The sequence below is a fragment of the Caldovatus sediminis genome, from assembly GCF_014644455.1.
Lineage (GTDB): Bacteria > Pseudomonadota > Alphaproteobacteria > Acetobacterales > Acetobacteraceae > Caldovatus > Caldovatus sediminis.
Map to the genome: position 1 here is coordinate 1 of NZ_BMKS01000023.1, position 43,390 is coordinate 43,390.

42 protein-coding genes, 2 tRNA genes and 2 pseudogenes are annotated in these 43,390 nt (G+C 74.3%); 23 read left to right on the top strand and 23 right to left on the bottom strand.

Annotated features, from left to right (window positions below; all coding sequences use genetic code 11):
- The 5 genes and pseudogenes from IEX99_RS20935 to IEX99_RS22880 all read left to right on the top strand — a co-directional run.
- Positions 1-106, top strand: a pseudogene (locus IEX99_RS20935) (IS5-like element ISRso1 family transposase); the annotation flags it as partial.
- A 432-nt stretch (positions 107-538) separates the two neighbouring features.
- Positions 539-766: a hypothetical protein gene (locus IEX99_RS20940; protein WP_188903941.1), complete on the top strand. Its 228-nt coding sequence runs from the start codon at positions 539-541 to the stop codon at positions 764-766.
- The gene (locus tag IEX99_RS20945; RefSeq protein WP_188903943.1) at positions 763-1,095 is read left to right on the top strand and encodes a hypothetical protein; all 333 of its coding nucleotides are present in this window, start codon (positions 763-765) and stop codon (positions 1,093-1,095) included. The genes IEX99_RS20940 and IEX99_RS20945 overlap by 4 nt, the downstream gene beginning before the upstream one ends.
- Positions 1,096-1,290: 195 nt before the next feature.
- Positions 1,291-1,800 carry a hypothetical protein gene (locus IEX99_RS20950; protein WP_188903945.1) on the top strand — a complete coding sequence of 170 codons (510 nt, stop codon included), beginning with the start codon at positions 1,291-1,293 and terminating at the stop codon, positions 1,798-1,800.
- 366 nt (positions 1,801-2,166) lie between these two features.
- Positions 2,167-2,427: pseudogene (locus IEX99_RS22880) on the top strand (IS5/IS1182 family transposase); the annotation flags it as partial.
- Positions 2,428-2,612: 185 nt separating this feature from the next.
- On the opposite strand, the gene arsC reads toward IEX99_RS22880, so the two are convergent.
- From arsC to fdhD, 3 genes are read right to left on the bottom strand one after another with little or no spacing between them, the layout of a single operon-like run.
- On the bottom strand, positions 2,613-3,038 hold the full coding sequence (gene arsC, locus IEX99_RS20960; RefSeq protein WP_188903950.1) for an arsenate reductase (glutaredoxin): 426 nt from the start codon (positions 3,036-3,038) through the stop codon (positions 2,613-2,615).
- A gap of 32 nt (positions 3,039-3,070) precedes the next feature.
- A complete protein-coding gene (gene mobA, locus IEX99_RS20965; RefSeq protein WP_188903953.1) occupies positions 3,071-3,766 on the bottom strand; it encodes a molybdenum cofactor guanylyltransferase MobA in 696 nt (231 codons plus the stop codon).
- On the bottom strand, positions 3,756-4,718 hold the full coding sequence (fdhD, locus tag IEX99_RS20970) for a formate dehydrogenase accessory sulfurtransferase FdhD (RefSeq protein ID WP_456304533.1): 963 nt from the start codon (positions 4,716-4,718) through the stop codon (positions 3,756-3,758). Before fdhD ends, mobA begins: the two co-directional genes overlap by 11 nt.
- Before the next feature lie 44 nt (positions 4,719-4,762).
- Here fdhD and IEX99_RS20975 point away from each other — a divergent pair, with 44 nt between their 5' ends.
- Positions 4,763-5,317 (top strand): LysM peptidoglycan-binding domain-containing protein, encoded by a 555-nt coding sequence (locus IEX99_RS20975; RefSeq protein WP_188903956.1) that lies wholly within the window; start codon positions 4,763-4,765, stop codon positions 5,315-5,317.
- A 98-nt stretch (positions 5,318-5,415) separates the two neighbouring features.
- Positions 5,416-5,808, top strand: a complete 393-nt coding sequence (locus IEX99_RS20980) for a CZB domain-containing protein (protein WP_188903958.1) — start codon at positions 5,416-5,418, stop codon at positions 5,806-5,808.
- A 24-nt stretch (positions 5,809-5,832) separates the two neighbouring features.
- Here IEX99_RS20980 and IEX99_RS20985 read toward each other — a convergent pair whose 3' ends face one another.
- From IEX99_RS20985 to IEX99_RS21005, 5 genes are all read right to left on the bottom strand, one after another.
- Positions 5,833-6,624 carry an ABC transporter permease gene (locus IEX99_RS20985; protein ID WP_188903960.1) on the bottom strand — a complete coding sequence of 264 codons (792 nt, stop codon included), beginning with the start codon at positions 6,622-6,624 and terminating at the stop codon, positions 5,833-5,835.
- Positions 6,621-7,376: an ABC transporter ATP-binding protein gene (locus IEX99_RS20990; RefSeq protein WP_229678195.1), complete on the bottom strand. Its 756-nt coding sequence runs from the start codon at positions 7,374-7,376 to the stop codon at positions 6,621-6,623. Before IEX99_RS20990 ends, IEX99_RS20985 begins: the two co-directional genes overlap by 4 nt.
- Before the next feature lie 59 nt (positions 7,377-7,435).
- Positions 7,436-8,485, bottom strand: coding sequence for an ABC transporter substrate-binding protein (locus IEX99_RS20995; protein ID WP_188903964.1), 1,050 nt, complete (start codon positions 8,483-8,485; stop codon positions 7,436-7,438).
- A gap of 64 nt (positions 8,486-8,549) precedes the next feature.
- Positions 8,550-9,026 (bottom strand): hypothetical protein, encoded by a 477-nt coding sequence (locus IEX99_RS21000; RefSeq protein WP_188903966.1) that lies wholly within the window; start codon positions 9,024-9,026, stop codon positions 8,550-8,552.
- A gap of 148 nt (positions 9,027-9,174) precedes the next feature.
- Positions 9,175-11,490, bottom strand: coding sequence for a fused MFS/spermidine synthase (locus IEX99_RS21005; protein ID WP_188903968.1), 2,316 nt, complete (start codon positions 11,488-11,490; stop codon positions 9,175-9,177).
- Positions 11,491-11,719: 229 nt separating this feature from the next.
- On the opposite strand from IEX99_RS21005, the gene IEX99_RS21010 reads away from it, so the two are divergent.
- The 6 genes from IEX99_RS21010 (at position 11,720) to nadC (ending at position 19,214) form a co-directional block, all read left to right on the top strand.
- Positions 11,720-13,261 (top strand): acetolactate synthase large subunit, encoded by a 1,542-nt coding sequence (locus IEX99_RS21010; RefSeq protein ID WP_188903970.1) that lies wholly within the window; start codon positions 11,720-11,722, stop codon positions 13,259-13,261.
- 501 nt (positions 13,262-13,762) lie between these two features.
- Positions 13,763-14,536: an SDR family oxidoreductase gene (locus IEX99_RS21015; protein ID WP_188903972.1), complete on the top strand. Its 774-nt coding sequence runs from the start codon at positions 13,763-13,765 to the stop codon at positions 14,534-14,536.
- A 241-nt stretch (positions 14,537-14,777) separates the two neighbouring features.
- Entirely contained in the window at positions 14,778-16,088 is a 1,311-nt protein-coding gene (locus IEX99_RS21020) for an MFS transporter (protein WP_188903974.1), read from the top strand.
- Complete coding sequence (locus IEX99_RS21025; RefSeq protein WP_373285239.1) at positions 16,085-17,230, top strand: NUDIX hydrolase; 1,146 nt, start codon at positions 16,085-16,087, stop codon at positions 17,228-17,230. The genes IEX99_RS21020 and IEX99_RS21025 overlap by 4 nt, the downstream gene beginning before the upstream one ends.
- Before the next feature lie 128 nt (positions 17,231-17,358).
- A complete protein-coding gene (gene nadA, locus IEX99_RS21030) occupies positions 17,359-18,342 on the top strand; it encodes a quinolinate synthase NadA (RefSeq protein ID WP_188903976.1) in 984 nt (327 codons plus the stop codon).
- Positions 18,343-18,362: 20 nt separating this feature from the next.
- On the top strand, positions 18,363-19,214 hold the full coding sequence (gene nadC / locus IEX99_RS21035; RefSeq protein ID WP_188903978.1) for a carboxylating nicotinate-nucleotide diphosphorylase: 852 nt from the start codon (positions 18,363-18,365) through the stop codon (positions 19,212-19,214).
- Positions 19,215-19,237: 23 nt separating this feature from the next.
- Here nadC and IEX99_RS21040 read toward each other — a convergent pair whose 3' ends face one another.
- The 10 genes from IEX99_RS21040 to IEX99_RS21085 all read right to left on the bottom strand — a co-directional run bounded on the left by IEX99_RS21040 (position 19,238) and on the right by IEX99_RS21085 (position 30,718).
- Entirely contained in the window at positions 19,238-20,665 is a 1,428-nt protein-coding gene (locus tag IEX99_RS21040) for an alkaline phosphatase family protein (protein ID WP_188903980.1), read from the bottom strand.
- Between the two features lie 61 nt (positions 20,666-20,726).
- Positions 20,727-21,035 (bottom strand): DUF4387 domain-containing protein, encoded by a 309-nt coding sequence (locus IEX99_RS21045; protein WP_188903982.1) that lies wholly within the window; start codon positions 21,033-21,035, stop codon positions 20,727-20,729.
- A 5-nt stretch (positions 21,036-21,040) separates the two neighbouring features.
- Entirely contained in the window at positions 21,041-22,528 is a 1,488-nt protein-coding gene (locus tag IEX99_RS21050; RefSeq protein WP_188903984.1) for a methylaspartate mutase subunit E, read from the bottom strand.
- Positions 22,525-22,998: a methylaspartate mutase subunit S gene (glmS, locus tag IEX99_RS21055; RefSeq protein WP_188903986.1), complete on the bottom strand. Its 474-nt coding sequence runs from the start codon at positions 22,996-22,998 to the stop codon at positions 22,525-22,527. The genes IEX99_RS21050 and glmS overlap by 4 nt, the downstream gene beginning before the upstream one ends.
- Positions 22,995-24,374, bottom strand: a complete 1,380-nt coding sequence (locus IEX99_RS21060; protein WP_188903988.1) for an acyclic terpene utilization AtuA family protein — start codon at positions 24,372-24,374, stop codon at positions 22,995-22,997. Before IEX99_RS21060 ends, glmS begins: the two co-directional genes overlap by 4 nt.
- On the bottom strand, positions 24,371-25,792 hold the full coding sequence (glmL, locus tag IEX99_RS21065; protein WP_188903990.1) for a methylaspartate mutase accessory protein GlmL: 1,422 nt from the start codon (positions 25,790-25,792) through the stop codon (positions 24,371-24,373). Before glmL ends, IEX99_RS21060 begins: the two co-directional genes overlap by 4 nt.
- Positions 25,793-25,949: 157 nt before the next feature.
- The gene (locus IEX99_RS21070) at positions 25,950-27,842 is read right to left on the bottom strand and encodes a TRAP transporter permease (protein WP_188903992.1); all 1,893 of its coding nucleotides are present in this window, start codon (positions 27,840-27,842) and stop codon (positions 25,950-25,952) included.
- 29 nt (positions 27,843-27,871) lie between these two features.
- Positions 27,872-28,834, bottom strand: coding sequence for a TAXI family TRAP transporter solute-binding subunit (locus IEX99_RS21075; RefSeq protein WP_188903994.1), 963 nt, complete (start codon positions 28,832-28,834; stop codon positions 27,872-27,874).
- Between the two features lie 264 nt (positions 28,835-29,098).
- Positions 29,099-29,926: a glycoside hydrolase family 19 protein gene (locus tag IEX99_RS21080; protein ID WP_188903996.1), complete on the bottom strand. Its 828-nt coding sequence runs from the start codon at positions 29,924-29,926 to the stop codon at positions 29,099-29,101.
- 717 nt (positions 29,927-30,643) lie between these two features.
- Positions 30,644-30,718: transfer RNA gene (locus IEX99_RS21085), tRNA-Thr, on the bottom strand.
- A 472-nt stretch (positions 30,719-31,190) separates the two neighbouring features.
- Between IEX99_RS21085 and dcd the strand changes: the two genes are divergently transcribed.
- The 9 genes from dcd (at position 31,191) to IEX99_RS21130 (ending at position 37,901) form a co-directional block, all read left to right on the top strand.
- Positions 31,191-31,745 carry a dCTP deaminase gene (gene dcd / locus IEX99_RS21090; RefSeq protein ID WP_188903998.1) on the top strand — a complete coding sequence of 185 codons (555 nt, stop codon included), beginning with the start codon at positions 31,191-31,193 and terminating at the stop codon, positions 31,743-31,745.
- Between the two features lie 19 nt (positions 31,746-31,764).
- Positions 31,765-33,024: a UDP-N-acetylglucosamine 1-carboxyvinyltransferase gene (murA, locus tag IEX99_RS21095; RefSeq protein WP_188904000.1), complete on the top strand. Its 1,260-nt coding sequence runs from the start codon at positions 31,765-31,767 to the stop codon at positions 33,022-33,024.
- A 41-nt stretch (positions 33,025-33,065) separates the two neighbouring features.
- Complete coding sequence (gene hisG / locus IEX99_RS21100; protein WP_188904028.1) at positions 33,066-33,776, top strand: ATP phosphoribosyltransferase; 711 nt, start codon at positions 33,066-33,068, stop codon at positions 33,774-33,776.
- Positions 33,773-35,074, top strand: a complete 1,302-nt coding sequence (gene hisD, locus IEX99_RS21105) for a histidinol dehydrogenase (protein WP_188904002.1) — start codon at positions 33,773-33,775, stop codon at positions 35,072-35,074. The genes hisG and hisD overlap by 4 nt, the downstream gene beginning before the upstream one ends.
- A gap of 329 nt (positions 35,075-35,403) precedes the next feature.
- Positions 35,404-35,622: a translation initiation factor IF-1 gene (infA, locus tag IEX99_RS21110; protein ID WP_188904004.1), complete on the top strand. Its 219-nt coding sequence runs from the start codon at positions 35,404-35,406 to the stop codon at positions 35,620-35,622.
- 28 nt (positions 35,623-35,650) lie between these two features.
- Entirely contained in the window at positions 35,651-36,247 is a 597-nt protein-coding gene (locus tag IEX99_RS21115) for a Maf family protein (protein ID WP_188904006.1), read from the top strand.
- Positions 36,244-37,488, top strand: coding sequence for a ribonuclease E/G (locus tag IEX99_RS21120; protein ID WP_188904008.1), 1,245 nt, complete (start codon positions 36,244-36,246; stop codon positions 37,486-37,488). Before IEX99_RS21115 ends, IEX99_RS21120 begins: the two co-directional genes overlap by 4 nt.
- Complete coding sequence (locus tag IEX99_RS21125) at positions 37,475-37,696, top strand: DNA gyrase inhibitor YacG (RefSeq protein ID WP_188904010.1); 222 nt, start codon at positions 37,475-37,477, stop codon at positions 37,694-37,696. The genes IEX99_RS21120 and IEX99_RS21125 overlap by 14 nt, the downstream gene beginning before the upstream one ends.
- A 129-nt stretch (positions 37,697-37,825) precedes the next feature.
- Positions 37,826-37,901: transfer RNA gene (locus IEX99_RS21130), tRNA-Phe, on the top strand.
- A 313-nt stretch (positions 37,902-38,214) separates the two neighbouring features.
- Here IEX99_RS21130 and IEX99_RS21135 read toward each other — a convergent pair.
- A complete protein-coding gene (locus IEX99_RS21135; RefSeq protein ID WP_188904012.1) occupies positions 38,215-38,475 on the bottom strand; it encodes a hypothetical protein in 261 nt (86 codons plus the stop codon).
- Between the two features lie 320 nt (positions 38,476-38,795).
- On the opposite strand from IEX99_RS21135, the gene IEX99_RS21140 reads away from it, so the two are divergent.
- Entirely contained in the window at positions 38,796-39,458 is a 663-nt protein-coding gene (locus IEX99_RS21140) for a hypothetical protein (protein ID WP_188904014.1), read from the top strand.
- 19 nt (positions 39,459-39,477) lie between these two features.
- On the opposite strand, the gene IEX99_RS21145 is transcribed toward IEX99_RS21140, so the two are convergent.
- The 4 genes from IEX99_RS21145 to IEX99_RS21160 form a co-directional block, all read right to left on the bottom strand.
- Positions 39,478-39,837: a hypothetical protein gene (locus IEX99_RS21145; protein WP_188904016.1), complete on the bottom strand. Its 360-nt coding sequence runs from the start codon at positions 39,835-39,837 to the stop codon at positions 39,478-39,480.
- A gap of 679 nt (positions 39,838-40,516) precedes the next feature.
- Positions 40,517-42,316: an AAA family ATPase gene (locus IEX99_RS21150; protein ID WP_188904018.1), complete on the bottom strand. Its 1,800-nt coding sequence runs from the start codon at positions 42,314-42,316 to the stop codon at positions 40,517-40,519.
- Entirely contained in the window at positions 42,316-42,528 is a 213-nt protein-coding gene (locus tag IEX99_RS21155) for a hypothetical protein (protein ID WP_188904020.1), read from the bottom strand. The genes IEX99_RS21150 and IEX99_RS21155 overlap by 1 nt, the downstream gene beginning before the upstream one ends.
- Positions 42,529-42,732: 204 nt before the next feature.
- Entirely contained in the window at positions 42,733-43,278 is a 546-nt protein-coding gene (locus IEX99_RS21160; RefSeq protein WP_188904022.1) for a hypothetical protein, read from the bottom strand.
- Positions 43,279-43,390 lie beyond the last annotated feature (112 nt).

Here is a 43,390-nt window from a genome sequence, read left to right on the forward strand (position 1 = left end):
CTGGCGCCGTCTCGTCCGCGACTACGAGAAGCGCCTCGACGTGTCCGAGGCCATGATCCATGTCGCCATGCGAGCACTTCTGCTCCGCCGCGTCGCCCATCGGTGATTGTCAAACGGACTCTCAGCAACCCCGCCGCCACATAGCAAACCGCGAATGCCTTGAAAGCGCTGTGGACGGACAGCATGGGAAAAGGGACGCCAGACATGGCATCCGACCCCGAACCCACTATCCACCTCGAAGACACGGAAGCACTGCTCGCAGGGCCGCTGCCTCCGAGGCTTCCTCCAGACCCGCGGCCGGCCGGGAGTCTGCTGCCACAGTTCTCTCCCGACGTGATCGAGCAGGGAGAGCGCTGGCCGGACCAAGACGACGTCCCGATCATCGTCTGCACGGACGGGCTGCGCTTCGACTTCAACGCGCACATCGTGGACACCTCGACGCCGTGTGCGAAGCATCCCGGGCGCAAGCTGGGGCGTCCCGCCGAACTTGGCGAGGATCCTTCCGGCCAACCTACGCCAGACCGTCATTTAGGTAACCGTGGACGACACCGAGGCGCGGCGCGCGCTCGTGACCGCCGTTTCGACCGCCGTGGCGTGGGCCTTCGACGTCGGCAGGATGAGGATGGGCATTATCGAGGTCGGCAATTTCGCGACACCGTTCCTCGATTCTCGCTCCGGCCGCCGGCCCGAGTTGGCGCTGATCTCGTCGCGCCCCGCCCACGTAGCCGACCGCGCCATGCTCCCGCGGGCGGAGGAGGCCGCATGAGGGGCGGCTTCGACTTCGCCGACATCCTCCGCGACAACGAGCACGCACCCCAGGTCGGCGTCGCGCAGGAACCGTGGCGGGATCTCGCCGGTGCACTCGCTGCGGACCTCGCTGCCAAAAAGCAGGAACGGCAGAACCGCACCGAAGTGCTCGATGCGGCCATTGAGGGCAAGGACACGGGCCCGGACAGTCCGCCCGGCCAGAACGCGCAGCCTGTCCTGGCCGTGTCCCCGGACAGCGTGTCCGCCGGCCTCGCTGTCGCGGTCCTGCGCTCACGCACGTCGATAACCAAGATCTACCAGGCGACCGGTGACGGGGACATCGTGTAGGCGGGCGAGGCCGTGCGCTGCGGTCTCGACCCGTCCCGCCCGCTCGGCGCGCAGCTCCGCGACCTGCTCGAAGGGCTCGCCTCGACCGAGGCGCTTGTCCTGGGACGGATGCTCGGACGCGCGGTTGGCGCCGACACAGCCGATGTCGTCACGGATGCGCGCTTGAGAGCGATGCCGACGCAGGCGGACGCCTCTGTGTCCCGTGAGGGCCGCCCCGTCATTTCGTGCAGCAAGTGGTTCCTCGGCCACGCCGCCGGCCAGCCCGCGGTCCTCGGGCTCGACCGCGACGCGAGGGGCATGCTCGCGCCGGTGCGCGAGCACCTGGAGCGCGGTGGTGGCCTGCTCGCAGTCCTGGAGCGCGTCCGCCTCGCCCTCGCGCAGGCCGCGGTGGTCATCCGCCCCAGCGTCAGCACCGGGATCCGCAACGCCGCGAGCGAGCGGGCGACGCCGGGCGGCGGCCTGCACGTCTTCGTCCCGATCCAGAACGGCGGCGACGCCGCGGTGTTCGTGGACCGGCTGCACAAGCGGCGCGTGCTGGCGGGCTTCGGCTTTGCCTTCGTCCGCCAAGAGCGGCGCGGTCCAGATTGCTCGGCCGTGGACACCGCCGCCGGCGGCCGGAGCGGGTGGATCTGGTACGAGGCGCCCGCGCCTGCACCGTCCGCGAGGGCGGCGCCCTGGACACGCGCGCGGCGCTGCCGCCGCTGACCGAGGTCGAGGAGCGGCAGCTGGCGCTGGCCGAGGCGACGCTGCGCGGCGATGCGGGGCTCGACGCGAGAATGCAGCGCGACCAGTGGGAGGCGGAGCGCGCCGCGGAGCTGGTCGCGCGCGGCACGGACCCGGCCGAGGCACGGTGCCGCGCCGCCGCCGTCGCGGAAGACGGCGAAGTGCTGGACGGGCCGCACCCGCTGCACCTGGACGACAGCCGCATGGTGGAGGTCGGGGAGGTGCTGCAACGCCCGGCCGATTTCCACGGCAAGACCTGTGCGGACCTGCTTCTCGTCCGCTGGCCTGCACGACAGCCATGGCGGGATCGCGCGGCTGCGAACCTCGCGGCGCCCGTGGCCCTTCTTCGCGTCGTGCTATGCAGATCGCGTCAATGCCGGGCCGCGCGTCGCAGGCGCCACGCAGGTCCGCGTCGAACTCGTCGGGCCGAAGCCTGGCCAGTCCGGGTTCGCCGTGCAGTCCCGCCGCTGGGTCATCGAGCGCGCCTTCCCCTGGACCGGGCGCTGCCGCCGCCTCGCCCGCGACCACGAGGCCACGCCGAGTTCGGCCATCGCCTTCTTCGTCCTCGCCGCTACTGTCCTCCTAAGGCGATTGGCGAAGCCGTTATGAAGCGGGCTCTGAGGCTGTCCAACCCCTTTCTCAGGCTGCCCGACCCCGAGGCGATGAACGCATCGGCCATGCCCACGATCCTGCCGCGGCGAGCGCGGGTGCGCCGCCGCAAGCGGCGGGGGTACGGCCTTGCCGAGGATCTCCGGGCAAGCCGGTCGCGTCAGGGGCCCGCTCTTCCGATGCGTTCAGCCGATCCGCCGGCCGTGCTCGTCCACGACCTTCTCGCCGTCCTCCTTGGCGAAGGCGCCGCGCTGCGGCCCGGGGAGGATGTCGAGCACCGTCTCGGAGGGGCGGCAGAGCCGCACGCCGAGGGGCGTGACGACGATCGGCCGGTTGATGAGGATCGGATGCGCCATCATGGCGTCGAGGAGCTGGTCGTCGGTGAGCGACGGGTCGTCGAGGCCCAGCTCGTCGTAGGGCGTGCCCTTCCGCCGCAGCACCGCCCGCACCGGGACGCCCATGCGGCGGATCAGCTCGGCGAGTTCCTCGCGCGTCGGCGGGGTCTTCAGGTACTCGACGATGCGCGGCTCGACGCCGCTGTTGCGGATCAGCCCGAGGACGTTGCGGGACGTGCCGCAGGCCGGGTTGTGGTAGATCGTCACCTCGGCCAAGGGAGCCTCCTTTCGCCGGTCGCGAGGGCTGTCTAGCACCGCTTCGCCGCCGCTTCGAGGGACCCGATGCCGGCCCTCGCGTCCCCCGCGGCCGGGGCGGCCCCGTCCCCGCGCGCGGCGCACGACCGGAGCAGCGCCTCGGCCCGTTCGAGCTCCTCCGGCGTGTTGGCGTTGAAGAAGGGATCGCAGGGCGCGGCCGGCCACTCCGCCTCGGCGCAGCCGTGCCGCGCCGTCCAGCGGTCGATCTTGCGCTCGCCGGCGAGCAGCGCCGCGCGCAGGTCCCCGCGCAGCGCCACCGGCCACAGCCCGACCGGCGGGTGCGCGAACCCTCCCGAGCGGGCGCAGGCCAGCGGCACGCCGGCCGCCGCGCGCGCGGCGTGCAGGCGCGCGACGAGGTCGCGCGGGATCAGCGGCGAATCGCCCGGCACCGAGACCACCCAGGCGCAGCCGCCCCGCCGCTCCGCCGCCCAGTCGAGCGCCGCCAGCACGCCGGCGAGCGGCCCGGCATGGTCCGGCACCCCGTCCGCCACCACGGGCAGGCCGAAGCCCGCGAACCGCGCCGGGTCGCCGTTCGCGTTGACCACCACCGCGGCCACCTGCGGCGCCAGGCGCTCGATCACATGCGCGAGCATCGGCCGCCCGGCGAGCATCCGCAGCGGCTTGTCGCCGCCGCCCATCCGCCGCGCCAGCCCGCCGGCCAGCACCACGCCGAGCGTGTCAGCCCGCATCGCCCGCCGCCGCTTCCTTGCTGTTCTTGCGCCAGTGCTTCGCGCTCTCCTCCTCGACGTAGCGGAGATCGGCGTCGAACACGATCCGCTCCTCGCCGGCGAGCGCGACGAAGCGCTTCCCCTTGCACCGCCCCACCAGCGTCAGCCCCGCCTGGCGCGCGAGCTCGACCCCCCAGGCGGTGAAGCCGGAGCGCGAGACCAGGATCGGGATGCCCATGCGCACCGTCTTGATCACCATCTCCGAGGTCAGGCGCCCGGTGGTGTAGAAGATCTTGTCCCCGGGCGGCTCGCCGTGGCGGAACATCCAGCCGGCGATCTTGTCCACCGCGTTGTGCCGGCCGACGTCCTCCATGTAGACGAGCGGCCATTCGCGCCAGCACAGCGCGCAGCCGTGGATCGCCCCGGCCTCCAGGTAGAGCGTCGGCAGGGTGTTGATCCGGTGCAGCAGCCGGTAGAGCCAGCTCGTGCGGAGCTCCGCGGGCGGAAGCCGCGCGTTCTCGAAGTCCTCCATCAGGTCGCCGAAGGCGGTGCCCTGGGCGCAGCCGCTGGTGAGCGTCTTCTTGCGCAGCTTCTCCTCGTAGTCCGTGCGCCGCTCGGTCCGCACCACGACCACCTGGAGGTCGTCATCGTACTCGACCGCCGTCACCCGGTCGTCGCGGCGCAGCATGCCCTGGTTCAGCAGGTAGCCGATGGCGAGGTCCTCCGGCCGGTCGAGGATCGTCATCATGGTGACGATCTCCTGGCCGTTGAGGTAGAGCGTGAGCGGCCGTTCCACCGTCACGCTCGTCTCGATGCGCGCCCCGGTGTGGTCCACGCCGGCGACGCGGCGCGTGAGGCGCGGATCGGCGGGGTCCGGCTGCACGCGGAGCGCCGGGGCGGATGCGGCGGTCGTCTCGTCCATGGCGGAGAGGAGGTGGCGCCGCGCCGCCGCCGGCGCAACCCGCCGGCGCATGGCGACGTTCACCCCAGGGTGGAACGGGCGAGGAGGGACGGCCGATGCCGATCTACGTGTTCCGCAGCGGGAGCGACGACCTGCCGCTGCCCGGCGCCGCGCGCATCGCGGCGACCCTGGCACAGCTTGGCCTGTCCCCGGCCGAGGTGCGGGTGGAGCCGGTCGAGACCGGCATGCTGCACCTGAGCGGCGAGGTCCCCGATGCCGAAACGCACGAGAAGCTGCTGGTCGCCCTCGCCAGCCTGCCGGGCGTGGCGCGGCTGGACGACCGGTTGACCGAGCGGCGCGCGGCCTCGCTGCTCGACACGCTCGGCGCCTTCGCGCGGCTCCCGCCCGGCGCGGCGGCGACCGACATGGCGGAGGAGATGCTGCGCGAGGCGGGCCCGGGCCGACGCCACGCCGACGCCATGCTGGGCCCCGCCGGCTCGGCGCTGCACGTCGTCCGGCCCGGCGAGACGCTCGACGACATCGCCCGCGCGCATGACGGCGACGCCACCGGCGCCCTGCGCATCCTGCACGCCAACCAGCCCATGCTGGAGCGCGCGGATGCGCTGCGCCCGGGCATGGTGCTGCGGGTGCCGCCCCTGCCGCGGGGCTGAGCGAGGGATGCCCAGCGACGCGACCTTCGCCCCTTAAGCCTCCCGCAACGCCCATGGTGGCACGGTGGCCACGCCCGAACCGGAGCGAGAGAGCCCCCATGTCCATCGAAGCCCAGATCCGACAAGCCATCGGCGCGCACGGCCTGTGGAAGGCCAGGCTGCGGACGGCGATCGAAACCGGCCGCAGCGATCTCGATCCCGCCGTGGTCGCGCGGGACGACGCCTGCGATTTCGGGCGCTGGCTGTACGGACCGGCTCTGCCCGAGGTGGTCCGCCATTCGCCGCATTACGCCCGGGTGCGCGCGCTGCACGGGCGCTTCCACCTCTGCGCCTGCGCGACGCTGCAGAAGGCGCTGCGCGGCGACCGGGCCGGGGCGGAGGCCGACATGGGCCCGAACGGCCCCTTCAGCGCCGCCTCGGCGGAGCTGACGCAGGCGATGATGGCCTGGCTGGGCGAGGCCGGCGCCGCGCCCCTGGCCCGCTCCGCCTGACGGCGCGCGACGAAGCGGCGGGTGCTACCGCTCCGGCCGCAGCGCGCTCTCGTGCCAGCGGCGCAGCAGCAGGTGCTGCACCAGGCCTAGCAGGGCGAAGATCGCGATGCCGCAGGCCGAGATCAGCGCCAGCGCCGCGAACATCCGCGGGATGCGGAGCTGGAACGAGGCCTCGAGGATGCGGAAGGCGAGGCCCGATCCCGCCCCGCCCGCGCCGGCCACGAACTCCGCCACCACCGCGCCGATCAGGGCGAGCCCGCCGGCCACGCGCAGCCCGGCGAGGAAGAACGGCAGGGCCGAGGGCAGCCGCAGCAGCCACAGCGCCTGCCAGCGCGTCGCCCCGTAGAGCCGGAACAGGTCGGCGAGGTTGCGGTCGGCCGAGTTGAGGCCGAGGACGGTGTTGGAGAGGATCGGGAAGAAGGCGACGATCCAGGCGCAGATCAGCAGCGCGATCGTCACGCTGTCCACCCAGATCAGGATCAGCGGCGCGATGGCGACGATCGGCGTCACCTGCAGCACGACGGCGTAGGGAAAGAGCGCGCGCTCCACCCAGCGCGACTGCGCGAACAGCACGGCGAGCAGCCCGCCGACCGAGACCGCGGCGACCAGCGCCAGCGCCGCCACCTCGAGCGTCACCAGGAGCGAGGCCGAGAGCAGCGGCCAGTCGGCGGCCAGCGCGCGGGCGATGGCGACCGGGCCGGGCAGCACGTAGTCCGGCACGGCGTAGGCCCGCACCAGCCCCTCCCACAGCGCCAGCACGGCCAGGCCGAGCAGCCCCGGCGCCGCCCAGCGCAGCAGGCCCTCGCCCCCGTTCATGGCGCTGCGGCCGTCGCCGCGGCGAGCGCGTGCGAGGCCTCGCGGCACAGCGCCGCGTAGGCGGCGGAGGTGCGGAATTCTGGCTCGCGCGGCGCCGGCGCCCCGTCCTGGCGCAGCTCCGCCGCCACGCGCCCGGGCCGCGCCGCCATCACCGCGATCCGCGTCGAGAGATAGACGCTCTCGAACACCGAATGCGTCACGAACACCACGGTGATCCCGCTCTCCGCCCAGAGCGCCAGAAGGTCGTCGTTCAGGCGGTGGCGCGTCAGCTCGTCGAGCGCGGCGAAGGGCTCGTCCATCAGCAGCAGCGAGGGCCGCGTCACCAGCGCCCGCGCGATGGAGACGCGCATCCGCATGCCCCCCGACAGCTCGCGCGGCCAGGCCCGCTCGAACCCCGCGAGGCCGACCCGCGCCAGCGCCGCCGCGGCGCGCGCCTCGCCCTCGGCGCGCGGCAGCCCGGCGAGGCGCAGCGGCAGGCGCACGTTGTCGAGCGCCGTCGCCCAGGGCATCAGCGTGGGGTCCTGGAAGACGAAGCCGATCTCGCGCCGCCGCTCCTCATGCCCCGGCGCCCAGGCGACGCGGCCCGCGGACGGCTCGGCGAGCCCGGCGATCAGCCGCAGCAGCGTGGACTTGCCGCAGCCGGAGGGGCCGAGGATCGAGAGGAACTCGCCCGGCGCGATGTCGAGGTCCACCCCCTCCAGCGCCAGCGTGCCGTTGGCGAAGCGCTTCCCCACGCCGCGCAGCGAGACCAGCGGGGCGGAGGCCGCGGAGGCGCCCTCGCGCGTCGCGGGCGGGGAGGGCGAGGGCGCCGTCACGCCCTGCCGATCCCCTTGTTCACGAAGTCGAGCGAATAGGCCCGCCGCCAGTCGAGGTCCTGCGGCAGCACGCCCACCGCGGCGACCGCGCGGTAGAAGCGTTCCCAGCGCGCATCCGTCATGGCGCCGATGCCGAGCGTCAGGGCGTCGCCGGAGCGCACGATGCCCGCCTCGTTCATCATCCGCGTGCCGTAGGCGATCAGGTCGTCGGTCATCTCCGGGTTGTCGCGCTTGATCAGCGCGTTCGCCCCGCCCGTGTCGAAGCCGCCGGCGGGGCCCTTGAGGTACTGGTCCCAGCCCTCCAGCGAGGCGTCCACGAAGCGCCGGATCACCTCGCGCCGCTCCTCCATCGTGCGGCGGCCGATGTGGATGGTGGTGCCGTAGTTCTCGAAGCCGGCGTCGTGGATCAGCAGCGTCACGGGATTCACGCCGGCCTTGCGGATGGAATAGGGCTCGCTGCCCAGGTAGCCCTGCTGGACGAGCATCCGGTCGGCGAGGAAGGGCTGCAGGTTGAAGGTGTAGGGCCGCACCTGCTCGTCGCGCAGCCCGTACTTGTCGCGGATGAAGGGCCACCAGGTCGCCCGCGCCTGGGTGCCGATCAGCAGCGTCCGCCCGCGCAGGCTCTCGAACCCGGTGACGCCGGTGTCCGGGTGCGCGATCAGCACCTGCATGTCCTTCTGGAAGATGCCGGCGATGCAGAGGAAGGGCAGGCGCTCGCGCACGAAGTAGAGCGCCTCGATGCCGTTGGACATCGCCATGTCCACCCGGCCGCCGAGCAGGAGCTGCGCCGGGTTGAGCTGCGGCCCGCCCTGGCGGAGCTCCACCTCCAGCCCCCTGGCGCGGTAGAGGCCTGCGGCCTGCGCCTGGTAGAAGCCGCCGTGCTCGGCCTGGGCGCGCCAGTTGGTGATGAAGCTCACCCGGTCGAGCCGCGGCTGCGCCCGCGCCGGCGGCGCCGCCGGCACCAGCAGCGGCGCGCCGGCGCCGAGCAGGCCGAGCGCCGCCCGGCGCGAGACCACGTAACGCATGCGGCGGCCTGTTCCCGTCATCGTCCCTCGTTCCCCCTGGCGCCGGCAGGCGCCGTGTTCGGCATGGCGCGCGCGGCACGGGCTTTCAGCCCGCACTGCGGCGCGGGCGGAAAGGCAGCAGCAGCAAGCCGGTCCCGAGACCCCAGGCGCCGTTGATCACGACGCTGCGCCACCAGCGGTTCGGGTCCCAGCCGCCCATCAGCGGCTGGCCGCGCAGTGCCGCCACCACGGTGAATCCCACCAGCACGCAGCCGATGGTGCCGACCAGCAGCCCGACAAGCACCGGATGCCAGCCCGGACGCGCCCACAGGATGGCGGCGACCGCCACGCCCCACGCCCCGCCCCAGAAGGCGAGGCTGTACACCTGCGGCACGCCGAAGGGCGGCACCGCGCGCAGCGGGAAGGGCGGGTTCGTGAGCAGGCCGGCCGCGTGCAGCAGCCAGACCGCGCCCTGGTGGAACACCAGCACCGAGACGAACCCCGCCGCGAAGCCGAGCGTCAGGAACCGCGCCAGGCCGCCGCGCGCCTCGACCGCCTCGCCGCCACCGGCTGATCCGACCATGCCGCCGCTCCCGTGCCGCCGCCTCGCCGCGCGACGATGCCGAGCCGCGGACGGCGCCGCAAGCGTCCCGCGGCGGCGGTGGGTCACGCCCAGCGACCGGCGGGACGCTCGGGCGCGGCCGGCGCCCGGTGCGCGCCGCGCGACGGGCTCAGCGCGCCCCTCCCGGCGTCGCGCCGTGGCGCTGCGGAGGATCCTGCGCGGCCCGGTCGAGCGCGGCTTCTGCGCTCTCCGACGGGTTGTTGAGGTAGAACTCGTCGCGCGGGAACACGTCGGTCAGCGGCGCCTCGTCGGCCGCATCGCGCGTCACGTCGTCGCGTGACCAGACCGCCGGGGGCGCGGCGAACATCGAGACCCAGTCGCCGAACGCCGCGTTGCCGCGCCGCAGATGCGCGACGACCGCAGGGTCGGCGAAGCGTCGGGCCAGCCGCTCTCGGTCGAAGGGGATCGGCCGGTCGCTGCCGACCAGCACCGGGCCGGGACGGATCAGGATCGCGTGCGGGAAGACCCGGACGAAGGTCTCCACCACCCGCCGCGTCGGCGCCCACTGCACGTAGAGCCCGCCGGGGGCGAGCCGACGGCGCACCTGCTCGAGGAACTCGCGGCTGTAGAGCAGCCCGGAGTGCGATCCCTCGGGCAGGATAGCGTCGGCCTCGATGACATCGTAGTGCGTCTCGTCGCGCGCCAGCGCCCGCCGGCCGTCACCCTGCTCCAGGCGCCAGCGCGGGCTGCGCAGCATCTCCGCGATCGGCCCGCCGGGATGCGCCGCGGCGATGCCGGCGAGCGCGGTCAGCACCGGGCCGACCAGCTCGATCGCGCGCACCTCGCGCGTCGCCGGCAGCACCCCCGCCGCCCAGGGCGTGCCGCCGCTGCCGACCCCGATGATCAGCACCCGCCGCGGGTCCGGATGCAGCATCGGCCCGAGCGCGCCCAGGAACTGATGGATCGGCAGGAACGGGATGCTGCCCTGGCTGAACCCCTGGATGAAGAACGGGCCGCGCGGACCCTCGTCGGGCACGGCGCCGCGGTCGCCACGGAAGAAGACGACGCCCGAGCGGTCCTCCGCCCAGGCGACGACCTGGCCGGGCCGCTCGAGGTGCAGCCGGCGCCACCACGCCGCGTTGCCCGGCAGCAGCAGCAGCGCCGCGGCGCAGCCGGCGGCGAGTGCGACCTCGGAGCGCCGCCGGTCAGTCCCAGCCCGCCACAGCCAGTAGAGCATCAGCGCGAGCGAGAGCGCGGCGAGCAGCCGCAGCGTCCCCGTCGTGCCGAGGACATGCAGCGTGAACAGCCCCGTCCCCACCGAGCCCGCCGCGTTGCCGGCGATGTTGGCGAGCTGCACCCAGCCGACCCGCGCGCCGACGCTCGCCAGGTCCTGCTGCACCGCGCGCTGCACGAACGGGAAGGTCATGCCGATCAGGAAGGCGGGCGGCCCCACCACCAGCACGGCCAGCGCCACCGTCGCGGCGAGCGCGCCGCCGCGCAGGCGCGAGTGGTCCGGCAGCATCAGCTCGGAAAGCGGCCAGTGCGGCAGGGCGAGCCAGAGCGCGACGAGCAGCGCCGCGGCCAGGACGAAGCCGCCGGACTGGGCGGCGAAGAAGGCGGGGCGCGGATCGCGCATCCGCCGCACCATGCGCGCCGCGACCGCCATGCCGAGGCCGTCGGCCAGCAGGAACACGCCGAGCACGGTCGGGAACAGGTAGGCGTGGTACTGGCCGACCTGTCCCATCATCCGCACCCAGACGATCTCCAGCGCCACGATCACGTAGCCGGAGAGGAAGACCAGCCCGCACCACAGCGGCAGCCCGCCATAGGGCGCCGGCACCTCGCCGGGCGGCAGGGGGGCGAGAGCCCCGACCGCCGGCGCCGCCGCCTCGCGCATCCCGCGGGCGAGCGAGAGGGCGAGCAGCGCCGCGAACAGGTCGAGTGCGGCGGCGAGCGCCAGGGTCCCGACGAAGCCGAGATGGCCCACCAGCACCCAGCCGCCGAGCAGCGCGCCGAACCCGGCGCCGAGCGTGTTCAGCCCGTAGAGGCGCCCGATGCGCTCCGCGACGGTGGCGAGCGAGTTCGCCACCGCGCGCGAGAGCAGCGGCAGCGAGGCGCCCATGAGCGTGGTCGGCAGCACGAGCCCGGCGAAGCACAGCGCGAACACCGCCGCGGGCGCGTCCACCACCCCCGCAAGGCCGTGCGCCAGAAGGTCGTAAAGGAAGGGCTTGGAGAGCAGGGCGAAGCCCGCGACGCCGGCCTCGCACAGCGCGAAGCCGAGCAGTGCGTGCATCGGCCGCAGCCGGTCCGCCACCTTCGCGCCGATCAGGCTGCCGAGGCCGAGGCCCATCAGGAAGGCGCCGACGACCAGCGCGGCGCTGATGGTATCCGAGCCGGCGAAGATGCCGAGCATGCGCTGCCATACGATCTGGCAGAGCAGCGCGCCGAACCCCGAACAGAAGAACGCGAGCGCAAGCCGCGGCATCCCAGCCCGTTCCCCCCTCCACGCGACGGCGCTCTGCGGCGCCGTTCGGCTGCCCCCCGGCTTCGCTTTCTTCGGCAGTCGGAACAAAATCGCGGCAAAGTCGCGTGACGGCAAGCCCTGCCTCCCCGTGGAAGGCGGGGGCCGGGGCGCGCCGCCAGGCTTGCAGGCGGGCCCCGGCCCGGCCACCCTGCGCCCCGGCCCAGGCCGGAATGCGCCAGAGGAGAACGCGGTGAACGGAGCCGAGAGCCTAGTGCACACCCTGCTCGGCAGCGGGGTGGACGTCTGCTTCGCCAACCCCGGCACGAGCGAGATGCACTTCGTCGCCGCGCTCGACCGCATCCCGGGGATGCGCTGCGTGCTCGGCCTGCAGGAGAACGTCGTCACCGGCGCCGCCGACGGCTACTGGCGCATGGCCCGCAGGCCGGCGGCGACCCTGCTGCACTGCGGCCCCGGCCTCGCCAACGGCCTCGCCGGCCTGCACGACGCGCGGCGGGCGCGCAGCGGCATCGTCAACATCGTCGGCGACCAGGCGACCTACCACCGCCCGCACGACGCGCCGCTCACGGCCGACACCGAGGGCTGGGCGCGCGGTGCCTCGGCCTGGGTCCGCACCGCCACGACCTCGGCCGAGGTCGGGGCCGACGCCGCGGTCGCGGTGCAGGTCGCCCGCACCGCGCCGGGCCAGGTCGCCAGCCTGATCCTGCCCTCCGACAGCTCCTGGAACGAGGGCGGCGCGGTCGCGCCGGCGCTTCCCGTTCCCGCCGCCCCGCAGGCCGACCCGCACGCGATCGAGACCGTCGCCCGCGTGCTGCGGGAGGGGAAGAACGTGCTCCTGCTCCTCGGCGGCATGGCACTGATGGAGGGCGCGCAGCGCCAGGCCCAGCGCATCGCCGCGGCGACCGGGGCGCGGATGATGTGCGAGGGCTCGAACCCCCGCATCCAGCGCGGCCGCGGTCGCCTGCCGCTGGAGCGCGTGCCCTACGTGGTCGAGCAGGCGACCGCCGCGCTCGGCTGGGTGCAGCACCTCGTCCTGGTCAATTCGAAGGCGCCGGTCGGCTTCTTCGGCTATCCGGGCAAGCCCTCGATCCTCTACCCGCCGAACGCGGCCGTGCACGTGCTGACCCGCGTCGAGCAGGACGCCGAGTCGGCGCTGCGCGCGCTCGCCGACGCGCTCGGCGCGCCGCGCGAGGCGCCGATGCCCGATCCCGGCCCGCGGCCGGAGCCGGCGCGCGGCCCGCTCTCGCCCGAGGGCCTCGCCCGCACCATCGCCGCGCTGATGCCGGAGGAGGCGATCGTCGTGGACGAGGCGGTCACCTACGGCCGCGGCTTCTTCCCCCACACCCACGCCGCCCCGCCGCACGACTGGCTGCAGAACTGCGGTGGCGCCATCGGCTACGGCCCGCCGGTCGCGGTGGGCGCGGCGATCGGCGCGCCGGGGCGGCGGGTGATCGCGCTGCAGGCCGACGGCTCGGCGATGTACACCGTGCAGGCGCTCTGGACCCAGGCGCGCGAGAGGCTGCCGGTCACCACCCTGCTGCTGTCCAACCGCAAGTACCAGATCCTGCTCGGCGAGTACCGCAATGTCGGGGCCAATCCGGGGCGGACGGCGCTCGACATGCTCGACCTCGGCAACCCGGACATCGGCTGGGTGCAGATCGCCAACGGGATGGGCGTGGAGGCGGCGCAGGCGAGCACCCTCGAGGCCTGCGCCGACCTGATGGCGCAGTCCTTCGCCCGCAACGGCCCGTTCCTGATCGAGCTGCTGATCTGAGGGCGGGGGCCCGCCCGCAATGCCCGCTCCCTCCCCGAGGCGGCGGGAAGGCGGATGCCGGTCGGACTGGCCGGATCGTGCACCACCCGCCTGGTCCGCCGCGGCCGGATCTCGCCGAGGGCGAGGCGTTCCGGCCAGACTCCCCCGGCCGGATCGCCCGCCTGTCCCTCGGCACCCTGCCGGGCGACCGGAAGCTCGCAGTGGCGCAGACGACGCGGCTGACGATCCGCTTCGCCCGCTTCCACCCCGTCGCCGATGACGACGCGGTCGAGTCCGTCCGCGCCCTCTGGCCCGCGCCGTGGAGCCCCGCACCCCGCGGTCCGCTGGGCCCGGTCCCGCTGCGGAGAGGGGCGAGACGGGCTGCCATCGGTCGGCCGGGGCCGGCCCGGATGCGCTCGGCGCCGCTCGCCCTTGCCCTCACCCGCGCCGCGGGAGAGGGTTGGGCGTGGGCGGCGGCCCCGCCGCCGCCCGCCATCGAGCGAGGCGGGGAGGGAGCGCGCCATGGACCTGGAACTGCGCGGCAAGCGCGTGCTGGTGACGGGCGGATCGAAGGGCATCGGCCTGGCCTGCGCCACGGCCTTCGCCGCCGAGGGCTGCGACCTGATCCTCGCCTCGCGCGACGGCGCGGCGCTGGAGAAGGCGGCCGCCGGCATCCGCGCCAGGCACAATGTCGGCGTCGCCGTGCACGCCGCCGACCTCTCCGACGCCAGGGCGCGCGAGGGGCTGCACGCGGCGCATCCGGAGGTTGACGTGCTGGTCAACAACGCCGGCGCCATCCCGGGCGGCACGCTGCGCGACATCCCGCTGGCGCGCTGGGAGGAGGCGTGGCGGCTGAAGGTGTTCGGCTACATCCACCTGACCCAGCTCTACCTGCCGGTGATGGAGGCGCGCGGCCGGGGCGTGATCGTCAACATCATCGGCATGGCGGGCCGCCGGTCGCGGGCGGACTACATCTGCGGCGCGGCCGGCAACGCGGCGCTGATCGCCTTCACCAACGCGCTCGGCGCGGCGAGCGTGGACAAGGGCGTGCGGGTGGTCGGCATCAACCCCGCGGCCACGCGCACGGAGCGCCACGAGACGCTGGCCAGGGCGCGCGCCAGGAGCCGCTTCGGCGACGAGAGCCGCTGGCGCGAGATGGACGCCAACCTGCCCTTCGGCCGCGCGGCGGAACCGGAGGAGATCGCCGACCTCGCGGTGTACCTGGCCTCGGCGCGCGCCAGCTACATGAGCGGGACGGTGCTCGACGCCGACGGCGGCGGGCAGTTCCGAGGGTAGCGGCCGGCGCGCGGACGGACCGCCGGGCGGGGCGGCCCGGCTTTCCACCACCTCGCGCCGCCGCCCGCGCCGGCGGCGCGCCCGTGCCGATGAGCGGCCCTCGTTCCTGTCTTCCTTGCCCGCCTTGACCGCCAGGCCCGGCGCGTGGCACGCGGGACGCCGCGCCTGCTGGGCGTCGCCCTCGCGCATGAGGATCGGCCGGGCTCAGGGTGTCGGCCCCGCCGGGCGGAGGGGAGCACGCATGCCGACCGCAAGCTCGGCCGCCGCCGGCCAGCTCCGGCTCGGCCTCCGCGCCAACCTCGGGCAGTTCTCGCTGCTGGTGCTGGTCAACGCCTTCGTCGGCGGCATGGTCGGGATGGAGCGCAGCATCCTGCCCGCGATCGCCGAGCAGGAGTTCGGCCTCGCGGCGCGGGCGGCGATCTTGTCCTTCATCCTCGCCTTCGGCCTCTCGAAGGCCTTCACCAACTATCTCGCCGGCCGGCTGTCCGACCGCCACGGGCGCTGGCCCGTGCTGGTGGCGGGCTGGGCGCTCGCCGCGCCGGTTCCCTTCGTCCTGATGTGGGCGCCGGGCTGGGAGTGGGTGGTGGCGGCGAACGTCCTGCTCGGCGTTAGCCAAGGGCTCGCCTGGTCCACGACAGTGATCATGAAGATCGACCTCGCGGGGCCCCGCAACCGCGGCCTCGCCATGGGGCTGAACGAGTTCGCCGGCTACCTCGCGGTCGCACTCGCGGCCTGGGCGACCGGCTGGATCGCCGCGCGCCACGGGCTCCGCCCCGCCCCCTTCTGGCTCGGCGTCGCCTTCGTCGCGCTGGGCTTCGGCCTCTCGGTGCTCCTCGTGCGCGAGACCCGGCACCATGCCGAGCATGAGGCGCGCACCCGTCCCGGCGGCGCGCCGTCGCCGGGCGGCGCGGCGCGGCCATCCGAGCGCGAGGTGTTCCTGCGCGCCACGCTGACCGACCGGAACCTCTCCAGCGCGACCCAGGCCGGGCTGGCGAACAACCTGAACGACGGGGCGGCCTGGGGACTGTTCCCCCTGGTGTTCGCGGGGGCGGACCTCGGCCTCGCCGAGATCGGCGCGCTCGCGGCGCTCTATCCCGCCGTCTGGGGCGCGGCGCAGCTCGTCACCGGAGCGTGGTCCGACCGCGCCGGGCGCAAGTGGCTCATCGCCGGCGGCATGGCGGTGCAGGCCGCAGGGATCGCGGCGATCGCGCTCTCCGCGGGCTTCGCCGGCTTCGCGGCGGGATCGGTGCTGCTCGGCCTCGGCACGGCGATGGTCTATCCGACGCTGCTCGCGGCCGTGGCCGACGTCGCGCATCCGGCCTGGCGGGCCTCGGCGGTCGGCGTCTACCGTCTGTGGCGCGACCTCGGCTACGCCTTCGGCGCGGTGGTGGCGGGCGTGGTCGCCGACGCGCTCGGCCTGGGCATGGCCCTCTGGGTCGTCGCCGCGCTGACCTTCGCCTCGGGCGCCGTGGTGGCGCTGCGCATGAGCGAGACGCTGCACCGCGAGGACCCGCGCCCCGCCGCTGGCCGCACCAGGGAGACCCAGGCATGACCGATGGCGGCACGCTGTTCCTCCTCGACGACCCGGCCCGTGGCGCGGAGCGCTGCCACGGCGCGCTCCGCCTGGCGGGGCCGCCGCTGGAGCGGGCGCCCGGCGCGGTGGCGGCGACGGCAGCGGCGTGCCATGAGGATCCAGGCCCGCCCGTCGCCTCGGGTCAGGGTCACCCGAGCCGGAGCCGACCGCTGTCCGCCGTGCCCGCCGCCCCTGCCCAGTCCATCGAGGTCGAGCTGATCGCGGTGCTGGTCGCCGTCGCGGAGGACGAGCCGCGCGTCCTGACCATCCGCGACGGCGCGCTGCTGCCCTCGGGCCCGTTCGAGACCGGCCACCGCTCGCTCCAGGCGGGGCTTCGCGCCTGGGTCGAGCGCCAGACCGGCCACCCGCTCGGCTATGTCGAGCAGCTCTACACCTTCGCCGACCGCGACCGCTCGGCCGAGGACGCGGCGCGGCGGTTCGTCTCGATCAGCTACCTCGCCCTGACGCGCCAGGCCGCCCGGGCCGCGGGGCAGCACGACGCGAGCTGGCGGAGCTGGTACCGCTACTTCCCGTGGGAGGACTGGCGCGACGGGCCGCCGCCGATGGTCGCCAAGGCCATCGCCCCCGCGCTGCGGACCTGGGCCGCGGCGGCAAGCGAGCCGGCCCTGCGCCGCGAACGCCAGCGGCGCGCGCGCATCGCCTTCGCGCTCGGCGGCCTGCCCTGGAACGAGGAGCTGGTGCTGCAGCGCTATGAGCTGCTGTTCGAGGCGGGGCTGGTGCCTGAGGCGATCCGGCGCCGTGGCGGCGACGGGGCGGAGGCGCTGCCCGGCGCGCCGATGCTGCACGACCACCGCCGCATCCTCGCGACCGCCATTGCCCGGCTGCGCGCCAAGATCAAGTACCGCCCGGTGGTGTTCGAGCTGATGCCGGAGAGCTTCACCCTGCTGCAGCTGCAGCGCACGGTCGAGGCGCTGGCGGGACTGCGCCTGCACAAGCAGAACTTCCGCCGCCTGATCGAGCAACAGGCCCTGGTGGAGGAGACCGGCGAGGTTGCGACCGAGACCGGCGGCCGTCCGGCCAAGCTGTTCCGCTTCCGCCCGCAGGTGCTGCACGAGCGGGCCGCCGCCGGCACCAAGCTGCCCCTCGCGCGCGGGGTCTGAGGCGCCTCCGGTCCGGCATCCGGCGGCCGCGCTTGACGGCCTGTTATGCTCGGCAATAGCATAATTAGGGGCCCGACGGGCCCTTTTCCTGGCCCCTTTTTTGCTCTTTCCGAGCATAAGGAGGACGCATGCCCGCAGACGCCGCCGTCCTGGACCGCACCGCCCCGCTCTACGAGCGCGTCCGGCGCGTCATCCCGCCCATCGAATGGCCCGTCTTCGCCGAGGACATCGACGCGATCCTCGCGCTGAAGCGCCGGCGCAACGCGGTGGTGCTGGCGCACAACTACCAGACGCCGGAGATCTTCCACTGTGTCGCCGACATCGTCGGCGACAGCCTCGCCCTCGCGCGCGAGGCGACGAGGGTGGACGCGGAGGTCATCGTCCTCGCCGGCGTGCACTTCATGGCCGAGACGGCGAAGCTGCTCAATCCGGGCAAGACCGTGCTGATCCCGGACCTCGGGGCCGGCTGCTCGCTGGCCGGAAGCATCACCCCCGCCGACGTCCGTCTGCTGCGCGCGCGCCATCCCGGCGTGCCGGTTGTGGCCTACGTCAACACCTCGGCCGCGGTGAAGGCGGAGTCCGACATCTGCTGCACCTCGGGCAACGTCCGGAAGGTGGTGGAGTCCCTCGGCGCGCCGCGCGTGATCCTGCTGCCCGACGAGTACCTGGCGCAGAACGTCGCGAAGGAGACCGGCGTCGAGGTCATCACCTGGGCCGGCCACTGCGAGGTGCACGCGCGCTTCACCGCCGCCGAGATCCGCCAGCTCCGGCGGGAGAATCCGGGCGTCGTGGTGCTCGCCCATCCGGAGTGCTCGCCGGAGGTGGTGGCGGAGGCGGACTTCGCCGGCTCCACCGCCATGATGAGCGACTTCGTCGGCCGGAACAGGCCCGCCCGCGTGGCGCTGATCACCGAGTGCTCGATGAGCGACAACGTCGCCGCGCAGCACCCGGGGGTCTCCTTCGTCCGCCCCTGCAACCTCTGTCCGCATATGAAGCGCATCACCCTGCCCAAGATCCGCGCCGCGTTGGAGGAGATGCGGCACGAGGTGACGATCGCGCCGGAGGTCGCCGACCGCGCCCGCCGCGCGGTCGAGCGCATGCTGGCGATCTGACCTCGCGGGAGGTCGGAACGATGACCATCCCTTCCCTGCCGATGGTGATGCTCGAGCCGCTGGTGCGCGCCGCCCTGCTCGAGGACCTCGGCCGCGCCGGCGACCTCACCACCGACGCCATCGTGCCGGCCAAGGCGCAGGCGCGCGTCGCGCTGACCGCCCGCCAGCCCGGGGTGGTGGCCGGGCTCGACCTGGCGCTGCTCGCGTTCCGGCTGGTCGAGCCGCGCATCGAGGCGGCGGTGGAGCGGCCGGACGGCACCCGGCTCGCGCCCGGCGACGTGATCGCGACGCTCTCGGGCCCGGCGCGCGGCCTGTTGACCGCCGAGCGCACGGCGCTCAATTTCCTCTGCCACCTCAGCGGCGTCGCCAGCGCCACCGCTTCGGTGGTGGAGGCCGTGCGCGGCACCCGCGCGAGCATATGCTGCACGCGCAAGACCATGCCGGGGCTGCGCGCCGTGCAGAAGTACGCGGTGCGGGTCGGCGGCGGTTCCAACCACCGCTTCGGGCTCGACGACGCGGTGCTGATCAAGGACAACCACGTCGCCATCGCCGGCGGCGTCCGGCCGGCGGTGGAGCGCGCCCGCGCGCGGGTCGGGCACATGGTGAAGATCGAGCTGGAGGTGGACACCCTCGCCCAGCTCGAGGAGGCGCTGGCGCTCGGCGTGGACGCGGTGCTGCTCGACAACATGGCCCCGCCGGCGCTGCGCGAGGCGGTCGCGATGGTCGGCGGCCGCGCGATCACCGAGGCGTCGGGCCGCATCACCCCGCAGACCGCGCCCGAGGTGGCGGCCAGCGGCGTCGACCTGATCTCCATCGGCTGGCTGACGCACAGCGCAACGGTGCTCGACATCGGGCTGGACCACCGGGGCTGAGCCCGGGGTGGGCGGGCGGCGGCTCAGACCGCGCGGGTGAGGGCGGTCGGATAGCGCCGCCCCTCCTGGCGCATCAGCTCGAGCGCGAAGCCGCGCGGCAGCGCGCGGGTCTCGCGCTCCGGCGGCGCGTCGGCGGCGCCGTCCCAGGCGGCGCGGAGCACGCGGCCCTCCATGCCCTCCGCGGCGGTGCCGAGCAGGTGCAGCAGGGTCGGGGCGAGGTCGCTGAGGTCCGCCGCGCCCTGCACCACTGCGCCGCGGCGGAAGGGGCCGCCCTGCATCAGCAGCACCGTCGCCAGCTCGCGCCGGTGCAGCCCGCCGTGCATCGCCCCACCCTCCGGCACGTCCGCGACGTCGAACGGCGCGGTGCCGGGCAGGCCGCCGGGGTCAGGCGCCTCCTCGCCGGCGAAGGCCAGCATCAGGTCGGGCGCGCGCGGGTGCGCCGCGCCGAACAGGGCGAGCGGCAGCGCGTCCGCGAGGCCGAGCGCCGCCGGATCGCGGGCCAGCAGCGCCGCCGTCCAGGGCTGCGCGGCGAGGAAGCCGGCGACCGGGCCGGCCAGCGCCGCGGCGTCCCGCAGCCAGAGGCCCGGTGCGGCCCCGGGCGCGACGACCACGTCGGCGCCCGCGTCGAGGCTCGTCCCGGCGCGGAATCCGGCGCGCCGCAGCGCTTCGGCCAGCGAGACCTTGCGCGGCCCGGTGACCATGCCGTGGTCGGAGAGGACGACGAGGCCGATCTCCGCCGCGTCCGGCTGGGCATCCCGCCACGCCGCCACCCGGCCCACCAGGTCGTCGGCCGCGCGCAGCGCGACCTCGCGCGTCGCGCCGGCGCCGAGGCCGAGGTAGTGGCCGCTCAGGTCCGGTTCCGGGCACCAGAGCAGCGCGACGTCCGGGCGCAGCTCCGGCAGCACCAGCTCGGTCAGCACCCGGCCGAGGAAGACGACCCGCGCGGCGTTCGGCACCGCCTGCGGCGGCGTCGGGCCGCACCGCGCGCGCACGCGCGCGGCCGCGGCGCCCGCGGTGTCGGCGACGTTCCAGCGGAAGCCGCCCAGCCGCTCCGCCTCCGGGAACAGCAGGAAGGCCGAGCCGGAAGTGCCGCCGGAAACGACCGCGAGCCGCCTCCCGGCCGCGGCCAGCCGCACGCCGAGCGTCGGCCGTCCGAGCGGCGAATCCCCGCCGGGCGGCACGAGCAGCGCGAGGTCGCCGGCCTCCGCGGTGCGCAGCAGCCGGTCCGGCAGCACGCCCGCGTCGAACAGCGTATTGGCCGCAAGGCCGTGCGCGCCGGGGCGGCTGCCGGTGGCGAGCGAGGCGCAGGCGACGCGCGTCTCGCTCGGAAAGACGCTGCGCGCCCGCGCGAAGCGCGCGCCCGCCGCGGCGAGCCGCGCCAGGTGGGGCATCGTCGCGGGCACGACGAGGTCGGGCCGCAGCCCATCGAGGACAAGGACGATGAAGCGCATGCGGCGACCGTTCCAATCCGAACTCGCGGCGGGCGCGAGGCGCCTCGGGGAAGGCGCCGTCTCAGGGAACCTCGATCGGATAGAGCAGCACGTGCTGCTGCGCTCCGTAGAGGTCGGTGTCCTGCACCGATCCTGCCGGCACCTGGCGCGCGAAGCTCACCTTCATCGCAAGCGCGGCCGGGTGGTGGAACACCTCGACGGCCTCGACCGGCCGCCTGTAGAGCGCGGCCATGCGCTCCCGCGTGATCGCGCCCGACCGCTCGACGCGACGGTAGGCGGCCTCGTCGCCGAACAGGATGTCGAGGGTGACGCAGTAGGGGCCGGCGTTCTTGCTGCGGATGACCCGCGCGATGTCCTCGAGCCTCGCCATGTCGCTCAGTCCCTCACCAGGAAGCCGCGGGAGATGGAGAAGATGTCGTCCACGATCGTCTGGTAGTCGATCGGCCGGCCGCGCGCGGCAGCGCGCCGCTCCAGGCAGGCGCGGTGGCGCGCGAGCACGGCCGCCGGCACAGGCACTCGGCCGGGATCGAGGTAGCGCACCGCCCCCGCCGCGTCGCGCGCGACCATCACCTCGCCGCGGCAGTGCCGGCTGGCAGCGAAGGGGATGTCGAGCAGCCCGGCCTGGAAGCCGCGCACCGTCGCCAGCGCCGGATCGCCCTGACCGAGGTCGAGCGCCGCATCGAGGATGGCCCGCATCTCGGCCTTCATGTGCTCGACCTCGGTCTCCACCTCCTCGCCCGCGAGCGCCGCTCGCTGGCCGCGCATCACGCCGACCACCTGGCGGATCGCCTTCAGCGTGTCGGCGTTCGCCTCCTTGAGCGGGATGCCCACCCCCTCCTGCACGGAATTGGCGATGAACTCGTCCGCGCCGGCGAGCACGCCGCTCACCGCATTGTAGCAGACGATGCCGAAGGCGCGCGCCGTGTCCTCCGGGTACTTGCCGCCCCAGCTCTTGCGGTCGATGGTGATCGCGGCGTCGGCGTAGCCGAAGCGGCGGACGACGTACTCCTCCACGATCTCGCGGATGGCGCGCACGCCGGCGATGTCCTGCGCCAGGTTGCCCATCAGCCGCGCGTCCACGGCGAAGCTGCGCGCGCCCTGCGCCGCCGCGATCAGCGTCTCCAGCACCGCGGCGGCACCGAGCAGCGTGTTCGGGAACGGCGTCGAGGTGCCGATGCCGTGGATCTGCAGCCCGATCGGCACGCCGAGCTCGGCGTAGCGGCCGATCAGGCGGAACACGTACTGCCAGTTGGCGATGGTCTCGGCGAATCCGGTGTCGCGCGAGTAGTGCGCCGTGTAGTAGATCGGCCCCGCGGTGACCGACGACATGCCCGCCGCGAAGGCGATCTCGCAGGCGAGCTGCGGCACCACCGTGCCGATGCGCAGCTCCACGGGGACCTCGACCGCCTCCACGACCTGGCGGGCGCCGCGGACGCCGTGGTTCACGATCGGGAAGCCGTTGAGCAGCTCCTTGCCCTGGCGCTCGCTCGCCCGCAGCGCCTCCTCGGCGCTGGCGTATTTCAGGTTGCGGGTCTGGCTGTCCACCGTCGTCGGCACGATGTCCGCCTCGCCGACCTCGGCGAGGTGGCGCACCAGCTCCGTGTGGCCGGCGAGCGTGGTCACGCCGCCGTAGGGCTGGATCAGGACGGTGCCGGTCTCGCGCCCCCAGGCGCGCTTGCGCGGCACGTTCGCGAGCGCCGGGCGGCGCTTGTGGAGGGCGGCGGCCTCGGCGAGGTCCACCTCCGCCCCGGTGCGCCAGCCGGCGAGGACGCGCGCGCGCTCCGCCTCGAAGCGCGCGTCGTCCCAGCGCCCGGCGGTGACCGGCGGGGCGGCGGCCGGGCGCGAACGGGTGGCGGCGCTCATTCGGATGCCTCCGCTGCCGCCCCGGCGCGCCGTCGTCGCGCCGCGATGTCGGCGGCGAGGTCCCGGATCGGCACGTCGGGGCTGGTGCCCGGCGGATAGACGCGGTCGAGGCCCATCCCCTGCGTGAAGCGCCGCTCCACCCCCGACCATTCGGGCTGGCGGATGGTGAGCTGGCCGCCGGCGTAGATCAGGATGTCGCCGATGCCGGCCTCCACGCAGGCCCCGCGCAGGCCGGGCAGGTGCAGCTCCGCATGGCCGTTGAGCGAGGAGACGAACAGCGCATCGGCCGCCGTCTCGATCGCCGCCTCGACGAATTCCTTCTGCGAGGCGAGCGGGCCGAGCGAGACGACGGCGAAGCCGGACCGGCGCAGCGCGTACTCCATGATGCGGATGCCGATCACGTGCACGTCGTCGCCGATCACGCCGGTGACGACGGTGCCCTTGCTCGCCGAAGGGGCCGGAGTGCTCATCGGGCGGTGCCTCCGATCTCGCGCATCTCGATGGGGAACGGGGCGCAGGGGTCGTCCACCGGCATCAGGTGGTGGACGTTGAACTCGTACACCTTCCCCGCCGGCAGGACGTCCGGCGAGAAGGGGTGGGCGACGTTGCCGCTGGTGCAGAGGATGCCCGGGTAGCGCAGGTGCAGGTAGTACTGCTTCGCCACGCCGCAGACCGTCTTGGCGATCGCCTCCGTCCGCCCGACCACGTCGATCAGGACGAAGATCTCCCGCACGCCGGCGAGGATCGGCTCCGGCTCCGCGGCGCCGAGCACGGCGTCCTTGCCGTAGATGCGGAACTGCAGGGTGTAGTCGGCCGGGTCTATGGCGCCGGCGAAGGTGCGGGTCACGACGGCACGCGCCTCCTCCGCCACGTGCTCCGCCGCGGCGATCATGCGCGGATCGCGGATGCCGCCCATCGCGATGCAGCGGTGGCCCGCGAGCCGCGCGCCCTCGAGCTTCACGTAGTAGCGCCCGGTCGGGCGCCAGACGGAGCCGGTGACGCGCACGCGCCGCTCGTCCGCCTGCTCGTAGCGCGAGTCCGTCAGGTCGATGATCCCGCCGGGCTCCTCGAGCCGGAACGGGTTGGAGGTCTCGTAGAGCGCGTGCGCGGCGACCGAGACGGGGGTGCAGCGCAGCCGCGGCGCCATCGACTCCACGGTGAACCAGCCGTCGCCCATCACGCCCATCGAGGCGTCCCGCCCGCCGGGGTCGGCACAGGCCGAGGCGCACTCGATCAGCTTGGCCATGTGCATGGCGAGGCCGCGGTCGTAACCCCGCATGATCGGCACCGCGGCGAACATGGAGGTGTCGCAGGCGCGCCCCGCGACGACCAGGTCGGCGCCCATGCCGATCGCGCGCTGGAATGGCTCGACGCCCATCTGCGCGACGATGGCGGTCGCCTGGTCGAGGTCGGCCTCGGTCAGCGGGGGCGCCGGGCCGCTGGGCAGGATCGCGCCGGCGCGCAGGGCGGCGCGCACCGTCCGGCGCGGGATGTCGGCGCGGATGAGCGCCATGCGGAAGCGGAGGCCGCGCTCGCGCGCGACGCTCTCGATCACCTCGGCCACGGCGTCGAGCTGCTCGGAGCGCCCGGCGGTGCCGGCGGACCCCATCAGCAGCGGCGCGCCGGTCTCCTTGGCGGCCTCGAGCACCAGGCGGATGTCGCGGCGCAGCGCTTCGCCGCCCACCACCATCTCGCCCGAGCCGAGGCAGTAGGGCCCGGGGTCTATCGAGCCCATGTCGGCGCCGATCACGTCCGGCCCCGCGGCGACGCCGCGCCGCAGCGCCTCCTCCGGAATGCCGTAGCCGAGCTGGCCGGTGGCGGAGAGGATCTTCATCGGCTGCCTCATGGCGCGGTCACCGGGGCGGCAGGGCTGGCGGCGGCATCGGACGTCCCCTCCAGGCTGCGCGCCGCGAGGGCGGCGGCGGCCCCCGGATGATGGGGGGCGAGCAGGCCCACGGCGAACAGCACGTAGTCGCGATCGACCAGCAGGCGCGGCGCCTCCGGCACCAGGCGGCCGCGCCGTCCGGCGCGCGCCAGCGCCTCGCCGAGCAGCGCCGCCGCGTCCGGCCGCGCGGCGAAGATCCCGCCGCTGGCGACCAGGGCCCGCGCCCTGCGGAGGTCCTTGCCGACCTGCAGCACCATGCCCTGGCGCAGCGGGATCGGCTCGATCTCCCCGGCGTGGCGGTGCAGCGCCTCGGCGACGGCGGCGACGGCGAGGGCGCGGTCGATCGGGTCCGCGGCGTCGCGCAGCAGCTCCGGCCGCTCCGCGCGCGCCTGCGCCTCGCGGCGCAGCGCCTCGGCGCTGGTGCCGGCCGCCTGCGCCAGGGCCTCCGCGCCGAGCGCGTCCGAGGCCGCCGCGGCGCTGACCCGCAGCCCGAGGTCGCCCTCGACCGTGCGCTTCGCCCGCGGCTCCGGCAGGCCGCGCAGCACCGCGCCCGGCCCCGGCTCCGCCCCGCCGACCGAGTGCACGTCCGTGGTCGCCCCGCCGATGTCCACGACGACAGTGGTGCCGAGGGCCGGCGGGCCGTCCGCCAGGAAGGCGGCGGCGTCGAGCACCGCGCGCGGCGTCGGCAGCAGGCCGTGCGTGGCCCAGTCGCGCAGCGCCTCGATGCCGCGCGCGACCACGATGCGCTCCAGGAACACCTCGCGGATCGCCGCCTGGGCGCTCTCGACGTTCAGCGCGTCGAGCCGCGGCAGCACGTTCTCCGCCACGCGCACCTCGCACCCGCCGGCGGCGAGGAGCGCCCGCGCCTCGGCCCGCGCCGACCGGTTGCCGGCGAGCACGACCGCCGCCGGCAGCCGCGCCTGCGCGAGCCGCCGCGCGTTCTCCAGCAGCACCTGCGCGTTGCCGCCGTCGGTGCCGCCGGTGAGCAGTACGATGTCGGCCTGTGCTTCCCGGATCGCCTCGATCTCCTCGGGCGCGAGGACGTAGCTGCCGGTGAAGACGACGCGCGCGCCGGCCCCGAGGCTCGCCCGGCGGGCGGCGGTGCCGGTCAGGTCCGGCACCAGGCCGAGGGCGGCGACTCGCAGCCCGCCGGCGGCGCTGCTCGCCGCGGCGCGGAACGCGAAGTGGCGGCCCGGCGTCGCCGCGCCGAGCGCGGCCGTCACCGCCGCGACGCCGCGCATGATTCCGGCGCCGTCCCCGCGCGTCGTCGGGTGCTGGCGCCGCGCCAGCAGCCGGCCGTCCGGGAGCGAGACGGCGACGCCCTTGGTCCAGGTGCTGCCGACGTCGATCAGGACGGCGATGTCCGATCCGCCGCTCATGCGCCGTTCGCCCGAGCAGGCCTCGTCGGGCCGCGAGGCCACGGCGCCGGCCGGGGGACGCGGCGGCCTCGGGCGATCCGCCGGCGCAGCCCCGCTGCCCGGGCCGCGTCGCGACGCCCGCCGCGCCGCCCCCGACGCCCGGCCGTCCCGCGCGCCGTCATCGGCGGGCCGCGCGCCCTCGGCGCAGCCAGGCGAGGCCGCCGAAGGCGAGGACGAGAGCGACGCCCGCGACGTCGGTCAGCGACCCGGGCTTGATCAGCAGCAGCGAGGCGCCTCCGAAGACCGCACGCTCGATCATCCCGAGCGGCGCGAAGAGCCATCCGATGATGGCGACCGACAGGGCGAAGATGCCGAGCGAGGCGGTCGCCACCGCCAGCCCGACCTCCAGCGGCTCGCCCATGCCGAGAAGCTGCGGCCCGAAGACGAACATGTAGGGGATGAGGAAGATGGACAGGCCGAGCCGGAAGGCCACCCAGCTCGTCCGCCACGGATCGCTGCCCGCGACGGCGGCGGCGGCGTAGGAGGCGATGGCGACGGGCGGCGTGATCGAGGACTTGGAGGCGACCCACATGATGAACATGTGCGCCGCGAGCAGCGTCACGCCGCCCTGCACCAGCCCCGGCGCGAGCAGCGCCGCCATGATGATGTAGGCGCCCGAGGTCGGCATGCCCATGCCGAGCACCACGCCCATGATGGTGGTGAGAACCAGCAGCACGATCATGTGCCCGCCCGCCGCGTCGAGGATGACGCCCGAGAGGCGAAGCCCGAGCCCGGTCTGCCCGATGATGCCGACCAGGATGCCGCCGACCGCGCAGGCCACGGTGACGGGCGCGACCAGCCGCGGCGCATCGGCCATGGCCTGCCAGCAGACGGTGAGGATGCGCCGCCGGTTCTCGGCGTCCAGCACGACCAGCAGCGCGACGAGCGTGGCGATCGCCCAGACGGCGGCGGTGGTCGGCGTCCAGCCGTCCACCAGGATGCCGATCATGACCACGATCGCGATCAGCAGGTAGCCCTGCCGCCGCAGCACCGCGAGCGCGGTCGGCGCGCCCGGGTCCGCGGCGGCGGCGAGGCCGAGCCGCCGCGCCTCCAGGTCCACCATGATGTAGACCGCGAGCGCGTAGAGGCCCGCCGGGATGACGCTGATCCCCATGATGGTGGCGTAGGTGGTGCCGGTGAACTCCATCATGATGAAGGCGGCGGCCCCCATGATCGGCGGGGTGACCTGCCCGCCGGAGGAGGCGACCGCCTCGACGCCCGCCGCGAACTCCTTGCTGTAGCCGCTGCGGTTCATGGTGGGGATGGTGAAGGCGCCGGTGGTGACGACGTTGGCGGCGGAGCTGCCCGTGAGCATGCCCATGAAGGTGCTCGCCACCACCGCGCTCTTCGCCGCCCCGCCCACCGCCCGGGCGGTCAGGGCGCGCGCGAGGTTGGTGAAGAAGTCCCCGGCCCCGCTCGCGGCGAGCAGCGAGCCGAACAGCACGAAGTGGAAGACGTAGTTGGCCATGACGGCCAGCGGCGCGCCGAACAGGCCCTCCGTCGTGAGGTAGCTGTATTCCAGCACCGCCTCGAGGCTGTAGCCGCGGTGCCAGAGCGCGCCGGGCAGCGCGTTTCCGAACAGCGCGTAGGCAAGGAACACGGCGAGCACGGCGACCAGCACCCAGCCCACCGTGCGCCGCGCCGCCTCCAGCACCACGACGAGCAGCCCGGCGGCGAGGACGGTCTCCGTCGTCGTCAGCGGCTCGACGAAGAGCATCCGCTCGGTGATGTAGCGGGCGTTGAGGAAGAGGTAGCCCGTGGCGGCGGCGGCGACGCCGATCAGGGCGAAGTCCCAGGCGAGCGCGAGCGGCCGCGCCGGCCCGTCCGAGCCGCGCGCGAGGAACAGCACGAGCAGGGCGAGGAGGAGATGCAGCGGGAAGTGCACCTCCCCCACCGGCGTGCCGAGGAAGCCGGTCCACAGGTGGTAGCCGGACATCGCGACCGCGACGGCGGTGCGGGCCCGGCCGAGCCAGTGGGCAATCCCGCCGCCGCGGGCCGCCGCCGCGCTCATCTCGCGCCGTCCTCGCCGGCCGCCGCCGGTCAGCGGAGCAGCCCCTTCTCGCGCCAGTAGCGGGCGGCGCCCGGATGGAACTCGACGCCGGGCGCCTGGGCGAGGTCGGCGAGCTGCAGGCCGGCGAGCGAGACGTGGATGTTGCGCAGCTTGTCGAGGTTCTCGGCCAGGGTGCGCGCGATCCAGTAGGCGTGCGCGTCGCTCATCTCCGCCCGCACGAAGATGAGCTGGTCGGTCACCACGGTCGGCACCGCCTCCACCTGGCCGCGATAGAGGCCTGCCGGCAGCTCCCCGTCGCGGAAGCCGGGGTTGAGCTGCCGCATCCGCGCGCGCAGGTCGCCGTCGATCGGCAGGAAGCGCACGTCCAGGCTCTGCGCCACCTCGAGGAAAGCGGGGCTCGGCGCGAGCGTCGTCGCCGTGAAGCCGACCACCCGCCGGTCCTTCATCTGCGCCGCGCCGTAGCCCTGGCCGCCGCGCGTGATCTCGAGATCCTCCTCGCGCATGCCGGCGGCCTCGAGCGCGAGGCGGAAGGCCTCGGTCGTCACGTTGCCGACCGGCTGGGAGGCGAAGCGGCGGCCGCGCAGCTCGGCGATGCTGGTGATGCCGCTGTCGGCCGCCACCACGATGTGCACGTGGTTCGGCCCGAGCGTGCCGATGCCGCGGATGTTGGTGATGGGCTGCCGGAAGGGCGGCTGCCCGCGCGCGGCGGCGGGCGGCACGACGCTCATGGTGAAGCCCATCTCGCCGCGACCGGCGGCGACCACCGCGATGTTGGAGACGCCGCCGCCGACCTCGCTCGAGGCGCGCACGCCCGCTTCCTGGAACAGGCGCGCGAGGCCGCCGCCCATGGCGTACCACGAGCCGCCCTGCGGGCCGGTGAAGATGGTGAGCTGCGGCGGCGCCTCGCCCTGCGCCGACGTGGTGCCGTTCAGGACGGCGCAGCCGAGCGCGACGGCCATGCCGGCGAAGACGATCGTTCTACGCATCTTCATGGACCCTCCCGTTTCCGGGCGCGAGTATGGAAGGCGGGCGCGCGCCCTGCCTAGAGGGCCAGGGTTGCCACGGCGCGCGAGGCCGGCGGCCGTGCGTCGCCCTCGCCGGCGGACCGCGCGGCGCTTCGAGGAGGGAGCGCCTGCCGGGCGACGCTTCGGCGGCGTGGCGGCGCGATGGCACCATGCCGCGCGGTCCCCCGGTTTCTCCGCTTCCACGCCCGCCCGGCGCCGGGATCCGCGTCGGCCTCCTCCCGCCGCGGCCTCCTACGCCGCGACGATGCCGAGGGCGACGCGGAGCGCCTCGTCGATCAGGCCTGGCGGCAGCCCGTGTTCCTGCCGAAAGCGCGTGATGGCGGCGATGGTGCGACGCCCGACGATGCCGTCCGCCGCGCCCACCTCCACGTATCCCTTGTCCTGGAGCGCGCGCTGGACCGCGACCGCCTCCTCGGCCGTAGGCTGGGGCTCGGCGTCGGGCTCGGCGAAGGTGCGGCGGACCTTGTCGAGCCAGGCGCGCCGGTCGGCGAGCCCCACCGTGCCGCCGTTGATGCGCCGCGTGACCGCCACGTAGTCGCCGCCGTCGCACAGGCGGTTCAGGCCCTTCCATTCCCAGAATGCGCAGGCGACGAGCAGGGCGTGGTCCGGGGCCGCGGCCAGATCCGGGCGCTCGACCAGGTCGAGGCCCGCGATGCGGCCGACGTTCCTGTAGCCGTCCCTGCCGGTGAGCTGGAGGTAGCCGCGGCCGCGGTAGCGCCAGCCATCGCCGGACTCGAACGGCCCGTTGCCCATCCTGTCGCTGTAGACGGTGTTGGCCAGGCGCTCCGGGTTCCCGGCGCAGGCGCGGGCGGCCTCGAGGCTCGTGAAGCGGCCCGGCCAGATCTGGAGGATCCGTTCGGCCCGGTAGTTCAGGTTCTCCACGGTGACGGTCAGGCCGGCCGATTCGTGGCCGATCTGGGCCAGGAAGAAATGAAGCCGGTTCGGCGCATGCCCGATCTCGAACCGGGCGAGCAGCGCCTCGGCCTGCCGGGCGAAGCTCGCGACATGGGCCTCGGCCGCCCGCGGATAGAGTGACCGTACGAGATCCCGCGACCACATCGTCTTCCCCTCCCCCTGAACGCCGCGCCCGGCTTCGGACTCGCGACCATGCCGCCCCTGGCGGGCGCCCCTCCCCCCAACGCCGCCTCGATGCGTCGCCGCGGTGCCGTCGGCGAAGGCAGGGCGCGCGGCGCGAGTGCGGCAGCCGGTCCGACGGCGGGCACGCGGCACGCCCCCTTCGCCAGACCGACCGCCAGGCGCCCTCGGGACGCGGGAATGGACCGGCGCTCAACCGCGGCACGCCGCCGTCCGGCCCGGGCGTAGCGGACGCGGACACAGGGCCGGCAGCGTCGGCATTGTGTAGGCCGCTTCGTGGCCGAGGGGCAATGATCGCCTTCGCCGGTTCACGCGCGCCCTTGGCGCGCTACCGGACGATATCCGGCGCCGCCGATGTCATGGCGACGATGCGACCGGCGGTCCCGCGGGCGGCGATCGCTGATCCGATGTCCCGGGCGCGGCCCGGCGGCCGTGCCCGACAGGCGCCCACGGACGAGGTGCGCGCGATCCGCCGCGCCTACAGCAGCGCCACCGGCACGAGCGGCCTGCCCATGCCGCCGGGCGGCTGGCGCCCTCGGGGCCGGTCGCGCCGCCGGATGGGCGAACGTGGTCGGGGGACGGCGCGCGGCGCGAATGCGGTCGCCGGGCATGGCAGGGCCGGGGGGTTCGCCGGTGCCGAGGCTCGGGCAGCGCTCGTCGGGGCTTCCTCGGAAACCAGGCTGGTGCTGCTGGCGAGGATTGAACTCGCGGCCTCTCCCTTACCAAGGGAGTGCTCTACCACTGAGCTACAGCAGCCCGGGCGCATGGTCGGCCCGTCCGGGCCTGCAGGAGGCGGCTAACTAGCCCCTGACCTCCCGCCTCGCAACCCCTGCCGGCTTGCCGCGCCCCCCGCGTCGCGCCACCTTCGCCTCCGCCATGCCCCCGCCGCAGGACGACCCGCCGCCTCCGCCGACCCGTTCGCCCGGCCGCGTTGCGAAGGGCGCGGCGTCTCCCCGCGCCGACCGCCTCGCCGCGGCGCTGCGGGAGAACCTCCGCCGGCGCAAGGCCCAGGCCCGCGCGCGGGAGGCGGCGCAGCGGACCGCGCCCGCCCCGCCGCCGGCGCCGCCCGAGGGGGGCCGGTCCTAGCGCGCCGTCCCTCCGCGCGGTTGCCGGCGCCGCCCCCGCCGCGCTATCGCTCCGCGCCCGAGACCGCGCGCGCCGGGCGACCCGGCCGCGCCCGCGCGTCCGCCCGTCCGCCGCCCAACCCGCCCGAAGGCCCGCCCCGCCCATGCCGATCATGCCCGACCACTGGATCCGCCGCATGGCGGCCGAGCACGGCATGATCGAGCCCTTCGTCGAGAGCCAGCGGCGCGAGGGCGTGATCTCCTACGGCCTCTCCTCCTACGGCTACGACGCCCGCGTCGCCGACGAGTTCAAGATCTTCACCAACGTGGACAACGCGGTGGTGGACCCGAAGGCCTTCTCCGAGAAGGGCTTCGTCACCCGCAAGGGGCCGGTCTGCATCGTCCCCCCGAACTCCTTCGCCCTCGCCCACACCGTCGAGTACTTCCGCATCCCGCGCGAGGTGCTGGTGATCTGCCTCGGCAAGTCCACCTACGCGCGCTGCGGCATCATCGTCAACGTCACCCCGCTCGAGCCCGAATGGGAGGGCCAGGTGACGATCGAGATCAGCAACACCACGCCGCTGCCGGCGCGCATCTACGCCAACGAGGGGATCTGCCAGTTCCTCTTCCTCAAGGGCGACGCGCCGCCCGAGGTCAGCTACGCCGACCGCCAGGGCAAGTACATGCGCCAGCGCGGCGTCGCGCTGCCGAAGCTCTAGGGACGCTCCGGGGGAGGGGATGGACCGCATCCGCATCCGCGGCGGCCGGCCGCTCGAGGGACGCATCCCGGTCAGCGGGGCGAAGAACGCCGCGCTGCCGCTGATGGCCGCGGCGCTGCTCTCCGACGGGCCGCTGACGCTGACGAACGTGCCCGACCTCGCGGACATCGCCACCATGGGCGCGCTGCTCGCCCAGCACGGCCTCGAGGTGGCGCACGACCGGGCGGCGCGCACCCTCACCCTCTCCGGCGCGGCGGGGAACCTGGTCGCGCCCTACGACATCGTGCGCAAGATGCGCGCCTCCGTCCTCGTCCTCGGCCCGCTGGTCGCCCGCTTCGGCGAGGCGCGCGTGTCGCTGCCCGGCGGCTGCGCGATCGGCACGCGCCCGGTGGACCTGCACCTCAAGGGCCTCGAGCAGATGGGCGCGGAGATCGCGCTCGAGGCCGGCTACATCCACGCGAAGGCGCCGCGCGGCCTGCGCGGGGCGCGCATCCTCTTCCCGCAGGTCTCGGTCGGCGCGACCGAGAACCTGCTGATGGCCGCGACCCTCGCCGAGGGCGAGACCGAGCTCGTCAACGTCGCCCGCGAGCCGGAGATCGAGGACCTGGCGCGCTGCCTGATCGCGATGGGCGCGCGCATCGAGGGCCTCGGCACCGACCGGCTGCGGATCGAGGGCGTGCGCCGCCTCGGCCCCGCGACCCACGCCGTCATCCCGGACCGCATCGAGGCCGGCACCTACGCCTGCGCCGCGGCGATCACCGGCGGGGCGGTGCTGCTCGAGGGCGCGCGGCTCGACCATCTCGGCGCGGTCGCGCGCATCCTGCGCGAGGCCGGCGTGGCGGTGGAGGAGGAGCCGGGCGGCATCCGCGTCTCCCGCCTCGACGGCCTGCGCGGCACCGACGTCATGACCGAGCCCTTCCCGGGCTTCGCCACCGACATGCAGGCGCAGTTCATGGCGCTGATGTCGGTGGCCGAGGGCGCGGCCATGGTCACCGAGACGATCTTCGAGAACCGCTTCATGCACGTGCCGGAACTGAACCGGATGGGCGCGCGCATCAACGTGCACGGCGCCTCCGCGATCGTGCGCGGCGTGCCGAGGCTGTCCGGCGCGCCGGTGATGGCGACCGACCTGCGCGCCTCCGTCTCCCTGGTCCTCGCCGGCCTCGCGGCCCAGGGCGAGACGATCGTCAACCGGGTCTATCACCTCGACCGGGGGTATGAGCGGGTGGAGCAGAAGCTCGCCGCCGTCGGCGCCGACATCGAGCGCATCCCGGGCTGACCGGACGGGACAGACGCCACCTCCCCGTGCTAGACGCCCCCATGGACACCCACATCGCCACCCCTCTCGATCCCGCGACCCCGGCGGATTCCGGCACGCTCGTCCTGGCGGTGCCGAAGGGGCGCATCCTGTCGGAGCTGGCGCCGCTGCTGGAGCGGGCCGGCATCCGCCCCGAGCCGGATTACGCCGACGAGAACAGCCGCCGCCTGCGCTTCCCGACCGACGATCCCGCCCTCGACGTGGTGCGGGTGCGCAGCTTCGACGTCGCGACCTTCGTCGCCCACGGCGCGGCGCAGATCGGCGTCTGCGGCGCCGACGTGCTGATGGAGTTCGACTACGACCAGATCTACGCCCCGCTCGACCTCGGCATCGGCCGCTGCCGCGTCAGCGTCGCCGAGCCCGCCGAGCTCGCCGGGCGCGACGACCCGAGCCGCTGGTCGCGCGTCACCGTCGCCACCAAGTACCCGAACATCGCCCGGCGCCACTTCGCCGCGCGCGGCGTGCAGGCGGAGGTGGTGGAGCTGAACGGGGCGATGGAGCTCGCCCCCTCGCTCGGCCTCGCGCGGCTGATGGTGGACCTGGTGCAGACCGGCGCGACCCTGAAGGCGAACGGGCTCATGGAGACGGAGGTGATCGCGCACGTCACCTCCCGCCTGATCGTCAACCGCACGGCGCTGAAGACCCGGCCGGAGGTGATCGGCGGCTGGATCGCCCGCTTCCGCGCCGCGCTCGCCTCGGCGAGCGCGCGATGATCCGCCTCTCCACCGCCGATCCGGGCTTCGAGGCCGGCTTCGCCGCGCTGCTCGCGCAGGCGCGCGAGACGACGGCGCGCGTGGACGCGGCGGTGGCGGCGATCATCGCCGAGGTGCGCGCGCGGGGCGATGCGGCGCTCGTCGAGTACACCGCCCGCTTCGACCGCTGGCGCCCGGCCGACGCCGCGGCGCTCCGCGTGACGGAGGAGGAGATCGAGGCGGCGCTGCGCGGCGTGCCCGCCGGGCTGCGCGCCGCCCTCGACCTCGCCGCCCGGCGGATCGAGGCCTTCCACCGCGCGCAGATGCCGCGCGACCTCGAGATGCGCGACGAGGCGGGCCTCTGCCTCGGCCTGCGCTGGACGCCGCTCGACGCGGTCGGGCTCTACGTGCCGGGCGGCAAGGCCGCCTATCCCTCCTCGGTGCTGATGAACGCGATCCCGGCGCGCGTCGCCGGCGTATCGCGCCTCGCCATGTGCGTGCCGGCGCCGGACGGCGCGCTCAACCCGCTGGTCCTCGCTGCGGCGCGGCGCGCCGGGGTCAGCGAGATCTGGCGCCTCGGCGGCGCGCAGGCGGTGGCGGCGATGGCCTGGGGCACGGAGAGCCTCGCCCCGGTGGACCGCATCGTCGGCCCCGGCAACGTCTATGTGGCGGAGGCGAAGCGCCAGGTCTTCGGCCGCGTCGGCATCGATTCCATCGCCGGCCCCTCGGAGGTGGTGATCCTCGCCGACGCCGCGAACGACCCGCGCCACGTCGCGCTCGACCTGCTCGCCCAGGCCGAGCACGACGAGGCGGCGCAGTCCATCCTGGTCGCCGACGACGCCGCCTTCGCCGACGCCGTCGTCGCGGCGGTCGAGGCGGAGCTCGCGACCCTGCCGCGCGCCGCGATCGCCGCCGAGAGCTGGCGCCGCCACGGCGCGGTGATCCTGGTGCGCGACTGGGCGGAGGCCGCGCCGCTGGTTGACCGCCTCGCGCCCGAGCACCTGCAGCTCATGCTCGCCGAGCCGCGCGCCGCGCTGGCCGGCATCCGCCACGCCGGCGCCGCCTTCCTCGGCCGCTTCTGCCCGGAGGCGCTCGGCGACTACGTCGCCGGCCCGAACCACGTGCTGCCGACCGGGCGCACGGCGCGCTTCGCCTCGGGGCTGTCCGTGTTCGACTTCCTCAAGCGCACCACCTGGATCGAGGCCGACCAGGCCGGCCTCGCCGCGATCGGACCGGCGGCCGTGGCGCTGGCGGAGGCGGAGGGGCTCGATGCGCACGCGCGCAGCGTCGCGGTGCGGCTGGCCGGGCGCGGTGCCTAGGCCCGTTTCCGCTCGGCCGCGCCCGCCGCGCGGCTCCGGCTCCTTCCGGGCGGCGGCAAGACGCGGACCTGATCGCAGGAACCGTGCCCGCCTGCCCCCCAGGCCCGCGGCGAGCGCGGCGGCGGCGCGGATGCGGCTGCGGCTCGCGACCGGGCGACCGGCCAGCCTGCCCGGTCCCACGGCCTTGCCCGGATGGCCGCGCGCTTGACCCCGCCCACCGGCCCACTCATCTTCCGCGCCGTCGGTCAACCCCCGCCCGAGACCCCCGGCACCGGCCCCTGCCGGGCCACTGCGACCGACGACGCCCGTCCGCGCGAAGAAGGAACCTGATGTCGAAAGAAGATATGATGGAATTCAGCGGCACCGTCGTGGAGCTGCTGCCGAACGCCATGTTCCGGGTGAAGCTCGACAACGACCACATCGTGCTCGCCCACACCAGCGGCAAGATGCGCAAGAACCGCATCCGCGTCCTGGCCGGCGACCGGGTGAACGTCGAGATGACCCCCTACGACCTCACCAAGGGCCGCATCACCTTCCGCTACAAGTAGCTCCGTCCGGCGAGGGGGAACCCGGACGATGGGCGTCGAGGGCGGCCGCCGGCCGCCGCTGGTCCTGGCCTCGGCCAGTCCGCGCCGACGCGAGCTGCTCGCCCGCATCGGCATCATCCCCGACCGGATCGTCGAGACCGCGATCGACGAGACGCCGCGCAAGGGGGAGCTGCCGCGCCAGCTCGCCGCCCGCCTCGCCGCCGCCAAGGCCGAGGTCGCCGCGGCCGGCGCGCCCGAGGCCCTCGTGCTCGCCGCCGATACCGTCGTCGCCGCCGGTCGGCGCATCCTGCCCAAGGCCGAGACCGCGGAGCAGGCACGCGCCTGCCTCGCACTGCTCTCGGGCCGGCGGCACAACGTCTATACCGCGGTCGTGCTGGCCCTGCCGGACGGGCGGCGGCTGCGTCGCCTCGCCGACTCCATCGTCCTGTTCCAGCGCCTGACCGAGGCGCAGATCGAGGCCTACCTCGCCTCCGGCGAATGGCAGGGCAAGGCCGGGGGCTATGCCATCCAGGGCCGCGCCGAGGCGCATGTGCGCTTCCTCGCCGGCTCCTACTCCAACGTGGTCGGCCTGCCGCTCTACGAGACGGCGCAGCTCCTGCGCGGGATCGGCTGGCTGCGGCCATGAGCGGCGGCGCGCCCCGGCCCGGCGCCGGCCGCGCCGCCCTGATCCGCGTCAGCGTCGGGCCGGGCGAGCGGCGCATCGCGGTCCTCGACGCCGACGGCGAGACGCTGCTGGACTACGAAGTGGAACGGCCGGCGCGGCCCGAGGGCATCGGCGACCTGCACCGCGCCCGCGTCATCGCGCTCGCGCCGGCGATGGGCGGGGCCTTCGTGGCGCTCGCCGGCGGCGAGACCGGCTTCCTGCCGGCCGCGGAGGTGGCGGCGCCGTCCGGCCCCGAGTCCCGCCCGCCGCCGCTCAATCGCGTGCTGCGGGAGGGGCAGGCCCTGGCGGTGCGCGTCACCCGGGCCGCGCAGGGCGGCAAGGGGCCGCGCGTCACCGCGCGGCTCACCGAGGAGGAGGCGGCGCTGGCCGCCTCCGCGGCCGCCGCGGGAACCCCTGTTCCGGCGCTGCTCCGGCGTGCGCCGGAGGCGGCGCTGCGCCTCGCCCTCGCCCATCCGCAGGCGATGGTGGAGACCGACGGCGCCGCCCTCGCCGCCCGGCTGCGCGCCGCGATCGGCCCGGCGCGGGTGCGGCTGCTGCCCCATCCGGCCTTCGACGAGGCGCTCGAGGCGGAGGTCGAGACGCTCTCCGGCCCCGAGGTGCCGCTGCCCGGCGGCGGGCGGCTGCTGATCCACCCGACGCCGGCGCTGGTGGCGATGGACGTGGATGCCGGCCCCGCCGCCGGCGCGCGCGACCAGCGGGCGCAGGAGGCGCTGAACCGCGCCGCCCTGGAGGAGGCGGCGCGCCAGATCCGGCTGCGCCGCCTCGGCGGCGCGATCTTCCTCGACCTGGCGGGGCTCGCCGCGCGGCGCCGGAAGGGACGGATGCTGGAGCGGCTGCGCGCCGCGCTCGCGCCCGATCCGCTCGCCCGGCTGGTGGGCCTCACCGGCCTCGGCTTCGCCGAGATCGCGCGGACGCGGGTGCACGCGCCGCTGCACGAGGTGCTCGGCTGGCCCGAGCCTTCGCCGCTGACCCGGGGCCTCGCGGCGCTGCGGCGCGTGGTCCGCGAGGCGGCGGCGCGCCGCACCGGGCGGCCGCTCGCCTTGCGCGCGGCGCCGGCAGTGGCGGCGGCGCTGCGCGCCTGGCCGGAGGCGCTGGAGGAATGCGCCGCCGCGCTCGGCCAGGGCTTGGAACTGCGCGCCGATCCGACGATCTCCCCCGGCGCCGAGGCGATCGAGGAGGCGACTGGCGATGGGCGAGGCTGACGGTGGCGGGCCGGGACGGCCGGCGCGCCGGCCCGTCGAGCGTTGCCCGGTCTGCGGCCGGGCACCGGCCCCGCCCCACCGCCCTTTCTGCTCGGCCCGCTGCGCCCGGATCGATCTGGGGCGCTGGCTGACCGGGGCCTACGCGATTCCCACGGAGGAGGGCCCTCGGACGCCCGGCCGGGCCGAGGACGGCGAGCAGGAGAGGTGACGCGGGCGGCGGCCCCGGCGATGCGCCCCTCTCTGTCGTGCCACCGCCGACGCTGGACAGATCGTGCGGTCTCGGCTATTGCGCCCGCCTCTGCCGCGCATGGCGCGCCGCCGCGTCATGCGCCATCGGGCCCAGGTAGCTCAGTTGGTAGAGCATGCGACTGAAAATCGCAGTGTCGGTGGTTCGATTCCGCCCCTGGGCACCATTCCGTTTTTCCTCGGCGTTCCGGCGTTTCGACATCCTCTGATCCTCGCACGGTTCAGGGGTGTTTTCGTGTCGCGGACCTTCTGCGGACCCATGCGATCCCGAGGCCGCTCCGAAGCTGAACCCGACCGGCATTCTACCACGCCACGCGGCTGCTGGTGTGATGGCGTAATGGTGCGGCGCGATGCGGGGGGCGGGGTTGCATGGCCGCCGACTGGCGTCGGGTTCGGACCTGTATGGGGGCTGGAGTGAGGGCGTAACATGCAAAGGGCGCCCCGAAGGACGCCCCTGCACCACATGACTGCAAGCCGGCGTCAGCACCGCGCCATTAGATGCACCGGCAACCGCCGCAGCGCATCCACCTCCGCCCGCGATGCCTGGGCGATCCACTCGGCCTCGGGCACCGCATCCACGCCACGCTGGCCAAGCCTCCGGTCCATGGCTTCAAACCAACGCTCCATGAAGGTCGCGCAGGCATAATGCGGCGCCACGTCGCGCGCTGCGGCGGGTAGGGACTGACCGGTAAGCGCGGCCTCAATCTCATCAATCGAAACGTGCCAAGGTGCGGTAAGCATGAAAATGCTCCGGCTATGGCCCTCGGATCGATAGCAATCGAAGGCTCTGGGTTGTGGGGAATGGCGCAGCGTGGCGCCGAAAGAATTTGGCAGGATGTTGGGGTGTGTTGTCAATCTGCGACTTGGTATTGCGCGTGGGTATTCTTGCAGAGGTGAGGCGGTGCCGTTCGCTTCTTACCTGTATGGGTGCGAGGATTTGGGGTGGCCGGGGGGGGTGGGGGGTGGGACCACGCGATGGACCCTCCCCCCTGGTGCTGTTCCTTCCCACGTAGCGCGCGGGCAGATGTGGGAACACGGGAAATGCGGTATTGGGATACCGCATGAGAGGCCCACGCTGCACCGCCTGCTTCCATTCCAGGGTTGCCGAGATTGACGCCGCCCTGGCGTCCGGTGCTCCCCTGATCGCCACCGCCGCGAAGTTCGGCCTGTCCAAGAGCGCCCTGGCCCGCCACCGGACCCGGTGTTTGGCGCCCAAGCTGGCCGCCGCTGCGAAGATGGTCGCCCCAGCGTCCGCGATCCGTGCCGAGGTGCAGCGGGCAAAGGCCATCGCCTCCGGGCAGGCCGAGGCAGCACCAGCCGATGTGCTAACCCTGCAAGGGCTGGTGGGCCGCCTGGGGCGGCTGCTGGACCGGCTGGAAGGGGCGAGCGCCAGCGCCGCCGATGATGGCCTGCACGCCAGCTTGGCGGCCGTCAGCGGCCCGCTCATCAAGGCGGTGGAGACGGCGGCACGCTTGCAAGGGATCGGCGCGCAGGTGGACAAGCCTGCGGCGCCTACCTTCTCTATCACCTTCGACTTGAGCGGGGTGGAGGAACGCCAGCCGGCGCGGCCGGTCCCTGTCGCACAGCGCCCCGTAGGGTCCGTGGCGGACGCCATCCCGGAAGATGCTCAGGGGATCGAAGCGGGCGAGAGTGCCAGCGATGCCGGGCAGGCCGATGCAGGTCCGCTGCCGGTGCCAGGATTCGACTTCGCTATCCGAGCGTAGGGTCGCGCCCGCCCGGCTCCTACCTTCCTCGCCGGTCCTCAATGATTACGTTGGGCGCGCGCTCCAAAGTCGGCCGCCGCAGTTCGGGGTCGCCGGCGGCGAGGCAGCGGAAGCTCACCGAGGCCCTGGCGTTGTTCCAACTGGTGGCCGGGGCGGTCCCGATGTCCTGGACCAGGACTGCCCGGTGGAGAGAGGCGCAGTGGCGCTGCGCGGCCTCCAGCGCGGTCTGCTCGGCGGCGGCGGTCCCGCCCGCCAGGGGATGCGCCTCGGCGCTGGAGCGGTAGGTGTCGGGCCCAAGCTGGAGGACCCCGCTCGACCCGCCGCAGCCGCTGGCGAGCAGGAGGATCAGTGGGGCGCCGGCGAGGATGTTCCGCAGCAACGTCTTCCTCCGTGGTTGACCAATAGGTGAACAATAGCAACGTTCTGGAGGCGCACCAAGTCACGCGCACGAACAAGTCCGTCGCGAAGCTCATACTGGCCAGTGCGCCCCGGCCCTCACGGTAGCTACGGAACAACCGGTCCAGCGTTTCCTGCCATAGAGGAATGGGGGATGGCGGCAGGCCGGTCAGCTTGGCGCACATGGCCTGCCAGGCGAGGGCTTCGTTCCGCTCCGTCAAGCAAGGACCGCTGCCCCACAGATCGCCACCCTGCGCAGCCCGAGCCATACCTACTCGACCGTCAGCAGATGCCACTTGCATGGTGCGGATGATGGGTAGCTCCTTGAGGACGGAAACGGGAACGAGGGGGTTAGAGGCGGCGGTCATGGCGATAGGCTCCGATCAGCGGACGCGGTGGTTCGACGGATGGGGCAGGGGCCGGACCTTTGGGGACGCGGCGGCGCACGACGGGGAACACCGGCGGGCGCCGAACGGGCGAGGATGCGGAGGGCGGGGCAGACCGTTGCGCGCCTCAATGCCCGCCTCGCCTCAGTTCCCCCCATACCCCCTAGGGCGACTGAGGCGCGCCCCTGGGGGGCGGCCTCGCCGCCCGCCTCGGTCGCCTCAATGGGACTGAGGCGGACTGAGGCGACTGAGGCGCCTGCGGTTGGGGCGCGATGGTCATGCGACGAACGGTCCCGGCTGCGGATCGCCTGCCCAGGGCGTGACCACCCATCGGACAACGACCCCCTCGCGCCTGTTCGGGCCGCCGCCCCTGGTCTTCGGCACGACAACCTGCGTCGTCCCGATCCAGCCGCGCGCCAGCAGGTCGTCCACGATCCTCTTCGCATAACCCTCGCGCCTCGACGCGGGCGCGCCCGGCAGGTGCGGCGTCAGCGCCGCCGCCACATCGGGCAGGTAGAAGCGCGACTTGGCCTGGGGCTTCAGGCTGTAGTGGCACGTCCCGCCCTGCGCGCCCTTCGCCAGCGTCACGAGCGCCTCCCGCTGCATCTGCGGCGTGATGAAGCTGCCCGGCGCCTGAGGCACGAACGGCTCGGCGACGGCGACCCAATCCTGCTCGGGCCATTCGGGCGGCTCCGCGTTGTCCATCGGCACGCCGACGAGCCTGAACGAGAGCACCGTCCCGCCCGGCACGAGGTTGGCCTTCTGCGCGACCAAGTCGCGCATGTTGCCTTCGTCGCCCGGAGCAACACCGCGCCTCTCGCACTCCGACGGGGACGGCCTGACGACGGCGAATACGGCGCGGGCGGCGTTCGGGACCGCGACGGCGCCGAGGGTGCCTTCGGCCCCATCCCCGTTGGCGGCGGCGCCCTTCCGGGTGTGCGCGACGATGACGACGGCGCATTCAAGCTCGGCCGCGATCTGCTTCAGCGCGCGCATCAACTGATACATGAGGCCGTTGTCGTTGGCCCCGACGGGGACCAGCGCGCTCCACGGATCGAGCACGACGAGCTTCGCTCGGGTTTGGCGGATCAGTTGCCGCAGCCGCCCGATGTCCCGCAGCCGAAGGCGTTCGCGGCGTGTGGTCGGATCGACCTCCGTGAAGGCGAACTCGCCCAGGGCATCGGCGCCGCAGACATAGAGGTCGCCGGCCTGGTGCAGCGGGATCTTGAAGTGGGCCAGGCACGCCTCGCACCGCAGGCGAACTTCGCCGCTGTCGTCCTCGGCATTGACCATCAGCACCGGCATGGGCCGCACGAGAGGGACGCCGAAGATGGGCTTTCCGCTGGCGACCGCGACGCAGCCGGTTGTGGCGATGGTGGACTTCGCCAGTCCGCCAGGGGAGACGATCACCGAGACATGGCCGATGATCGCCACGCCGCCGAGCATTGTCTTGCGCTTGGTGCGCCTGGCGGGCCGCGCCGCGATGTGCAGGGCTGCGATGTCGAGCCGGGAGGAGGCATCTCCCGTATCTGGCGCGGCACCCCCCGCGCCGTCGCGCCACCCGTCCTCCCGCGCCATGGCGAAGATGGTCCCGAGGGTGGTGCACTCGCGTCCCTGATCCAGGCGCGCCTCGGTATCGCTCAGCAGGCGATCCCACTCGGCATCGTTCTCGGCGGCGGGGTAGGCCCCGTCGTAGGCGCCCGGCCGGTCCGACGCCTCGTGCATGAGCCGGCGCAGCTCGGGTTCCAGGTCAGGGAACAGGACCGCCTCGTGGGCCAGAGGCGCCACGCAGCGGTGGCGCCAGGTGTTTCGGTCCTTGAGCCGGGTCGGATCGGTCGCCAGCAGAGCGTCGCGCAGCCGCTCCAGGTCTGGCGCCCCTCGCAGCGCCGCGTTGGCCTTCCACGCGGGCACTGACCAGTTTTGCAGCCATTCCGGCAGGTCGCCCAGCTCCGGGAATATCTCAGCTGCGGAGGGTGCTTGCCCGGTGCCGGATGGGGACGGCCCGGCCGCCCCGGCCTGGATCTCCGCCGCCAGGGCGGCGAACGCCTCTGCGGCGGGCACGACGTCGCGCGGCATCACGCGCCGCCCTCCGTCAGCACATGGCCGGTCACGGTGAGGTAGCGTCCGGCGGTGTAGAGTTCGATACCGTCGCCGGTGACGGCCCTCGCCAGCGGCCGGGCAAGGCAGAAGATGCGGACCCCCTCGCCGCTCGGCGACCACTCGGCGTAACTGCCGAACGCGGCGACGATCTGCCGCGCCCCCACCTCGCGCTCGGGGCTCCCCGTCACGTCGTCCAGGTCCACGCCCGCCAGGACGAGCCCGGCGCTGTCCGGCTGCCGTCCAGGGCAAAGGTCGTGCGTTCGAATCGCGCCGGGGACGCCAAAATTTTCAAGGAGATAGCGGCGGCGCCGCCCCGAGCCGCAAAAAGCCTAGGTAGCAGATAGGTAGCAACCGGGCAGGATCGGTTCGTCCCCGCCGCCGGTCAGGCGGCGCTATCCTTCGCCCCTCTCCGCCAGAGCAGTCGCCGCGCGCAGCGCGCCCGCGACCCGGCTTCTCCCGTCCGCCCCGAAGAGGCTCGCCCAGTTCACCCCCGCCCGCCACGCCTCCGGGTGCGGCAAGAGGGGCTCGGGCGCGCCGGCGGCCCGCAACTGCTCGGCCGCCTCCGTCCCCATGAAGAGCAACGTCATATTCCCCAATCGCTCGGCCTCCGCGCGCCCGATGCCCACCTCGGCGGCGGCCAGCGCCACCGCGACCGGCACCTCGGCCAGCACCGCCGACACCGCCTCGGTCGCCGTCGCGAGGAAGATCGTCTCATCCCGCCACGCCGCCGCCGCCCGCCGCGTCGCCGCCGCCCGGCCGCCGTCGAGGGTGGCGAGAACCCAATCGAGGGCGGCCAGCAGCGGCACCCGCCCATCCGGCCCGACCGGCAAACCGGCCGCGAGCCACTGCGAGACGCGCCCGCGCGTGACCCCGAGCCGCGCGGCCAGCTCGGCCTTCGTGACCGTGATGTTCGCCGCCAGCGGCCGATAGTCCTGCATCCGGGGAGCAAATTTAGGCATGTTTTCCTCATTCGCCTAGCGATGCGCCGCGCCTCCGCCGACCGCATTTCGCGCCGGCCAGGAAGGACCCGAGGCGGCGGCGGCGGACCCC

Bases quoted from the DNA above. Each gene is read 5' to 3' on its own strand.
- IEX99_RS20975 (WP_188903956.1), top strand. From the start codon at position 4,763: ATGCCGATCTACGTGTTCCGCAGCGGGAGCGACGACCTGCCGCTGCCC.
- IEX99_RS21070 (WP_188903992.1), bottom strand. From the start codon at position 27,842: ATGAGCGCGGCGGCGGCCCGCGGCGGCGGGATTGCCCACTGGCTCGGC.
- IEX99_RS21115 (WP_188904006.1), top strand. From the start codon at position 35,651: ATGGGCGTCGAGGGCGGCCGCCGGCCGCCGCTGGTCCTGGCCTCGGCC.
- IEX99_RS21160 (WP_188904022.1), bottom strand. From the start codon at position 43,278: ATGCAGGACTATCGGCCGCTGGCGGCGAACATCACGGTCACGAAGGCC.
- IEX99_RS21000 (WP_188903966.1), bottom strand. From the start codon at position 9,026: ATGGTCGGATCAGCCGGTGGCGGCGAGGCGGTCGAGGCGCGCGGCGGC.
- IEX99_RS20980 (WP_188903958.1), top strand. From the start codon at position 5,416: ATGTCCATCGAAGCCCAGATCCGACAAGCCATCGGCGCGCACGGCCTG.
- IEX99_RS21140 (WP_188904014.1), top strand. From the start codon at position 38,796: ATGAGAGGCCCACGCTGCACCGCCTGCTTCCATTCCAGGGTTGCCGAG.
- IEX99_RS21040 (WP_188903980.1), bottom strand. From the start codon at position 20,665: ATGCGCTTCATCGTCCTTGTCCTCGATGGGCTGCGGCCCGACCTCGTC.
- IEX99_RS21120 (WP_188904008.1), top strand. From the start codon at position 36,244: ATGAGCGGCGGCGCGCCCCGGCCCGGCGCCGGCCGCGCCGCCCTGATC.
- glmS (WP_188903986.1), bottom strand. From the start codon at position 22,998: ATGAGCACTCCGGCCCCTTCGGCGAGCAAGGGCACCGTCGTCACCGGC.
- IEX99_RS21125 (WP_188904010.1), top strand. From the start codon at position 37,475: ATGGGCGAGGCTGACGGTGGCGGGCCGGGACGGCCGGCGCGCCGGCCC.
- IEX99_RS20995 (WP_188903964.1), bottom strand. From the start codon at position 8,485: ATGACGGGAACAGGCCGCCGCATGCGTTACGTGGTCTCGCGCCGGGCG.
- IEX99_RS21135 (WP_188904012.1), bottom strand. From the start codon at position 38,475: ATGCTTACCGCACCTTGGCACGTTTCGATTGATGAGATTGAGGCCGCG.
- IEX99_RS21080 (WP_188903996.1), bottom strand. From the start codon at position 29,926: ATGTGGTCGCGGGATCTCGTACGGTCACTCTATCCGCGGGCGGCCGAG.
- IEX99_RS20985 (WP_188903960.1), bottom strand. From the start codon at position 6,624: ATGAACGGGGGCGAGGGCCTGCTGCGCTGGGCGGCGCCGGGGCTGCTC.
- nadA (WP_188903976.1), top strand. From the start codon at position 17,359: ATGCCCGCAGACGCCGCCGTCCTGGACCGCACCGCCCCGCTCTACGAG.
- hisG (WP_188904028.1), top strand. From the start codon at position 33,066: ATGGACACCCACATCGCCACCCCTCTCGATCCCGCGACCCCGGCGGAT.
- IEX99_RS21025 (WP_373285239.1), top strand. From the start codon at position 16,085: ATGACCGATGGCGGCACGCTGTTCCTCCTCGACGACCCGGCCCGTGGC.
- murA (WP_188904000.1), top strand. From the start codon at position 31,765: ATGGACCGCATCCGCATCCGCGGCGGCCGGCCGCTCGAGGGACGCATC.
- hisD (WP_188904002.1), top strand. From the start codon at position 33,773: ATGATCCGCCTCTCCACCGCCGATCCGGGCTTCGAGGCCGGCTTCGCC.
- IEX99_RS21050 (WP_188903984.1), bottom strand. From the start codon at position 22,528: ATGAGCGCCGCCACCCGTTCGCGCCCGGCCGCCGCCCCGCCGGTCACC.
- glmL (WP_188903990.1), bottom strand. From the start codon at position 25,792: ATGAGCGGCGGATCGGACATCGCCGTCCTGATCGACGTCGGCAGCACC.
- dcd (WP_188903998.1), top strand. From the start codon at position 31,191: ATGCCGATCATGCCCGACCACTGGATCCGCCGCATGGCGGCCGAGCAC.
- IEX99_RS21150 (WP_188904018.1), bottom strand. From the start codon at position 42,316: ATGCCGCGCGACGTCGTGCCCGCCGCAGAGGCGTTCGCCGCCCTGGCG.
- nadC (WP_188903978.1), top strand. From the start codon at position 18,363: ATGACCATCCCTTCCCTGCCGATGGTGATGCTCGAGCCGCTGGTGCGC.
- IEX99_RS20945 (WP_188903943.1), top strand. From the start codon at position 763: ATGAGGGGCGGCTTCGACTTCGCCGACATCCTCCGCGACAACGAGCAC.
- mobA (WP_188903953.1), bottom strand. From the start codon at position 3,766: ATGCGGGCTGACACGCTCGGCGTGGTGCTGGCCGGCGGGCTGGCGCGG.
- IEX99_RS21005 (WP_188903968.1), bottom strand. From the start codon at position 11,490: ATGCCGCGGCTTGCGCTCGCGTTCTTCTGTTCGGGGTTCGGCGCGCTG.
- IEX99_RS21045 (WP_188903982.1), bottom strand. From the start codon at position 21,035: ATGGCGAGGCTCGAGGACATCGCGCGGGTCATCCGCAGCAAGAACGCC.
- infA (WP_188904004.1), top strand. From the start codon at position 35,404: ATGTCGAAAGAAGATATGATGGAATTCAGCGGCACCGTCGTGGAGCTG.
- IEX99_RS21075 (WP_188903994.1), bottom strand. From the start codon at position 28,834: ATGAAGATGCGTAGAACGATCGTCTTCGCCGGCATGGCCGTCGCGCTC.
- IEX99_RS21060 (WP_188903988.1), bottom strand. From the start codon at position 24,374: ATGAGGCAGCCGATGAAGATCCTCTCCGCCACCGGCCAGCTCGGCTAC.
- IEX99_RS21020 (WP_188903974.1), top strand. From the start codon at position 14,778: ATGCCGACCGCAAGCTCGGCCGCCGCCGGCCAGCTCCGGCTCGGCCTC.
- IEX99_RS21015 (WP_188903972.1), top strand. From the start codon at position 13,763: ATGGACCTGGAACTGCGCGGCAAGCGCGTGCTGGTGACGGGCGGATCG.
- fdhD (WP_456304533.1), bottom strand. From the start codon at position 4,718: ATGCGCCGGCGGGTTGCGCCGGCGGCGGCGCGGCGCCACCTCCTCTCC.